Genomic DNA, 53683 nt, shown 5'->3' on the forward strand with positions numbered 1-53683 from the left:
AGGGGGAATTTAGAGGAGTTTTGGGATTTTTGCAAAGGTCTCAGGCCGTCTGAAAGCCATTTTTCAGACGGCCTTAAGGTATTTTTGCAAAGGTCTCTGAAAATATTTCGGATAGCATTTTTATAGAGGTTTCATAGCTTAAGGTCGCAGCCGTTTTGCGGTTTCGGGCAATGTTACAATTGCCACTCTGCAAGCTGCACGGCCTGAAAAGCTGTGCTTTTAATTTAAACGGAATGTTATGAACCCTATTTTTATCGTTCTCCCGATTTTGCTGCTGTTGATGTTCGGTTTGGGCTTGTCGTTTAAGCCGGCTGATTTTGCCGTTTTGCTGCGGCAGCCGAAGGCGGTGTTGGTGGGCACGGCGGCGCAGGTTGTGCTGCTGCCGCTGCTGGCGGCGGGGTTGGTTGGCTTGTTCGGGCCGGAGCCTTATTTGTTGGTGGGGCTGATGCTGATTGCCTGTTCGCCGGGCGGCACGTCGTCGAATATTTTTACTTCGGTTGCCAAAGGTGATGTGCCGTTGTCGGTAACGCTTACGGTGTTGAGCAGCATCATTACGGTGTTTACCATTCCGCCGGTACTGCTGTATGCGTTTGATGCGGCGGGTTTGGGCGGCGCGGGGGCGGTGAAGCTGCCGGTGGGGCAGCTGCTGGTGCAGAATGTGGTGTTGGTGCTGCTGCCAGTGTTGCTGGGCATGGCGGTGCGCCGTTTTTGGTCCGATGGGGCGCAAAAGGTGAAAAAGGGGTTGGATAAGGCGGCGTTTCCGGCGCTGGTGGTGTTGGTGGTGGTGTTTTTTGCGGCCAACCGGCAGATTATCGTGCAGCATTTTATGTCGCTGGTGTGGATGGTGTCGGCGCTGATTTTGGCGGCGATGGCTTTGGGGGCGCTGCTGGCGGCGGTGTTCGGGCTGCCGGGCAGACAGCGGCGTACGGTTGTGATCGAGGTGGGAATGCAGAATTCGGCACAGGCGATTGCGGTGGCGGGTAGTCCGTTTGTGTTGAACAACGAGGCGTTTGCGCTGCCGGCGGTGATTTATGCACTGATAATGAATGTGGTTTTGCTGGCCTATATCGGCTGGTGCCGGCTGGCAAAACGGCAGGCTGTCTGAAAATATCCTCTAAAAAATGCAGGCAGAATCCGGATTTCAAACCAACCAGTATTTGATTTTCATTGTCCCAAGTTTTTAAAATGCCGCAACAGGAGAGGTGCTTGCGGCCCTTAAACTTTTAGAGCGGCACCGCTGTCGGGTATAATTCGTATTTCCGTCCGATAACCACTCTTCGGAGAACCGTTCATGTTAGTTTGCAATCCCAATGAAATCGTGATTCACGGCACCACCGGTAACGGCAAGGTTTTCCGTCCCAGTGACTGGGCGGAGCGTTTGTGCGGCATTTTGTCGTCGTTTGATAAAGGCAACCGTTTGTCTTACCACGAATGGGTGCGCCCGATTCTGGTTGATAAAGTCCGCTGCGTGGCGGTGGATAAAAAACTGGAAGAAATCAACCCGCCGATGTTTCGTTTTCTGATGGACTTTGCCGCCGACAACGATTTGCGCGTGATGGACTGCAAAGCCTTGATAGACGAGCAGGTACAAGAAGAAGTCGGTGCAGTGCAAGAGCGCGTGTTGCTGTCGCAGGCTATCCAAGAAAAACAGGCGACCGAACAGCAGGCCTCGGCGGTTGAGGCTGCGCCGGTGGAGAGCGTGCTGCGCGAAATCGGTGCCGAAGACACCGCGGTTGCTTTTGCCGCCTTGAGCATATTGCGCTCGGGCATCACCGATGTAGCCCGCTTCGTGGAGCAGGTTAACACGCAACAGCGGCCGCAAGGCTACCGCCTGTTCGGTATTTTTGAAGAAGGCAAGGCCAATGCAGTGGCTGTTTGCGGTTTCCGCGAGCAAACCAACCTTGCCGGCGGCCGCCACATCCATATCGATGACATCGTAACCATTCCCCACGGCCGCAGTAAAGGCTATGCCGCCCGCCTGCTGGCCGAAGTGCGCCGTATCGCAGCGGAAGAAGGTATGGATAAAATCCAGGTTTGGTCTGATGTGGGCAGCGAGCGCACACCGGCGCACCGTCTGTATTTTGAAAACGGTTTTGAAATCGATGCGTTCCACTTTTCTTGTAAAATCAACGGCTGAGTTCTGTGCTATGGTGGGATTGGCCGAACTTCATAATATAAAGGAAATACCATGAAAACCCTGTGTTCCGCCCTTGCCGTTTTATTGCTGGCAGCCTGCGCGCAGTCCGGCACCGGCGGCCGGAGCGAAATTTACGGCGAAATCAAAGGCGGTGTGGAAACCTCGCATACCCGTATCGGCAGATAAAAGCCCGTCAGAATTTATATCAAGTTTGGAGGCCGTCTGAAAAATCCGGTTTGCATGAGCCCCATTTTTCAGACGGCCTCTGGGCGAATAAATCAAGCCCGAAATTCGGCTTTGAAAACAAAGTTTTTCTTGTAAGGTGTTTCCGGACTGTGTTATAGTGCGCTGCTTAGCATTGTGCTAAGTATGTTTTTTGTGCAATGGCCGATCAATCGTAATCGGCCCCTTTAATTAAAAAGGAAAATAATCATGACTTTAGGTCTGGTTGGGCGCAAAGTGGGCATGACCCGCGTGTTTAACGAACAGGGTGCTTCTGTTCCGGTAACCGTGTTGGATATGTCTGCCAACCGCGTCACTCAAGTGAAATCCGAAGATGCCGATGGTTATACTGCCGTTCAGGTTACCTTCGGTCAGAAAAAGGCAAACCGTATCAACAAAGCCGAAGCCGGCCACTTTGCCAAAGCAGGTGTGGAGGCGGGTCGCGGATTGGTTGAGTTTGCTGTTTCTGCGGAAAAATTGGATGAGCTGAAAGCGGGCGACGAAATTACCGTTGCCATGTTTGAAGCCGGCCAATTGGTCGATGTAACCGGTACCTCCAAAGGTAAAGGTTTCTCAGGCACCATCAAGCGCCACAACTTCGGCGCGCAACGTACCTCCCACGGTAACTCACGTTCACACCGCGTTCCCGGTTCTATCGGTATGGCGCAAGATCCCGGTCGTGTATTCCCGGGTAAGCGTATGGCCGGCCAATACGGCAACACCAAGGCAACCGTTCAAAATCTGGAAGTTGTGCGCGTAGATGCCGAGCGCCAGCTGCTGCTGGTTAAGGGTGCTGTTCCCGGTGCGGTAAACAGTGATGTTGTGGTACGTCCCAGCGTGAAAGTAGGTGCGTAATGGAATTAAAAGTAATTGATGCTAAAGGGCAGGTTTCAGGCAGCTTGGCTGTTTCTGATGCTTTGTTTGCCCGTGAATACAATGAAGCGTTGGTTCATCAGCTGGTTACTGCTTTCTTGGCAAATGCCCGTTTAGGCAACCGTGCCCAGAAAACCCGTGCGGAAGTGAATCACTCCACTAAAAAACCGTGGCGTCAGAAAGGTACCGGCCGTGCGCGTTCTGGTATGACCTCTTCTCCGTTGTGGCGTAAAGGTGGTCGTGCGTTCCCGAACAAGCCCGACGAAAACTTCACCCAAAAAGTTAACCGCAAAATGTACCGTGCCGGTATGGCGACTATTCTGTCGCAATTGGCCCGCGACGAGCGTCTTTTTGCTATTGATGCGTTAACTGCCGAAACGCCGAAAACCAAAGTGTTTGCAGAACAGGTGAAAAATCTGGGCTTGGAACAGGTTTTGTTTGTTACCAAACAGTTGGATGAAAATGTTTATCTGGCTTCGCGCAATTTGCCTAACGTACTGGTTTTGGAAGCCCAGCAAATTGATCCCTACAGCTTGCTGCGTTACAAAAAAGTCGTGATGACCAAAGATGCGGTTGCACAGTTAGAGGAGCAATGGGTATGAATCAGCAACGTTTGACTCAAGTGATTTTGGCGCCTGTTGTTTCCGAAAAAAGCAATTTGTTGGCCGAAAAACGCAATCAGATGACTTTCAAAGTATTGCCGAATGCAACTAAGCAGGAAATCAAAGCTGCCGTCGAGTTGCTGTTTGGTGTGGAAGTGGCTTCTGTAACCACCACCACCACTAAAGGTAAAACCAAACGTTTTGGCCGCACCATCGGCCGTCGCAGCGATGTGAAAAAAGCTTATGTTAGTTTGGCTGCCGGTCAGGAGTTGGACTTGGAAGCTGCTGCGGCAACTGCAGATAAGGAATAAGTAACATGGCTATTGTAAAAATGAAGCCTACCTCTGCTGGCCGTCGCGGCATGGTTCGCGTAACCACAGAAGGTTTGTATAAAGGTGCGCCGTATGCCGCCTTGGTTGAGAAGAAAAACTCTACCGCCGGCCGCAACAATAACGGCCATATCACCACCCGCCACAAAGGCGGCGGTCATAAGCACCACTACCGTGTAGTGGACTTCAAGCGCAATAAAGACGGTATCCCTGCGAAAGTGGAACGTATCGAATACGATCCGAACCGTACCGCCCACATCGCCCTGTTGTGCTATGCAGACGGCGAACGCCGTTACATTATAGCCCCGCGCGGTATTAAAGCGGGTGCGGTATTGGTTTCAGGTGCCGAGTCTGCGATTAAAGTGGGCAACACCCTGCCTATCCGCAATATTCCCGTGGGTACAACCATTCACTGTATCGAGATGAAACCGGGCAAAGGTGCGCAAATTGCACGTTCTGCCGGTGCTTCTGCGGTATTGCTGGCTAAAGAAGGTATTTACGCCCAAGTTCGTCTGCGTTCTGGCGAAGTGCGTAAAATCCATGTTGATTGCCGCGCTACCATCGGTGAAGTGGGTAATGAAGAACAAAGCCTGAAGAAAATCGGTAAAGCCGGTGCTAATCGCTGGCGCGGTATCCGCCCGACTGTGCGCGGTGTGGTAATGAACCCGGTTGACCACCCGCACGGCGGTGGTGAAGGCCGTACCGGTGAAGCGCGCGAGCCGGTTAGCCCGTGGGGTACGCCTTCTAAAGGCTACCGTACTCGTAACAACAAACGCACGGACAATATGATTGTTCGCCGCCGTTACTCAAATAAAGGTTAATTGATATGGCTCGTTCATTGAAAAAAGGCCCATATGTAGACCTGCATTTGCTGAAAAAAGTAGATGCGGCTCGTGCAAATAACGACAAACGTCCTATTAAGACTTGGTCGCGTCGTTCTACCATTCTGCCCGACTTTATCGGTTTGACCATCGCTGTACACAACGGCCGTACTCATGTGCCGGTATTTATCAGCGACAATATGGTCGGCCATAAACTGGGCGAGTTCTCATTGACCCGTACCTTTAAAGGCCACTTGGCCGATAAAAAGGCTAAAAAGAAATAAGGTGAATCATGAGAGTAAGTGCACAACATAAAAACGCCCGTATTTCTGCGCAAAAAGCCCGTTTGGTAGCAGATCTGATTCGCGGCAAAGACGTTGCCCAAGCTTTGAATATCTTGGCATTTAGCCCGAAAAAAGGTGCTGAGCTCGTGAAAAAAGTGCTGGAGTCTGCTATTGCTAATGCGGAGCATAATGAAGGTGCTGATATTGACGAGCTGAAAGTGGTCACCATTTTTGTTGACAAAGGGTCGAGCCTGAAACGTTTTCAGGCGCGCGCCAAGGGTCGTGGTAACCGCATTGAAAAACAAACCTGTCATATCAATGTGACAGTAGGCAATTAAGGAAAAGCTATGGGACAAAAGATTAATCCTACCGGCTTTCGCTTGGCGGTAACTAAAGACTGGTCTTCCAAATGGTTTGCAAAAAGCAGCGATTTCCCGACCGTTCTGAAGCAAGATATTGATGTTCGCAATTACTTGCGCAAACGCTTGGCGAATGCTTCTGTCGGCCGCGTTGTAATTGAGCGCCCGGCAAAATCAGCCCGCATTACTATCTATTCCGCTCGTCCTGGTGTGGTAATCGGTAAAAAAGGCGAAGACATTGAGGTGTTAAAGCGCGATCTGCAAAACCTGATGGGAGTGCCGGTTCATGTCAATATTGAGGAAATTCGCAAGCCTGAATTGGATGCGCAAATTATCGCCGATGGCATTGCCCAACAACTTGAAAAACGCGTTCAGTTCCGCCGTGCCATGAAGCGCGCTATGCAAAATGCCATGCGTGTTGGTGCCAAAGGTATCAAAATCATGACTTCAGGCCGTCTGAACGGTGCGGATATTGCCCGTAGCGAATGGTATCGCGAAGGACGCGTTCCCCTGCATACGTTGCGTGCCAATGTTGATTATGCAACCAGTGAGGCGCATACCACTTATGGCGTTTTGGGCTTAAAAGTTTGGGTTTATACCGGCGAGGGTAACGAAAAAGCGGCTCAGGCGAAACCCGAACAAGAGAAGAGACAAAGAAAAGCAGGAGGTCGTCATGCTGCAACCAACTAAACTCAAATACCGTAAACAGCACAAAGGCCGCAACACCGGTATCGCTACCCGCGGTAATAAAGTGAGTTTTGGTGAGTTCGGTTTGAAAGCGGTTGGCCGCGGTCGTTTGACTGCGCGTCAAATTGAGGCGGCCCGCCGTACTATGACCCGTCATATCAAACGTGGTGGCCGTATTTGGATTCGTGTATTTCCCGATAAACCCATTACTGCCAAACCTGCAGAAGTTCGTATGGGTGGCGGTAAAGGTTCTCCCGAATACTATGTAGCTGAAATCCAACCCGGAAAAATGCTGTATGAAATGGACGGTGTGCCCGAAGCTTTGGCTCGCGAGGCATTTGAATTGGCTTCTGCCAAACTGCCGATTCCGACAGTATTTGTAGTAAGACAGGTAGGTCAATAATGAAAGCGAATGAATTGAAAGACAAATCGGTTGAGCAATTGAATGCGGATTTGCTTGATTTGCTGAAAACCCAATTTGGCCTGCGTATGCAAAATGCTACCGGCCAATTAGGCAAACCGAGCGAATTGAAACGAGTGCGTCGCGATATTGCCCGTATCAAAACCATCTTAACTGAAAAAGGTGCTAAGTAATGAGCGAAACTAAAAATGTTCGTACTTTGCAAGGCAAAGTGGTTAGCGACAAAATGGATAAAACCGTTACCGTGCTGGTGGAGCGAAAAGTTAAACATCCCCTGTATGGTAAAATTATCCGCCGTTCGACTAAAATTCATGCTCATGACGAGCAAAATCAATACGGCATTGGTGATGTGGTTGTGATTGAAGAAACTCGCCCGTTGTCTAAAACCAAGTCTTGGGTTGTTAAAGAGCTGGTAGAGAAAGCTCGTGCTGTTTAAAAAATAAGACAGTACGGTTTTAAAAAGAGAAACGAAGTCTTGCATCAAAGTTGGTTTGTATGTAAACTTCGTTTCTTATCTTTCAGTTTCTCTCTGGAAGCTTCTTCCCTTCGGGATCCAAGACTGGTTTACTAGAACCTTTTGAAGGTGTCAGATTGTAGAATGCTTAAATTTTAGCATATCGGGTCGTCTGAAAAAGGTAAATTAAGTTGGTTTTTTTAAAGGTAAAAAAATGATTCAAATGCAGACCATCTTAGATGTGGCTGATAACTCTGGTGCGCGTCGTGTGATGTGTATCAAAGTGTTGGGCGGATCTAAGCGTCGCTATGCTTCGGTTGGCGACATTATTAAAGTTGCAGTGAAAGATGCGGCTCCGCGTGGCCGTGTGAAAAAAGGTGATGTATATAGCGCTGTAGTGGTTCGTACTGCAAAAGGCGTTCGTCGTCCTGATGGTGCACTGATTAAATTTGATAATAACGCAGCTGTTTTGTTGAACAATAAACTTGAGCCTTTGGGTACGCGTATTTTTGGTCCGGTGACCCGCGAGCTGCGTACGGAGCGCTTTATGAAAATTGTTTCATTGGCACCTGAAGTTTTATAAGGAATAGCAGCGATGAACAAGATTATTAAAGGCGATAAAGTAATCGTAATTGCCGGTAAGGATAAAGGCAAACAAGGCCAAGTTGTTAAAGTGTTGGGTGATAAAGTGGTGGTGGAGGGCGTTAATGTGGCTAAGCGCCATCAAAAACCGAACCCGATGCGTGGTATTGAGGGTGGGATTGTTGTTAAAAATATGCCTTTGGCTATTTCAAACGTTGCTATTCTCAATCCTGAAACCAATAAGGCTGATCGTGTGGGTATTAAATTGGTTGAAAGCGACGGCAAGGTGAAACGTGTCCGCTTTTTCAAATCTAATGGCTCTATCATTGGGGCATAAGGAGATAACATGGCTCGTTTGAGAGAGTTTTATAACAGCACTGTGGTTCCTGAGTTGATAAAGCAGTTTGGCTATAAGTCAATTATGGAGGTGCCTCGTATTGAAAAAATTACTTTAAATATGGGTGTTGGCGAAGCTGTTGCGGATAAAAAAGTAATGGAGCATGCTGTTGCTGATTTGGAGAAAATTGCCGGTCAAAAGCCCGTAGTAACCGTTGCCCGCAAATCTATTGCCGGCTTCAAAATTCGTGACAACTATCCCGTGGGTTGCAAGGTGACTTTGCGTCGCGATCAAATGTTTGAATTCTTGGATCGTTTGGTGACTATCGCTTTGCCTCGAGTGCGCGACTTCCGTGGTATGAACGGTAAATCTTTTGATGGTGGCGGTAACTATAATATGGGTGTCCGCGAGCAAATTATTTTTCCGGAAATCGAATACGATAAAATTGATGCTTTGCGTGGTTTAAACATTACCATTACTACAACTGCTAAAACAGATGAAGAGGCAAAAGCTCTGTTGTCGCTGTTTAAATTTCCGTTCAAAGGATAATTCATGGCTAAAAAAGCACTTATCAACCGCGAATTGAAACGCGTTGCTCTGGCGAAAAAATATGCCGCTAAGCGAGAGGCTATTTTTGCTGTTATTAATGATTCAAATGCTTCGGATGAAGAGCGTTTTGAGGCTCGCCTGAAACTTCAAGCGATTCCCCGCAATGCTGCACCTGTTCGTCAGCGTCGTCGTTGTGCCTTGACTGGCCGTCCGCGTGGCACTTTCCGTAAGTTCGGTTTGGGTCGTATTAAAATCCGTGAAATTGCTATGCGTGGCGAGATTCCGGGCGTTGTTAAAGCTAGCTGGTAATAGGAGTAGTAATTATGAGTATGCATGATCCTATTTCCGATATGTTGACTCGTATCCGAAATGCGCAACGTGCAAACAAGATTGCCGTTGCTATGCCTTCTTCCAAATTGAAATGCGCTATCGCTAAGGTTTTGAAAGAGGAAGGTTATATTGAAGATTTCGCGGTTTCTGCCGATGCAAAACCTGTTTTGGAAATCCAATTGAAATATTATGCCGGGCGTCCCGTTATTGAACAAATTAAGCGTGTGTCTCGTCCTGGTCTGCGTATTTACAAAGCCTCAAACGAGATTCCGAGTGTGATGAATGGTTTGGGTGTGGCAATCGTTAGCACTTCTAAAGGTGTAATGACCGACCGTAAGGCCCGTTCTGAAGGTGTTGGCGGTGAGTTGTTATGCATTGTTGCCTAGTGGAGGATAAATATGTCACGCGTAGCTAAAAATCCAGTGACCGTTCCCGCTGGCGTTGAAGTGAAATTTGGAACTGATGCTATTATTATCAAGGGAAAGAATGGTGAGTTGTCTCTGCCCCTGACTGATAATGTGGCTATTGAATTGAATGACGGTCAGTTGACCTTTACCGCTAAAGACAACAGCAAACAGGCTAATGCAATGTCTGGCACTGTACGTGCTTTAGTCAATAATATGGTTAAAGGTGTTTCTGAAGGCTTTGAGAAAAAATTGCAACTGATTGGTGTGGGCTATCGTGCTCAGGCTCAAGGTAAAGTATTGAATCTTTCTTTGGGCTTTTCTCATCCCATCGTTCATGAAATGCCGGAAGGTGTTTCAGTGCAAACCCCGAGTCAAACAGAAATTATTTTGACAGGTGCCGATAAACAGGTTGTTGGTCAGGTTGCTGCCGAAATCCGCGCTTACCGCTCACCCGAGCCTTATAAAGGTAAAGGTGTACGTTATGTCGGCGAAGTGGTAGTGATGAAAGAAGCCAAGAAGAAATAATTGAGGTTTTTCTAATGAATAAACATGTAACCCGACTCCGTCGCGCGCGCAAAACCCGTGCTCGTATTGCGGATTTAAAAATGGTTAGATTGTGCGTATTCCGTTCAAACAGTCATATTTATGCTCAAGTTATTAGTGCTGAGGGTGATAAAGTTTTGGCTCAAGCCTCTACTTTGGAAGCTGAAGTACGCGATAGCTTGAAATCAGGCAGTAATGTTGAGGCGGCTGCAGTTGTTGGTAAGCGTATTGCTGAAAAAGCAAAAGCTGCAGGTGTTGAAAAAGTTGCTTTCGATCGTTCTGGTTTTCAATATCATGGTCGTGTGAAAGCTTTGGCAGAAGCAGCACGTGAAAACGGTTTAAGCTTCTAAAGATTTGGAGATTTCAGATGGCAAAACATGAGATTGAAGAGCGTGGTGACGGTTTAATCGAAAAAATGGTGGCCGTTAACCGTGTAACAAAAGTGGTTAAGGGTGGCCGTATTATGGCTTTCTCTGCTCTGACAGTTGTTGGCGATGGTGATGGTCGCATCGGTATGGGTAAGGGGAAATCCAAAGAGGTTCCGGTTGCTGTGCAGAAGGCGATGGATCAAGCTCGCCGCTCAATGATTAAAGTACCTTTGAAAAACGGCACCATTCACCATGAGGTGCTTGGCAAGCATGGTGCAACCCGTGTATTTATGCAGCCTGCTAAAGAAGGTAGTGGTGTAAAAGCAGGTGGTCCGATGCGCTTGGTTTTTGATGCTATGGGTATCCATAATATTTCTGCAAAAGTGCATGGCTCTACTAATCCTTACAACATCGTGCGAGCCACATTGGATGGTCTGTCCAAGTTATATACTCCTGCGGATATCGCTGCAAAGCGCGGGTTGACTGTTGAAGATATTTTAGGAGCTAACCATGACTGAACAAAAGAAAATCAAAGTAACTTTGATTAAAAGTTTGATTGGTACCATTGAGGCTCATCGAGCCTGTGCACGTGGCTTGGGTCTACGTCGCCGCGAGCATACAGTAGAGGTTTTGGATACTCCTGAGAATCGTGGCATGATTAACAAAATCAGCTACCTGTTGAAAGTGGAGTCTTGATATGTTTTTAAATACTATTCAACCTGCCGAAGGTTCGACTCATGTTAAAAGACGTGTTGGTCGCGGTATTGGTAGTGGTTTAGGCAAAACCGGTGGTCGCGGCCACAAAGGCCAAAAAAGTCGCGCAGGTGGTTTTCATAAAGTAGGCTTTGAGGGTGGTCAAATGCCCTTACAGCGCCGTTTGCCCAAGCGTGGTTTTAAATCTTTAACTGCTGCTGCAAATGCTGAAGTTCGACTGAGTGAGTTGGAGTTGGTAGCTGTGAGCGAAATCGATGTGTTGGTTTTGAAGCAAGCGGGTTTAGTAGGTGCTAATGTTTTGAATGTAAAAGTTATTGCGTCAGGTTCTATTAACAAGGCAATTACTTTGAAAGGCATTAAAGCCACTAAAGGCGCACAAGCTGCTATTGAAGCTGCCGGCGGTAAAGTAGAAGAATAAGACTTGGATTATTAAGTGGCTAATCAACTTTCATCATCAGATTTATCCAAATTCGGTGACTTGAAAAAGCGCCTATTGTTCTTGTTAGGCGCATTGATTGTATTCCGTATTGGTGCACATATTCCTGTGCCAGGAGTTGATGCAGCTGCTTTGGCTAAGTTATACGAAAGCGCAAGCAGCGGCATTCTGGGTATGTTGAATATGTTCTCAGGAGGTTCGCTTGAGCGCTTTAGTATTTTTGCAATTGGTATTATGCCGTATATTTCGGCGTCAATTATTGTTCAATTGGCATCGGAAATACTCCCTTCTCTGAAGGCTCTGAAAAAAGAAGGGGAGGCCGGGCGTAAAATCATCACCAAATATACCCGTTATGGTACTGTGGTTCTGGCAGTCATGCAGAGTTTTGGTGTGGCTACATTTGTATATCAGCAAAATGTAGTTGTCGTCTCACAGCTGGAATTTTTTATCTCTACTGTTGTTTGCTTGGTAACCGGCACTATGTTTTTGATGTGGTTGGGTGAGCAAATGACCGAACGGGGGATAGGTAACGGCATTTCATTGATCATAACGGCAGGTATCGCGGCAGGTATTCCGGCTGGAGCTGCGCAACTTGTTACCCTTACAAGTCAGGGATCAATGAGTATGTTGACGGCAGTATCTATTGTGGTGGGTGCCTTGCTGCTGATTTATATTGTGGTATTTTTTGAAAGTGCCCAGCGTAAAGTACCGGTTCATTATGCCAAACGTCAGCTCGGCAGCAGGATTGTGCAAGGTCAAAATACACATATGCCCTTTAAGCTGAATATGGCCGGTGTGATTCCGCCTATTTTTGCTTCCAGTATCATTCTGTTTCCTTCAACGCTTTTAAGTTGGTTCGGCTCTGCAAATACAGACAGTTGGCTGCATAAAATAGCAGGTATGTTGCAACATGGACAACCTGTATATATTTTATTATTTGCGGCAACCATTATTTTCTTTTGTTATTTCTATACGGCGTTGGTATTCAGTCCGAAAGAGATGGCAGAGAATTTGAAGAAAAGCGGGGCATTTATTCCCGGTATTAGACCGGGGGAGCAAACCTCCAGATATTTGGAAAAAGTTGTTTTGCGCTTGACTCTGTTTGGTGCTTTATACATAACTATTATTTGTTTGATTCCGGAATTTTTGACCACGGCTTTGAATATTCCTTTCTATTTGGGCGGCACCTCATTGTTAATCTTGGTAGTAGTAACCATGGATTTTCATACGCAAATTACTTCATATAGAGTTACTCAGCAATATGAGTATTTGATTAAGCAACCTGATATGAAATCATTATCCCGTAAGTAAATTATGGCTAAAGAAGATACCATACAAATGCAGGGTGAGATTCTCGAAACCTTGCCGAATGCAACTTTTAAAGTAAAGCTCGAAAATGACCATGTTGTTTTAGGGCATATTTCCGGCAAGATGCGTATGCACTATATACGTATCTCCCCGGGTGATAAGGTTACCGTTGAGCTGACACCCTATGATTTGACTCGGGCACGTATTGTGTTTCGAGCTAGGTAATTTAAGAAAGGAAATAAAATGCGTGTACAACCTTCTGTAAAGAAAATTTGCCGTAACTGTAAGATTATTCGCCGTAATCGAGTAGTTCGTGTGATTTGCACTGACCCCCGCCACAAGCAGCGTCAAGGCTAAGCTGGTATTTTGCCAAGCCTGATTTTGTGGTATAGTAATAAAATTTTGCCCTTAAAGGAAAAAATATGGCTCGTATTGCAGGGGTAAATATCCCTAATAATGCCCATATCGTAATTGGCTTGCAGGCTATTTACGGTATTGGTTCTACTCGTGCTAAATTGATTTGTGAGGCTGCGAAAATCGAGCAGAGCACTAAAGTAAAAGATTTAGACGAGTCTCAATTGGAAGCTTTGCGTGAGCAGGTTTCTAAATATGAAGTAGAAGGCGATTTGCGTCGTGAAGTAACGATGAGTATCAAGCGTCTGATGGATATGGGCTGCTACCGCGGCTTCAGGCATCGTCGCGGTTTGCCTTGTCGTGGACAACGAACGCGCACCAATGCCCGTACCCGCAAAGGTCCGCGCAAAGCGATTGCCGGTAAAAAATAATTTTTAAGGATTTGATTAATGGCTAAAGCAAACACAGCTTCACGTGTACGCAAAAAAGTACGTAAAACCGTGAGTGAAGGTATTGTGCATGTTCATGCTTCTTTCAACAATACCATCATTACTATCACCGACCGTCAAGGCAATGCATTATCTTGGGCTACCTCGGGCGGCGCTGGTTTTAAAGGTTCGCGTAAAAGTACACCTTTTGCTGCCCAGGTGGCAGCAGAAGCCGCTGGTAAAGTTGCCCAAGAGCATGGCGTTAAAAATCTGGAAGTTCGCATTAAAGGCCCGGGTCCCGGCCGTGAATCTTCTGTTCGTGCGCTCAACGCTCTTGGTTTCAAGATTACCAGCATTACCGACGTTACCCCGTTGCCCCATAACGGTTGCCGTCCACCTAAGAAACGTCGTATTTAATATTGGAGTGATTTGAGATATGGCACGTTATATTGGCCCTAAATGTAAATTGGCCCGCCGCGAAGGTACAGATTTATTTTTAAAGAGCGCCCGCCGCTCTTTGGAATCTAAATGCAAAATGGATTCTGCGCCCGGTCAGCATGGTGCTAAAAAGCCCCGTCTTTCCGATTATGGTTTGCAGTTGCGTGAAAAACAAAAAATCCGCCGTATTTATGGTGTCTTAGAACGCCAGTTCCGCCGTTATTTTGCAGAAGCGGCCCGTCGTAAAGGCTCTACCGGCGAATTGTTGCTCCAGTTGTTGGAGTCGCGCTTGGATAATGTCGTGTACAGAATGGGCTTTGGTTCTACCCGTGCGGAAGCACGTCAGTTGGTGTCGCACAAAGCCATTACTGTAAACGGTCAGGTAGTAAACATTCCTTCTTACCAAGTTAAAGCCGGTGATGTTGTCAGCGTTCGTGAAAAGGCTAAAAAGCAAGTCCGTATTCAAGAAGCTTTGGGTTTGGCAACACAAATCGGTTTGCCCGGCTGGGTTTCTGTCGACGCAAACAAAATGGAAGGCGTATTCAAAAATATGCCTGATCGCTCAGAATTGACTGGCGATATTAATGAACAGCTGGTGGTAGAGTTCTACTCTAAATAATTACCAGTTCAGTGAGGGACAGTTAAATGCAAAACAGCACTTCCGAATTTTTGAAACCCCGTCAAATAGATGTGGATAACTTATCTGCCACCCGTGCAAAAGTATCTATGCAGCCGTTTGAACGTGGTTTCGGCCATACCCTTGGTAATGCTTTGCGTCGTATCTTACTGTCATCCATGAACGGTTTTGCACCTACTGAAGTGGCTATTACCGGTGTTTTGCACGAGTATTCTACTGTTGATGGTGTTCAAGAAGATGTTGTTGATATTTTGTTGAACCTTAAAGGTGTAGTTTTCAAGTTGCATGGCCGCAGCCAAGTTCAGTTAACCTTGAAGAAGTCCGGAGCGGGTGCCGTAGTAGCAGGCGACATCAGCCTGCCTCACGATGTGGAAATCATCAATCCTGAGCACGTTATTTGCCATCTTTCCGACAACGGTCAGATTGAGATGGAAATCAAAGTGGAGCAGGGGCGCGGTTACCAGTCGGTTTCAGGCCGTCGGACTATTCGCGATGAAAACCGACAAATCGGTGCAATTCAGTTGGATGCGAGCTTCTCGCCCATCAGCCGTGTTAGTTTTGAAGTTGAGCCGGCACGTGTAGAGCAGCGTACGGATTTGGATCGTTTGGTATTGGATATAGAAACCGACGGATCTATTGATCCGGAAGAGGCTGTTCGTAGTGCGGCACGTATTTTGATTGACCAGATGTCTATTTTTGCCGATTTGCAAGGAACACCAGTTGAAGAGGTTGAAGAAAAAGCGCCTCCTATCGATCCGGTTCTGCTGCGTCCGGTAGATGATTTGGAATTGACAGTACGTTCGGCTAACTGCTTGAAAGCTGAAGATATTTATTATATTGGCGATTTAATTCAGCGTACCGAAACCGAACTCTTGAAGACACCCAATTTGGGTAGAAAATCTTTGAATGAAATCAAAGAAGTTTTGGCTTCCAAAGGGTTGACGTTGGGTTCTAAGCTGGAAGCTTGGCCGCCGGTGGGCTTGGAAAAGCCGTAAGTTTGAAGATTAAAGGATAAGTAAGATGCGTCATCGTAATGGCAATCGTAAATTAAACCGTACCAGCAGCCATCGTGCTGCGATGCTGCGCAATATGGCCAATTCTTTATTGAGCCATGAAACCATCGTAACTACTTTGCCGAAGGCCAAAGAGTTGCGCCGTGTGGTGGAGCCCTTGATTACTTTGGGTAAAAAACCTTCGTTGGCAAACCGCCGCTTGGCATTTAACCGCACCCGCGACCGTGATGTGGTAGTAAAACTGTTCGATGAGTTGGGGCCACGCTTTGCTGCTCGTAACGGCGGTTATATCCGTATATTGAAATATGGTTTCCGCAAAGGCGACAATGCTCCGTTGGCATTGGTCGAGTTGGTGGATAAAGCAGCGGAAGCCGCAGAATAATCCGGTAAGTTTACTTTTCGGTTGAGACTCCTCCATTTATGGCGGTAGGATTTGAGATTATTCGGGTGGAGAGCAACCCCGTCTAAATCAGGGAAATATGTGGGACGGCGCTTAGTATATCGTCCTGTGTATTGAAATTTTGATAAAAAAACCGTATCCGATTCATGTCGGATACGGTTTTCTGTTTTGATTTTTGGCAAAATCTTCTAACGAAATATACGGAAGCGGTAGTTTGATAATGCCGAACTCTCCTTCTCTACAGGCAATATCGGAGCAGACAGGCCGTTTAGTAGGGGGGAGGAATGTTTCATTTTTACAATAGCCGTTTGAGGTTTCAGACGACCTCTGCAACAAACCGGACAAAATACCAAATAAGTATGTTAAAATCGCATACATTTCAACACAAAAACTTACAAAATTCATATTGATTATAAACCGCCCGCATTTTGCGGCGCGGTCGAAACGAAAGACGGCACATTATGAAAACGACTTCCCCCTCCCCTCGCGCCCGCTTGCGTCCGATAATCTTCAGCCTTTCTTTGATTTTTACCCTGCTGGCCTCCGGAACGGCAAATGCCCAGTTTGCCGATGTTCCCGTTTATCTGCAAAACGAAACCAAAACCATCGGCGGCACTTCCAAAGTCAAGCCCAATGTGATGCTGTTCATTGATGACTCGGGCAGTATGCGTTATGTAACAGGGAAAGACGTTGTAGCTGGTAAGAATGAAAAGAGCCGTATGTCAATTGCCAAATCTGCTCTCTCTTCCGTGGTGACAAAATACAAAGATCAGATCAACTGGAACCTGCAAACGCTTAATAACAATAAATCGGTAAATATGGATCAGTATACCGATAACTGGGAACTGGTTCTCAAGAAAATTAATAAGATGCAGTCTGAAGGAGGAACACCTACTACTCCGCGATTTTACGAATTATCGAAAATTGTCCGAGACAACACCGAATACCGTTGCCAGAAAAATTTTATCCTGCTGATGTCTGACGGTGATGCCAATTACAGTCAGGATACGGATGACAGTAATTGGACATTTGTACAAGATAGGGGATGGACAATTAAAGATAAATCTAAAATCAAACCTTATTTTCCAAATAATACCGTTGATGATCCCTATTTTGGTAGACAAACAGGGGGAGGAGCTGCTTATGAAAGCCGTTATAATTCCAGCACTAACAGTTGGGGTATCGATCTCTGGGATACGTTTTGGGATAGGGAAAACGGTTTAGGCTGGTTCAGTAGGACTTTGGCTACAAAAGACTTTAAAACCGGAGGAACCGATAAAACCGGTAAAAGTTGGGACGGGGATTCGGCCGATCCTAAAAACTCAAACGATGAGAGTATTTATAAAAAACAGATTGCTGAAACATTTACCATCGGCTTTGGTGAAGGACTGACTGAAAAAGGCAGGGCATACCTCAAACAAGGTGCCGCCCGTGCCAATGCCGCCGACAATGAAAAATCTTTCTTCAATGCTTCCAATGAAGAAGAATTGGTTGCTGCCATCGGCAGCATTTTCGACAGCATCGAAAGCTCTGCCTTAAACAATGCCGAAGAAGGCGTGGGCACTTCTGCACCCGCGGTTAGCGGGGCAAACGGCAGGGCTACCGATGCAGCCACTGTGTATCTTGATCCGCAATCGTGGAGCAGCCAGTTGCACTTTTACAGTCTCAATGCCGACGGGTCGTTTTCGTCTACCCCCAAACAACCTTATTTCGGCAACCGCAAAACGCTGATCAATACCGGCAGCGGCGTGTTTTGGGCGGATGGGCAAAGCTATGCCGACAACGGTTATTTCGGCATTGAAACATCAGGGAAAAATGCCGACGAATGGAAATCGGCACTGATGCCTTGGACGGTGCGCAGTAAAGACGATTCTGTGATTAAAACTGATTCGGTCAACACGCCGTACAGCCAAACCTACCGCGACCGTAATTTGGATGCTGAAGGCAAACCAGTGAATGGCAAGCGCGATTTGGGCGATATTCTCGACAGCGGCATTGCCACAGCGGGCAACAGCGTCAACGGCCGCCCCGAATTTCTGCTGACTGCTGCCAACGACGGTATGGTGCACCTGTTCCGCAGCTATGATCACGCAGAGCACCCTTATGAACTGAAACTCAGCTACATTCCCGCAGGTATGGAGCGCGACAGCGGCAACGGCGGCAGCACGCTGGGCGAAACCCTGAAAGAGCTGGCCGATGAAGGATACGGCCAAAGCAAACCGCACCGCTATATGGTAAACGGCGGTTTTGTCGTGCGCACTACTGCCGCACCTTCCGGAGGGGTTAAAGGCCAGCAAACCGTGATGTTCGGCGCGATGGGGCAGGGCGGGCGCGGAGCCTATGCACTGAATGTCGGCGGCACCGACCGCGTGAACGGCACCGCTGCCATCGGGCTGAATGCCGCCGATAACGCTTGGAACACCACTGTGCCGCTGTTTGAAACCGCCAAAGGGGAAAGCAATACTTTGGGTTATACCGTGGGCACGCCGCAAATCGGCCGTGTTTCCATAAAGCGTCCGGCTCCGACCGATGCCGTTCAGCAAGTGGATATTTCTGAAAATGTGCGTTATGCGGCATTTTTGGCCAGCGGCTACCGCAATCAAGACATCAAACATGAAAGCAATGAAACCGCCCTGTATGTTTACGATCTGTTGGGGCAGGAGGCTTCAACCGGTGAGGTCAAAGGCAAAACTGCGGGCAGCCTGATTGCAAAAATCACCGTGCCCGGCGGTGTCGGCGGCCTCTCCAGCCCCACCCTGCTCGATATGGATTTCGACGGGGTGATCGATGTGGCTTATGCAGGCGATTACGGCGGCAATATGTACCGTTTCGACCTGCGCGGCGAAACTCCCGACAAATGGCGGGTTCAGCGCATTTACACAGGTTCGGCCGCCCGCCCGATTACTGCCGCTCCCGCCGTTTCCCGTCGTGCCGATAATAAATATGTGGTTATTTTCGGCACAGGCAGCGATATCTACCAGAGCGATGCTGCAAGCAAAACCCAGCAGGCCGTGTTCGGTATTTTTGAAGATCTCAAACTTAATGGCGACAATACACTGCCGGAAGTAACGGCGGCAACAGAAGCAGATCTGCAAACCCAAACGATGGAGGAAAAAGAGATCGACGGTAAAAAATACCGTTTCTTGAGCAGCCACCCGGTAGGCAGCGACAAAAAAGGCTGGAAAATAAACTTGGGAGTCGGCACGGACAATGCAGGTGAGCGTGTGGTAGTTAAGCCGACTATGCTTTTACGCAGCGCATTGATCAGCACGAGGATTTATCAAACCACAACCACACCCCGCGATAACGGCGATGATGTGTGCCTGCCCGATGAAACCAGCACTTCCACAGAAAGCAGCAGTTGGAGTTTGATGGTTAATGCCGAAACCGGAGGCAGCCTGAAAAAAACAGACACACGCATCAATTTTATTGATAAATCGGGCAATGCCGTTATGAATAACGGAAATTATGCCAACGGCCTCAGGCAAAGCGGTATATACGGCCTTGCCAGTGTCGAACCGTCGAAACTGTCTGCCGACAGCCCGGTTACTCTGGATGGAGATTCGGGAGGAAACGGCACGGATTCGGCCGGCCGCCAAGCCGTTCCTAAGAACACTTGTTTCAAAGGCAGAGCCGAGCGGTTTATTTTAAACGCCAAGGGCGAAAAATATTCGGTTGTAGGAAAATATTGCGGTGTCCAGCGCATCAGCTGGCGTGAAATTTTCTAAATCAATACGGTAACTGGTTGATGGAACCGGGTTGTTCGACAAAACCGGCCGCCCAAAGGGAGGTCGGTTTTGCTTGCATACCGGGGCAATGCCGGCATGTAAGAAGAGCAGGGTTCCAACCCCTGCTCTTTCTTCTTATTTCACTTTCTCCAACAGCTCGTTGGCCAAATCCAAATAAGCCAGCGTGCCTTTGGCTTTGGCATCGTAGGCTAGGGCGGGCATGCCGTGGCTGGGTGCTTCGGCCAGGCGCACGTTGCGGGGGATGGTGGTGGTGAAAAGCTGTTTGCCGAAATGCGCCTGCAACTGTTCGGAAACCTCTTGAGAAAGGCGGCTGCGGCTGTCGTACAGCGTGCGCACGATGCCGATAATATCCAATTGCGGGTTGATGGCCTGGCGGATTTTGCGCACGGTAGCCACCAAATCGGAAATGCCCTCAAGCGCATAATATTCGCACACCATCGGCACAATCACACCGTTGGCCGCCACCAGGCCGTTGAGTGTGAGCAGCGTGAGTGTGGGCGGGCAGTCGATTAACACGAAATCATAATCGCCGGCCACTTCGGCCAGCGCGTTCTTCAGGCGCATTTCACGGGCGATTTCCTGCACCAGCTCCACCTCGGCACCCGCCAGCGCGCGGTTGGCGGCTAATACGTCGTATGCGCCCGACTCGCTGCGGATCAGAGCATCTTTGATTTCGGCCTCACCCAGCAGCACTTGGTAAATACCGCTGTGGATGTTGCTCTTATCGATGCCGCTGCCGGTGGTGGCGTTGCCCTGCGGGTCGAGGTCGATAACCAAAACCCGTTTTTTTTGCGCCGCCAGCGAGGCAGCAAGGTTGACCACGGTGGTGGTTTTGCCGACTCCGCCTTTTTGGTTGGCGACGGCGATAATCTGTGTGCCCATGTATGAAACCTGTGAGATTTTGCGGTTGGCCGAATTGTACCGTTATTTTCGGCACAATGGTATGACGGCCCGCCATTGAAACTGCCTGTGTTTTCAAGCAGAATGGCAGTCTTGCAAAGGTAATCGGCATACCTGCCCCCTTGTTTTCGGCATAACTATGGAACAACTCGAATTCTTTGCCATTCCCAGCCCTTGTGTCGGCGTGTGTGAAGCCAACAGTAAGGGCTTCTGCAAAGGCTGTCTGCGCAGCCGCGACGAGCGCCTGTATTGGCTGAAAATGAGCGATACGCAGAAGCACCAAGTGATGCGCCTGATTGCCATGCGCCGTCAGAAACTGCAAAAGTTGGCGTGGGAAAAGCAGCAGGCATCGGCGGAATTGCCCGATCAGATGGGGTTTGAGTTTTGACCGTTGCAGGGGGTATTTTCAGACGGTCTGTAGTGTATTTGCGATAAAAGTGGAAAAAGGTTTTACCGTATGGGCAAAGCGTCAGTTTTTACGGCTTCAGTCGAATCTGACCACTTGGCTGTCATCTACCCGCAACGGCCATTCGCTGCCCGGTTGCAAGTTTAAGTTGCCGTATTGTGCCGGATCGAGATAAAGCCGGATGTCGCCGTACTGCGGGTGGCGGAGTGTAATCAGGCTGCGGTCGGGCAGGCGGGTATGTGACACGATTTTGCCGGCTGTGCCGTGAGGGTGGTTGAAATGGAGCGCCCGTTGCGGAATATAGCGCTCGTTATTAACGTTTTCTGCACCGATCAAGCGTGCTGCGCGGGCATCGGCAGGGGAGGCGACCAGTATGTCGGGTGCGGCCAACTGGATAATGCGGCCGTTGTGCATCAGCGCGATGCGGTCGGCCAATGCAAATGCCTCTTCGGGGTCGTGCGTAACCATCACGGCGGGGATGTTGCGGCGGCGGATATTGTCGGCCGTCAGCCGCCTGAGTTGGCTGCGCAGGCCGGTGTCGAGGCTGGAGAAAGGTTCGTCGAGCAGCATCAACTGCGGTTCGGTAACCAGCGCACGGGCGAGTGCCACGCGTTGCTGCTCGCCTCCGGAAAGGCTTTCGGGGCGGCGTTCCGCTTCGTCGGCCAAACCGACTTCGGCCAGCATGGCTTCGGCGCGCCGCTGCGCTTCGGTTTTGCCGATCCCGCGCATTTTCAACCCGAAAGCAACGTTTTGCAGCACATTTAAATGCGGCAGTAGGGCATAGTCTTGGAATACGAGTGAAATATGGCGGCGCTCAGGCGGAACGCGGGTGCGGTTTTCACCGTTTATCCACACTTCACCGCTGTCGGGCTCCACCAAACCTGCGGCGGTTTTCAGCAGGGTGGATTTGCCGCAGCCGGAACGGCCGAGAACCGCCAGCAGCATACCGCCGTTTACGTCAAGGCTGATATCGTCGGCCACGGTTTTGCCGCCGTAGCGTTTGTTAATGTGTTTGAGTTGCAGCATGTATTTCTTTCAGACGGCCTCGGATTGCGGAAATGACGGGGGATAAATATTTCAGACGGCCTAAACGGATTTCGCAGAGGTTTCAGGCCGTCTGAAAAACTTGATAGGGCGGCTCAAATTTGAACCATGATAAAGTAGCTGGAGTAGCGCCGCAACAAAATACCCGCCTGTGTGGCGGGTATTTTGTTGGGCTGCCGCTGGGCTTAACCTTTGCGGGCGGGCAGTTTTTCTTTGATGCGCGCAGCTTTGCCGGTGAGGCCGCGCAGGTAGTACAGCTTGGCACGGCGCACGTCGCCGCGGCGTTTCACTTCGATTTTTTCTACGTTGGGCGAATACAGTTGGAAAGTGCGCTCAACGCCTTCGCCGCTGGAAATTTTGCGTACGATGAAGCTGCTGTTCAAACCGCGGTTGCGGCGTGCGATGACCACGCCTTCATAGGCTTGCAGACGGCTGCGGTTACCCTCTACCACGCGCACGGAAACCACTACGGTGTCGCCGGGGGCGAATTCGGGGATTTGTTTGTTCAGGCGGGCGATTTCTTCCTGCTCTAATTGTTGGATCAGATTCATGTTTTTTCCTAAGTTATGATTGGTTTTCCCGTTGCTCTTGCAGGATTTCGTTCAAGAGGCGGGATTCCTGTGGGATTAAACTGCGCTTTTCGAGTAAATCGGGTCGGCGCGCCAAGGTGCGTCGCAGCGATTCTTTCAACCGCCACTCAGCTATCAGGCCGTGGTTGCCGGAGCGTAATACTTCGGGAACCGTCATGCCCTGAAATTCTAAGGGTTTGGTGTAGTGGGGGCAGTCGAGCAGGCCGTCTGAAAACGAATCCTGTTCGGCGGACTGCATATCGCCCAATACGCCGGGTATCAGCCGTAAAACGGCATCCATCAGCATCATGGCGGGCAGTTCGCCGCCGGAAACGACAAAGTCGCCGATGCCGATTTCTTCGTCGACGCTGCTTTGCAGCAGGCGTTCGTCTATGCCTTCGTAGCGGCCGCAAAGCAAAATCAGGTTGTCGAGCTTGGCAAGCTCTGCCGCTTTGTTGTGCGTGAGCGGCGTGCCTTGCGGGCTGAGGTAAATCACTTTGCCGCTGCCGCTGCATTGTGCTTCGGCTGCTTCAATGGCGGCTTTGAGCGGCGGAGCCATCATAATCATACCGGGTCCGCCGCCGAAAGGGCGGTCGTCGATGTAGCCGAGTTTGTTGTCGGCAAAGCGGCGCGGGTTGATGGCGTTGAAGCGCCACAGGTTTTGTTTGAGCGCCCGTCCGGTTATGCCGTAGCCGGTAATGCTTTGGAACATTTCGGGAAACAGGGTGATGGCCTGAATCAGCATCAGTAGTCCAAGCCCCAGTCGGCGGTGATGGTTTTGTTTTCGGTGTCGACGGTCAGGATATATTGGGAAACGAAGGGAATCAGTTTCCGGCCGTATCCGCCTTCCACTACCAATACGTCGTGCGCGCCGGTTTCCATCAGGTTTTTAACCGTGCCCAAGGTGATGCCTTCGGTATTGGTTACGGTCATGCCCACCAAGTCTGCCCAGTAGTATTCGCCTTCTTCGGCGGGGGCGAAGGCTTCGCGGGGGATTTCTATGGTATAGCCGCGCAGGGCGGATGCTTCGTCGCGGTCGTCTATGCCTTCGAGTTTTACCAGCAGCCCGCCGTTGGCGGTTTTTCCTGCCTCGGGGATAACACTGCGGTGTTGGCCGTTTTTGCTGAGCCGCCACTCGGGGTAGTCCAACAGGCTGTCGGCGTATTCGGTGCCGGCGGCGATTTTGAGCCAGCCTTTAACGCCGAATACGCCTTTGATGTAGCCCATGGCTACCCATTGCTGAGTGTCGGTCATGGCAGTCGGTGCGGCGGGGTCAGGCGGCGGCTTTTTGCTCTTTAACCAGCTTGGCCACGGCTTCGCTGACTTGTGCGCCTTGGGCGACCCAGTGGTTCAGGCGCTCGGCGTTCAGGCGCACGCGCTCCTGTTTTTCGTTGGCAACGGGGTTGTAGAAGCCCACGCGCTCGATAAAGCGGCCGTCGCGGCGGTTGCGCGAGTCAGTTACGATTACGTTGAAAAACGGGCGGTGTTTCGAGCCGCCGCGTGCTAAACGGATAACTACCATGAGAAATTCCTTTTGAAAATCGGATGTATAGAAAACCGCTGATTTTAAGATAAATTAGGATTTTAGTGCAAGTATTTGTTGTTTTAAATTGTGCCTGATGTTGTTTACGGGCGTGTTTTTCGGTTCGGCCAGGTTTAAAACGGCTTCGGCAAGGGCGCTGTCGTGCGGCGAGGGGGTGAGGGCGAAGCCGAGTTTGCCGGCCAGTTTCTGCATGGCGGGATTGCTTTGCAGAATTTCTGCGGCCATTTCGCGGTAGCCTTGCTGTTTGGCCGTCTGAATGATTTGTTCCATCAGGTGTGCGGCCAGCCCTTGGCCTTGTGCGGCGGGGGCGGCGCTGATGCCGAATTCGCAGCGCCCTGCCGTATCGGCAGGGCCGAAGCGGGCCGCGCCCAGCCAGGTGCCGTTTTCTGTTTCGGCTATAACGGCTCCTTCGCAGGAATAGTCGAGGTTGCAGGCGCGGGCGAGCATGGCGGGGCTGAGTTCGGCAAGGTGCATCATGTAGCGGGTGTAGCGCTGTTCTTCGGGCAGGCTGCGCACGAAATTCTGTTTGGCTTCGGCGTCTTCGGGCAGCAGCGGCCTGATGCGGACGGTTTGGCCGTTTTTCAGGGTGAAGGTGTGCGCGGGTTTGGCGGGATAGGGGGCGAACACGTTTTCGACGGTTTCGGCCTGCGGGTCGGTTTGGATGTCGGAAGTGGTGCCCGCGCTGCCGGCGGAAACGGTGATTCCGGTGATAAACGGCACGGCGGCGGCGGTGTTCAGGCTGTGCAGCAGTTGGTGTATGGTTTTTTGGTGGCGTTTCAAACCGGCCTGGCGGATCAGGTGTTCGGAGTCAAGCGTGGTAAAGGGCGGCAGCACGGCCAGCGTGTGTGCGGGGGTGCGGGCGTAGAGTACGGCGCCGTAACGGGCGTGGCGTTTGAAGGTGAGCACGAACTGCGGGTTGGCTTCGGGCGTTTTGTATTCGGGCAGGTATAGGGCTTTGGCCAGCTGCGGCAGGTCGGCCGGGGTTTTCTGTATTTCGCGCACCGAAGGTGTTTTCAGATGGCCCGGCAGGGGTTTGGCGGTTTGGTTCTGCTGCTGTTTCAGGCCGGTGTAAACGTTTTGGCAGCGGAATGCCTGCAAGGCTTGCGCGGGGCGGGTAAATTGCAGCAGGCCGTCTGAAAACGGGCTGCTGATGAAGAGGGGTTTGTCGGTTTGGCGTTGCAGGTTGGTCATCAGCCGGGTGATGTTTTCGGCGGTGTTGTCGGCGGTGGGGGCGATAACGGCCAGCAGGGCTTCGGTTTGGCTGTGTTGCAGGCAGCTTTCCGCCAGTGCGCGGTAGCGTGTGGGGGGGGGGTGGCCGCCGATGTGGCCGTAGGGGTTTTCAGACGGCCTGCCGTCGTCGGGCAGCGGGTGCAGTGTAATGCCGAGTTCGTCGGCCTGGGTTTGCAGGCTGCCGCAGGGCTCGTTGGCGATAATATGCAGTTTGCGGGCGGATTTGTCGGCAGCGGAAAGGGCGTGGAGGGCTGCGGCGGTTTCGTCGGGCGTGAATGCCGGCATGAAACCGCAGCGGCGCGAGAGTGCCTGCAGCACGGCGCGTTCTTCTTCGTCGGCATAATGGCCGACCGACAGCAGCACGGGTTTGCGGCGGGCGGCTCGGCGTATGGCGCTGAAGAGCCGGCGCTGGTTTTCGTGCGGGTTGTGCGATACGGCAATCAGCCGGGTGGCCGGATCGGCAGCGAGCATGTCGATAAAGTCGGCCGAAACGGTGGGGCTGAGCGGATAATGCAGGCCGATATGGCATGAAACGCCCGGCCCGGCCTGCGACATTTGGGCTGCCAAGCGCGCGCTTTCCGAGGCGTGGCCGCTGATGATGCCCACGCCGCCTGCGGGCAGGTCGGGATAGATGCCGGTGTTCAGGCCCGAAGCGGGCACCTGCAAGGCTGCGGGGTGGCATACGGTGATGCGCACGTTGGATTTGCGCATTTTCCGCAATGCTTCCTGCGCCTGCTCCAACGCCTCGGGGGCGAGTCCGTCCCAATCCTGCACCAAAACGGCATGGGGGATATTCTGTTTGCGGCAGGCTTTCAGCACGGCTTCGTAGCTTGCGGGTGGGGTGAGTACCAGCGCCATGTCGGCCGCGTCGGGCAGGCGGTTCAGGTTGGCGTAGGCCTTCATGCCGCCCACGGTTTTGTGGCGCAGGTTAACCGGCGTTATCTGCCCGCCGAAAGGGGTGCGCAAAAGCGCGGTCAGCACGTGCCCGCCCAAGCTGTGCGGGCGTTCGCTGGCGCCGATAACGATCAGATGGCGGGGGGCTGGGGAAACGGGCCGGTTGTGCATGGTGTGGTTTCCTTGTGGTTGTGGGGGGGCACCCACGGGGCTTCAACGGATAATATGCCGGTATTATCCTTTGGAATCGTTCACCGTAACAGGCCGTCTGAAACCGGTTATATTTTCAGACGGCCTGTTATTTATGATGACGCTGCTTCCCCGGTTAAAACACCCCGCAGTTTTTTCAGCTCTTCCCATGCCTGTTTCTTCAGTTGCGGCTGCCGCAGCAGGCGGGCGGGGTGGGGCACGGTAAACGCGGGTGTGCCGCCGCACAGTTGAGCGATGGTTTCGGCGTAGTGCGGCTGTGCGAACACCTGCCCCAGAAACAGCACCGCCTGCGCCTGCGACGCGGCAAGTTCGGCCTGCATCTGCGGCAGCGCGGCGGCCACTTGTTCGGGCGGCGGCTCGGGGGTAAACGCTGCGGAAGTTTTCACCCAGCTGGTTTTGTGGGCGTCGGCTGCTTGCAGGCCGATGGCGGCGAGCATATTGTCGAGCAGTACGCCCGCGCTGCCGCTGAACAGTTTGCCTGCCGCGCTGTCCTCGGGTGCGGGGCAGATGCTCACCACCATTACAGCGGCGGGCTGTATGGCGGCCAGTACGGCGGGGTCGGCAGCCGTTCGGGCGGCGGCGTTTCCGTTTTCAGACGGCCTTCCGGCAGGCGCGGGCGGAATGTTTTCAGACGGCCTGTTGTGGGCGGAATGGCCGTCTGAAACTTTGGCGGCGGGGTTGACGGCAGCCATCGCCGCCAAGCGCGCGGTTGCGGCGGCAGGCGTGCGGGCAGCGGGTTGCGGCACGGCAGAGGTTTGCGGCGGTGTTTGGGGTGCGGCTTGCGGGGTGTGCGCGGCGGCGGTTTCGGCGGGCAGCACTTTTGCGCCCCGGTTCAGCCACATCGGCCCCAAATCCAGTGCTTCGTGTAAATGCAGATAGCGGCTGCTTAACATGATTTCTCCATTAAAACAGCATCTTCCCTGCTGCCGTCGGGCAGCGGGTAATAGGCTTTTCGGCGGCCGCATTCGGTGAAACCGTGTTTGCGGTAGAGCGCCTGCGCGGCAAGGTTGGCGGCGCGCACTTCTAAAAATAAGCGTTCGGCGCGCTGTGCCGAGGCTGTCTGAAACCATGCCGCCATCAGCTGCGAAGCCAAACCGGCACGGCGGCGGGCGGGGGCGGTGGCAATCAGGTGCAGCTCCGATTCGCCGCACAGGGTCTGCCACACGGCAAAGCCGCCGATGATGCCGTCGGCTTCGGCCAAAACGGTTATGCTGTCGAAACGGTTGTTTAAGGCCGTCTGAAACTGTGCGGCCGACCACGGCGACGGGTTGCATTGCGCATCAAGCGCGGCCAAGGCGGGGCAGTCGGCGGGCAGGGCGGGGCGGATAATCACGGCGCACCCTTCCGTTCGGCCTGCTCTTTGGCGGTGAGCGCGATTTTATTGCGCACATACAGCAAACCCGCACGGGCGGCATCGGTGGCGGGGTAACGCCCGCCGGCGGCCAAATCCAGATAGTTTGTTGCGGCGGGCATCTGCGCCGTGCCGTTAAACGGCGGTTTTTCGCCGAGCGCAAACGCATTGCCTATGCCCTGCGGTTCGGCACAGCCTGCGGGCGGCACGATATCCGCTGCTCTGCCTACTTGGTAATCGCTCAGGCGGCGGTGGTTTTCGGTGTCGAACCAGGCGTAAAACACCTCGCCCATGCGCGCATCGGTGGCCGCCAGCACGCACGGTGCGCTGATTTGGCAGGCCACCGCGTCCAAACACGGCACACCGACGAGCGGCAGGTCAAACGGTGCTGCCAAGCCCTGCGCCACGCCCGCGCCGATGCGCAGGCCGGTAAACGCGCCCGGGCCTTGCGCATACACCACTGCGCCCAAGTCGGCTACTGTGATGCCCGCTTCGGCCAGCAGGGCGCTGATTTGCGGCAGAATCAGGGCGGATTGGCGGTTGCCCGCGTCTTCGTGGAAAGCAAACGTTTGCCCGCCCGCGCGCAGGGCCAGCGACAGAAACGGAGTGCTGGTGTCGATGGCTAAAACGGGGCGGGAAAAATCGGCTTGCATGGCGGAAAAATCGGGGTTGGTCGGAAGGGCATTATACCCGAGGAGGGCGGAACTTATCGCAGCCTTTTAGCAGCCTTTGCAAAAGGCCGTCTGAAACGCATTACGGCAGCAATATGTAATTTTGATACAAAATAATATTTAGGTTGATTGTTTTTAAAGTGGTAATGTAAGAGTTGTGTATGGTTGTGTTAAAATGCCGCGGCATAAAACAAGCACACAGGCCGTCTGAAAAACGCTTTCAGACGGCCTGAATTTACCGCAACCCATTTAAAAACATCATAATGAATACCGATATACAACGCGCATTGCAACAGCTCAACACGCTGATTTTGGGGAAAGAAAACGTTTTGCAGCAATTGTTTGCCGCCGTGCTCGCCGGCGGCCACGTTTTGCTCGAAGACGTGCCGGGCGTGGGCAAAACCACGCTCTCGCACGGCGTGGCGGCGGTGTTGGGGCTGGATTACCGCCGCGTTCAGTTCACCAACGATATGCTGCCTTCCGACCTGTTGGGCATCAACGTTTACCGCCCCAACGAAGGCCGGTTCGAGTTCCACCCCGGCCCCGTGTTCCACGCCTTCTTATTGGCCGACGAAATCAACCGCGCCTCTCCCAAACTGCAATCCGCGCTGCTTGAAGCGATGGAGGAGCGGCAGGTGTCGGTGGACGGGCAAACCTACGCCCTGCCCGAGCCGTTTATCGTGATGGCCACCCAAAACCCCGCCGAGCAGCTCGGCACCTTCCCCCTTCCCGAATCGCAACTCGACCGCTTTATGATGCGCCTGAGTATGGGCTATCCCGCCGCCGACGCCGAAAAACGGCTGTATGCAGAAGGCGGTGGCCGCCGCAACCTGCCCGCCTTGCAGGCCGTTTGCAACGCCGCAACGCTTACGCAATGGCAGCGGCAGGCCGCGCAGGTGAAATTTTCGCAGGCCGCCGCCGATTATGTTTACCGGCTCGTGCAGGCCACGCGCCAACCCGGCCGCTTCGTGCTCGGCTTAAGCCCGCGCGCGGGTTTGGCGGTGGTGGCCGCCGCCAAAGCGCGGGCGTTTATGCTGGGCAGGCCGCACGTTTTGCCCGAAGACGTGAAAGCCGTGTGGGTGCCGGTGGCCAACCACCGCCTGCAACCCGTGCAGCAGGGCTTGACCAGCACGCAGATTCTGGCGGATATGCTCGACCATGTTGCCGTTGCGTAAACGCCGTCTGAATGCCGCACAGGGCGAAACCGCTTCTGTGGCCGCCCTGCATTGCCGCCCCACCCGTTTGGGCGTGGGGCTGGCGGTAACGGTGGTGCTGCTGTGGCTGGTGGGGCTGAACTACCAGGTTAATCTGGCTTATGCCGCCGCTTTCTGGCTGGCGGGGTTTCTGCTGGTGTCGGTGCTGCTCAACCTGCGCCAGCTCTCGGCTTTGCAGATAACGGCAGATATGCCCGCCGAAGTGTTTGCCGGCGGCCATGCCGTGCTGGAGCTGGCCGCCGCCGGCAACACACGCCGCCGCTGGTTGTGGCTGTGCAGCGAAGACGGTTTAGCCAACCCGCGCACGCCGCCGACGAAATTGTGGCGGGCGTGGCATATCGGTTCGGACGGCCTGCCTGTTTTCCAATGGCGTATCCCCGCCGTGATGCGCGGTTATCTGCGCATACCGCCGTTGCGCGCCGCTTCGGTGGCGCCGTTCGGCGTGAGCATGGTGCAGTATGTGTGGCGCTGGTCGGGCGAAGCGGTGGTATTCCCCGCGCCCCTTCCCCACGATTTGCCCGATATGCCCGCCCGCAGCGGCGAAACCGACCTGCAACACCCGCCCGCGCAGGGCGGCGGTGATTTGGCTTATTTACAGGCGCACCGGCAGGGCGCGTCGTTGCAGCATGTTGCCTGGAAAACCTATGCCAAAACCGGCGAAATGCTCGACAAACGCTTTGAAGAGCCGCAACACGCCGCCAGCAACACCGTTATTTCTTATGCAGACTACCCTGCCGGCACCGATAAAGACCGTTTGGCGGGCTTGTTGTGTTTCCGCGTACTCGAAGCCGAACGCCGCGGCCTGCCGTATTCGCTGGAGCTGCCGCAGCGGCTGATTGCGCCGCAGCACGGGCAGCGGGAAATCTGTCTGACGGCGCTGGCATTGTGGTAGCGGCAATCGGCACTAGACCTTTGCGAAACTCATTGGGTCCGTCTGAAATGTTTGTCCGTCATTATCGGGCTTGATTCGAGTATTTGGTGCTTCTTTAAAACAATGAGATGCTCGGGTCAAGCCCGAGCATGACGAAACGGTATATCAGGCCGTCTGAAAAAACCTATCATTCATAACATCATGCTGATTCCCAACCCTTCTTTCCTGCAACAGCCGCCGCCGCGCACGGTGGCATTTGCCGTGCTGCTGGTTTTGCTGTGGACGGCGCTGCCGTTGGCCGCATCACTGCCCGCCGCGGTTATTGCGGTGTTCGGCGGCCTGTGGCTGCTGCGGCTGGCCTTGCTGAAAGCCGGCATCGGCCGCGTGCCGAAAGCCGCGCTGCTGCTGCTGGCGGCGGTGGCGGGGCTGCTGGTGTGGCAGCAGCTTGGCACGGTGTTCGGGCGCGAGGGCGGGGTGGCGTTTTTATTATTGCTGGTAATGCTCAAAGCGTTCGAAAGCAACAGCCGGCGCGATTGGCAGGTGCTGCTGCTGGCCATGTTGTTTTTAATCGGGTCGTCGGTGCTGCTTAATCAGAGCCTGTTTGTCGGCGTGTGGCTGCTGCTGGCGCTCGCGGCCGTCAGCATATGTTTTGCCGTATTGTGCGGATTGGGCGGCAGGGAAGCCTTCAAACTCAGCGTGCAGGCGCTGCTGCTCACCCTGCCGCTGACTGTGGTGCTGTTCGTGGCGGTGCCGCGCCTGGACGAACCCTTGTGGCGGATTCCGCAGCAGACGCAGCAGGCCAAAACGGGCTTGTCGGACACCATGGAGCCGGGCAGCATCAGTAATCTGGTGCAGAGCGACGAATGGGTGGCCAACATCACTTTTTCAGACAGCCTCAAACCGCAGCGCAGCGATTTATATTGGCGCGCCATCATTATGGGCGAATTCGACGGCACACGCTGGCAGGCGCTTAACGGCAACTATATCGACGAAGCCCGCACCGCCGCCCCTAAACGCACCGTTGCCTACCAGATGATTATCCGCGATCAAAACGGCGTTTTACCCGCGTTGGACTACCCTGCGGCAGAGCTGCCGGCGGGCGTGGAGAAAAGATTGGGGCAGACCATACGCGCCAGCCGCAGCCGCGAAGGTTTGCGCCGCCTCAGCCTGCAAGCGTCTCTGAGCGACACCCTGCCGCACACCCTTGATGCCGGCGGGCAAAACTTCTACACCCGCCTGCCAAGCGGCAACCCGCAAACCCGCAGCCTGGCCGAAACGTTGGCGCAGCAGTCGGCCACCCCGCGCCAGTTTATCGGCAAAGTGCTCGAACACTACCGCCGCCAAAACTTCGCCTACACCCTGCAACCGCCGCGCACAGCCGGGCGCGACGGTATCGACGAATTTATGTTCCGCACCCGCCGCGGCTTCTGCGAACATTACGCCCAAAGCTTCGTAGTGATGATGCGCGCCGCCGGCCTGCCCGCGCGGGTGGTAACCGGCTATCTGGGCGCCGACTATAACGAACAGGCGGGCTTTTGGCAGATTCGCGCCAAAGACGCTCACGCCTGGGCCGAAGTGTGGCTGCCGCAGGAACAGGTTTGGCTGCGCGTCGATCCCACCGCCGCCGTGTCGGCCGTGCGCGCAGCAAGCGGCATCAGCCAAGCCCTCGCTGCCGACGAGCGCGGCATGGTGGCCGACAGCGGCAGCCTGTTTGCCCGCTGGCGCGATACGGGGCAGTTTTACTGGCAGCAATGGGTGGTGAACTACGACCAAACCAAGCAAAACAGCCTGTTTGCGCGAATCGGCCTAGGCGGTTTCAACTGGCAGACCCTGCTGCTGGTGCTGCCCGCCGCCCTCCTGCCGCCGGCATACTGGTGGTTCGGCAGCCGCAACCGCGATCGCGATTTTCTCAACGAAGGCTTTGCGTTGGTTAAAAGCGCGGTTTTGGGTAAAGACGATGAAACCGCCGCCGCCGTCAGCGCGGGCGAACTCAACCGTATGCTGCACGAAAACGGCATCGCCGACCCGGCCTTGCCGCACCTGCTGCAACAATACGAACACTGGCTGTATGCCGCCGAAAGGCCGCCGCGGCGCACGCAGAAACGCTGGTTCGCCGCCGCGCGCAAAGCAGCCAGGCGTTACGGCACCAACCGGAGGGGGTGATGTTGCGGTTTACGGAAGCGGATCGGGAATTTTGTAAGAATATTCAATCAAGGCCGTCTGAAACACGTAAATATTGTCATTTAGTTGTTTTGACGCGGTTTTATTTTGAAAGGTCTTGAATCGATTAGCCGTTGCCGGTGTATACAACCGCTCTCAAAACAAAAAGCCGTCTGAAATTAATTTTCAGACGGCCTTGGCAATATATATGTGGCGGATTATCCGCCGTCGGGCAGTTTTACCCGTTTGTGCGGCACGATATTGCTGCGGGAAAGCAGCAGCAGGCAGCCCAGCACTATCATACCCAAGGCCACCAAAGGCGACATGCCCAGCAGGTATTGGCTTTTCAGGTAAACCGCCGCGCCGATGTAAATCAAGAGCGGGCCGGATACGACCGACTGTTTGTTGATGCCGTCCATCACCAGCACGGCAACGCCGGCAACGGCCAGGCCGATGGCAATCAGTGTGGCGGTGGCGGGCAGGATGCCGGTGGCTTTGAGAAACCACACGGCACCGGCAATAATCAGAAACAGCGGTAGGGCGAGCGAGGCTTGGGGCATGGTGCAGACTCCGGTTCGGATAAGTTTTCATACGGCCTGCATTATTGTGTTATGCAGGCCGTATGAAAAGGGGAAGGGAAAATTATTGCGTGTTTTTACCCAGCAGGCGTGCGATGATGCCGTCGGTTTGCTTCTGCAAGTCAGGCGAACGGCGGAAGGCGGGATCATCGCTGACTTTATAGCCAATGGAGGCTACGCTGTAATCGGGGGTGCGCAGGATAATGGTGATTTTCTCGATCATCTGCCGGCTGCCTGCAGAAATATAGCGCAGGTTATAGCGGCATTGGGGCGTGTAGAGGCGCTGGCGGTCGGCCGGAACATCAACGATTTCGCTGTCGATACCATGGTTGTTCAGCGATCGTGCAATCACGTGTTCCAAACCTTTTGGCGTGCGTTTCGGGTTGGGGATGATGCAGATGCGGCTGATGGTTTTCAATTCGCCGGCTTTTCCTTCGGCCACGCTGACTTTGGTGCTGCTGCATGCGCTCAGGGCGGCTGCTGTTAATGCTAAAGGTAGTATTTTGATTTTGTGTTTCATCATGCTTCCTTTTCGTGGTAATACGGCGGCGGGTTTCAGACGGCCTCGGGAAGGGGGTTAACCCGCGTTTTTCATCAAACGCTGTTTTTCGCGCTTCCAGTCGGCTTCTTTCATGCTTTGGCGTTTGTCGTGCTGCTTTTTGCCTTTGGCCAGGCCGATGTCCATTTTGATGCAGCCGCGGCTGTAATGCAGGTTCAACGGCACGATGGTGTAGCCCGCCCGCTCGGTTTTGCCGATTAATTTGTTGATTTCCGACTGCTTCAGCAGCAGCTTGCGCTGGCGTACCGGATCGGGCTTCACATGGGTGGACGCGGTGGGCAGCGCGGTGATGTGGCAGCCCACCAGATAAAATGCGTCTTTCTTCCAATGGATATAGCTTTCTTTCAGCTGCACGCGACCGGCGCGGACGGCTTTTACTTCCCAGCCCTCGAGCACCAAACCGGCTTCGATTTGGTCTTCGATAAAATAGTCGTGGAAGGCTTTGCGGTTGTTGGCGATGCTCATGGTATTTGCTGTTTGGGTTCGGTTGCTTTTTTCAGACGGCCTATTGTAGCAAAAGGCCGTCTGAAAACGTTTTAAAATTCACATTTTAAAATTCGCGTATGCAGGTAAAGCGCAAAACGCCGCCGACGCTTTCGGCAAACAGGGCGGCGGGGCGCGCCCACAAGCCGTAATCGCCGTAGAGGGCGCGGTAAAACACCAAGGTTTCTTCAGTTTCGCTGTGGCGGGCGGTGCCGATAACTTCGTATAAATTACCTTTATAGTGGCGGTAGATGCCGGGTTTGACTGTGTTTGTCATTGTAATCGGCCGTCTGAAAAAGCAAAAAACAAACGGCGGGTTTTGCAACCCGCCATACTTTGGGAATTGAAACCGGAACACGCCGGCCCAATTTGATCAAGCAGCCTGAATGTTGGCGGCTTGTTTGCCTTTGGGGCCGGTGGTTACGTCGAAAGAAACGCGTTGGCCTTCTTTCAGGGTTTTGAAACCTTCCATGTTGATGGCGGAAAAGTGGGCGAACAAATCTTCGCCGCCTTCGTCGGGGGTGATGAAACCGAAACCTTTAGCGTCGTTAAACCATTTAACAATACCGGTTGCCATTGAACTTCCTATACTAAAAAATTAACAAAAACAGCAAAATTCAGGCAACATGTAAAAATCAAAAGTTTCGAGTTTCTCCCAAACCAATATGCTTTTTTAGATGCCAAGCTCTGCTGAGAAAGCTTTTTACCTATATTGGATTGTCCAGTCAAGGGGAGATTGGGAAAAATATCGAAATTTATTAAAATAAAGCAAAAAACAACATCAATACCGCCCCGCAACCGCATTTTAAAGATTAATATGAGTCAGAATCAAACCCGCCGCGATGCAGAAACCGGACTGTTGGACCGCAGCAAAACCACTCCGCCCAAACGGTACGGCGTTTATCTGCTTAACGACGATTACACCACCATGGATTTCGTGGTGGAAGTGCTCACCGGCATTTTTATGCTGCCCGAAGAGCGGGCGGTGGCCGTGATGCTTTTGGTGCATCACGAAGGCAAAGGGCTGTGCGGCGTTTACACCCGCGATATAGCCGATACCAAACAGCAACAGGTTTTGCAGCGCGCCCGGCAGGAAGGCCACCCGCTGCAATGCACTGTTGAGGAGGTTTAAATGATTTCAGCCGAACTCGAACAGATTCTGCAGCAGATCTACACCGATGCCCGCAGGCACAAATACGAGCTGATCAGCTTGGAGCACCTGCTTTTGGCGCTCATCGAACAGAGCGAAGACGTGGCCGGCATATTGGCACGTTGCGGTGCGGATTGCGGCGTGCTTGCCGAACAGCTGATCGGCAGCATGGCCGACAACACCCCGACCTTGCCGCCGCACCTGTTCGACAGCACCGAAACCCAGCCTACACTCGGCTTTCAGCGTGTATTGCAGCGGGCGATGGTCCATGCGCAGTCGGCCGGTAAAAAAGAAGTGAAACCGGTGGATGTGCTGGTGGCACTGATGGGCGAAACCGACAGCCATGCAGTGTATTTTCTGCAACTGCAGTCGGTTACGCGCTACGATTTGCTGCGCTGTCTCGCCCACGGCATCGTGCCGGAAGACGGCGGCGGAGACGAGGACGGCGACGGCCGTAACGAGGGCGGCAGCAATGCGCTGGCCGATTACACCGTCAACCTCAACGCCGAAGTGCTGGCCGGCCGCATCGATCCCCTAATCGGCCGCAAACACGAAATGGAGCGTTTGGTGCAAACCCTTTGCCGCCGCCGTAAAAACAACCCCCTGCTGGTGGGCGAAGCCGGCGTGGGCAAAACCGCGCTGGCCGAAGGCTTGGCGCACTTGATTGTGAAAGGCGAAGTGCCCGACACCCTGCGCGGGGCCGCCGTGTTTTCGCTCGATATGGGCGCGCTGCTGGCCGGCACCAAATACCGCGGCGATTTCGAGGCGCGCATCAAAGCCGTTTTAAAAGCGCTGGAGAAAATCCCCAACGCCGTGCTGTTTGTGGACGAAATCCACACCATCATCGGCGCGGGCAGCACGTCGGGCGGTACGATGGACGCTTCCAACCTGCTCAAGCCCGCGCTGGCCAAAGGGCAGCTGCGCTGCATCGGCGCCACCACCTACAACGAATACCGCACCATCTTCGATAAAGACCATGCCTTAAGCCGCCGTTTTCAGAAAATCGACATCGTCGAGCCGAGCATTGCCGAAACCGTGCAGATTCTGCGCGGCCTGAAGAGCGCCTTTGAAGATTTTCACCAAGTGCGCTACACGGCAGGCGCGCTGGAGGCTGCCGCAGAGCTGTCCGCCCGCTACATCAACGAGCGGTTCCTGCCCGACAAAGCCATCGACGTGATGGACGAAGCCGGTGCCGCCCAGCGGATTCTGCCCAAATCCAAGCAGAAAAAGGTTATCGGCAAAGCCCAAATCGAAGCGGTGGTGGCCAAAGTGGCGCGTATTCCCGAGAAAACCGTGTCGCACGACGACAAACAAGTGCTGCAATACTTGGGCCGCGATTTGAAAAACATGGTATTCGGGCAGGATGCCGCCATCGAAGCCTTGGTGGCCGCCGTGAAAATGGCACGCTCCGGCTTGGGGCAGCCCGACAAACCCATCGGCAGCTTTTTGTTTTCCGGCCCCACCGGCGTGGGCAAAACCGAAGTGGCGCGCCAGCTCGCCTTCTCGCTCGGCGTGCCGCTGCAACGCTTCGATATGTCGGAATATATGGAACGCCATGCCGTATCGCGCCTGATAGGCGCGCCGCCGGGCTATGTGGGCTTCGAGCAGGGCGGGCTGCTGACCGAAGCGGTTAACAAACAACCGTTTTGCGTGCTGCTGCTCGACGAAATCGAAAAAGCCCACCCCGATATTTTCAATGTGCTGCTGCAGGTGATGGATCACGGCAGGCTCACCGACAATAACGGCAAGAGCGCCGATTTCCGCAATGTGATTATCATTATGACCACTAACGCGGGTGCGGAAAGTCTGATCAAGCCCGTCATCGGTTTTGCCGGCAAGCGCGAGCGCGGCGACGAAATGCAGGCCGTCAACAAGCTGTTTACGCCCGAATTCCGCAACCGTTTGGATGCCATTATTCCGTTTGCGCCGTTAAACGAAGCCGTGATTGCCAAAGTAGTGGACAAATTCCTGCTGCAACTGGAAAAACAGCTTCTGGATAAAAAAGTGGAGGCCGAATTCACGCCCGCGCTGCGCCGCTATCTGGCCGCCAAAGGCTTCGACCCGCAGATGGGTGCCCGCCCGATGAGGCGCCTGATTCAGGAAAAAATCCGCAAGGCGCTGGCCGACGAGCTGCTGTTCGGCCGTCTTGCCGACGGCGGTTTCGTGCGCATAGACTTGGATGCGGTCAAAGAAGAAGCCGTGTTGAAGTTTAAGAAAGCCGCGCCGAAAAAAGCGGCGGATGCGGCGGTGTGAGCAGATACGGCAGATTGCTAAAGGCGGCTGCCGGAAGCAAAGGCATGGATCTTTGAAAAAAGCCATTTATTCCTGAATTTATTTATATTTCTTCATTGTAAAGGCCTCAGGCCGTCTGAAAACGAAATAACTGTTTTTCAGACGGCCTCAAGGAGTCTTGCAAAGGCTTCGCCTGATTTTTTGGCAAAGCGGATTTGAACGTTGCGCATAAAAAAACGCCCCGTAAAGCGGGGCGTTTGATTTTGATATTGCGGGGTACGGGCAAACGGTTATTCGTCGGCAGGTGCGGGTTTGGGGGTGGCGCGCACGTCGTTGCTTTTTTCTTTGTGTTTCAGCACGGCGCGGTCGAGTTTGTCCATCAGCACGTCGATGGCGGCATACATATCCGATTCGACGGTTTCTACATGAAGATCTTTACCGGCCAGGTGCACATCGGCTTCGGCCTTGTTGCTGACCTTTTCCACCGAGAGGGTAATGGCTACCGAAATCACGTTGGCGGCGTGGCGGTTGATGCGCTCGAGCTTGGCGGCCACATGGTTTTTGATGGCTTCGGTTACGTCGAAATTGAGGCCGGTAATTTTCAGATTCATGGCTTACTCCTTCGGTTGGGTTGTGCCGCCCGTGTTGGCGGCGGAAATCGGTGTGTTTGCGGTTGGCGTCTGTTGATAATGACCCTGGGCAACCGTAGAAAGAATCAATTTTTAGGGCTTTCACTATAACAGGCCGTCTGAAAGGTTTTGCTGATGCAGATTAAATTTTTCAGACGGCCTGCCTGATGCGGGCCGTTACGGCCTGCGTTGGTGTGCGTTCGGAATATTCAGCGATTCGCGGTATTTGGCTACGGTGCGGCGGGCAATGTCGATACCCTGCTGTTTGAGCAGCCTGCTTAAGGTTTCGTCGGAATGCGGTTTATTTTTGTCTTCTCCCTCGACCAGTTGGGTAATCACGGCTTTTACCGCGCTTTGGCTGACCCCTCCTTCCCCGTCCCCGTCGGCGGCAACGGCTTGTGTGAAGAAATAGCGTAACGCAAACACCCCGCGCGGGCAAGCCAAATATTTGTGGTTGACGGCGCGCGACACGGTGCTTTCGGCCACGCCCAGCGCGGCGGCAGCATCTTTTATCAGCATGGGGGTGAGGCCGATTTCGCCGAATACGAAAAAATCTTCCTGGTTTTCCACGATATATTCGGCCAGCCGCATCACGGTGCTTTTGCGCAGCTCGAGGCTGTCGATTTTTTGGCGTGCTTCACTGAGTTTTTCTTTCCATTCGGGGCTGACATCGCCCGCTTGTTTGAGCAGTTCGCAATATTCGCTGTTGAGCCGCACTTTCGGCCACACGCGTTCGTTGCTGCTGACCGACCAGCCGCTTTTGGTTTCTTTCACCCAAATATCGGGCTGCACATAGGCGGTAGGCTCGGCGGAAGCGAAACCGTAGGCGGGATAGGGGTTGAGTTTGGCGATCAGGTCTAAGGCCGTCTGAAGGGTTTCGGCTTCGGCATCGGGAAAATATTTGCGGAATTTGGCGGTGTTCTGCTGGCGGCTTCGGCTTAGGTCGTCAAGATGCTGCTGCACGATTTTGGCGGCAAGCCGCCGCTCGGGTGAGGAGGGCAGGCGCATCAGTTGCAGCAGCAGCGATTCGGTGAGGTTGGCGGCGCCCACGCCCGGAGGGTCGAAAGTTTGGAGCAAATCGAGCGCGTTCTGCATATCTTCTTCTTCCAGCATCCACTCTAATGGCGTTTGGTCGAGCACATCGGCGATGCTGTCGGTGAAGTAGCCTTGTTCGTCGAGAAAGTCAATCAGGATATGCACCCGCGCGGCTTCGGTTTCGCTCAAGGGGTGTTCGCACACTTGTTTGTGCAGATAGGCGTTGAAGTCGTCTTCTTCGGCGATGGTTGCCCAAACGTCTTCGGCATCGTCGCCGCCGATTTGGTTGGTTTTGGGCTGCGCGGCAGAAATACGCTCGAATTCGGCTTCTGCCGCTTCGTCGTATTCGGCGCGCTCCAAAAGCGGGTTGTCTTGCAGCCAGTCGCCGACTTCGCGGTCGAGTTCCAGCCCCGACATTTGCAGTATGCGCAGCGACTGTTGCAGCCGCTGGTTGAGCTGTTGGGTTTGCCTGAGTTTTAATCCTATGTTTTGACTCATGTTGTTATTTTCTTCTTGAGTAAGAGCGTAATGTGCGGTTTGTGCCCGGCCGGATTAATCCCCCGACTGCCGGCCGGCTGTTATTAATAGTTGAAGTTTTCGCCCAAATACACTGCACGCACCTGTTCGTTGCTGACCAGTTCTTCGGGGTGGCCCGAGGCCAGCACGGTGCCGTCGCTGATGATGTAGGCCCGGTCGCAGATGCGCAGGGTTTCGCGCACGTTGTGATCGGTTATCAGCACGCCGATGCCGCGTGTTTTCAGAAAACCGATGATTTTCTGAATGTCGATAACGGCAATCGGATCAACGCCGGCAAAGGGTTCGTCGAGCAGGATGAAGCGCGGCTGCATGGCCAATACGCGGGCGATTTCCACGCGGCGGCGTTCTCCGCCCGAGAGCGACGGCGCGGGGTTGTTGCGCAAGTGCCCGATGTTCAGATCGGCCAAGAGTTTTTCAAGCTCGGCATCGATTTCGCTTTTGTCTTTCAGGCGGATTTCCAAAATGGCGCGGATATTCTGCTCCACCGTCATTTTGCGGAAAATCGATGCTTCCTGCGGCAGGTAGCCCAAGCCCAAACGGGCGCGCTCGTGTATCGGCAGGTGGCGGATTTCTCGGCCGTCTAATTCTACGCTGCCTGCATCGGCGGCAATCAGCCCCACTATCATATAAAAGCTGGTGGTTTTGCCGGCGCCGTTGGGGCCGAGCAGGCCGACTACTTCGCCGCTTTCGATTTCCAGCGAAAAGTTTTTCACCACTTGGCGCTTTTTGAAGGTTTTTTGCAGGTTTTGTACGTTTAAGCGGCTTTGGCTCATATGTGTGCTCTTTGGTGATGGTTACTATTGTAATCGGTTTTCAGGCCGTCTGAAAGGTTTTTTTAATCTTTGTGAAGATTTGTATGGCTTGATTCTTGTTTGCGCACACCGTGGCAAATATGTGCGGCGCTTTGAACTGCATCCGCATCCGGCATTTTTGCAAAGGTATCAGGCCGTCTGAAAAGCGGTGCGGTGTTATTGCCGGTTGTTTCAGACGGCCTGTGGGTTATTTTTTCTTACCTTGCGATTGGGTGCCGGAAGGCTGGATAACCACGGTTACGCGCTTGCCGCTTTTGTCGCCGGAAGCCTTGCTGCCTTGAACGGTATAAACTTCGGTGCGGGTGTTGTAGGTAATCACGGCGCCTTCGGCCAAGTCGCCGCCGCGTTCTACTTTGGCGTTGCCGATCAGCTTCACGATGTTGGTGGCCGACGAGTAATCGATGTTGTTGGCACGGCCTTTCACGGTGCCTTTGCCGCCGTCGAGCGTTTGGCTGAAGCGCACGGGGCTGCCGCTGGCGTTCATCTGCTGCTCGCCTTTGCTGTTGCGCGACACGCGCACGCTGCCGGCACTGATGTTGAGTGTGCCTTGTTTGATGATCACGTTGCCGCTGAACGTGGTTACTTGGTTGGCCTGGTCGAGCGAGCCTTGGTCGGCTTCGATTTGAATCGGCTGCTGCCGGTCGCTTTCGAGCGCGAGGGCGGGGGCGGCGGAAACGGCGGCTAAGGCGGCCAGTAGGGCGGCTTTATAGATTTTTCGGGTCATAAATAATGGCTTTCACGCGGGAGGGCAGGTTTAAAAAACCTTTTTTGTGGTCGTATACCAAACCGTTTGCCGTGCCGTGGGAATCGCCGTATTGGTATTCGACGGCATCTTGGGTTTCGGCGGTTTCGGTTTGCGTATCTATGGTTAGGCTGTTGGTTTTCAAGATGCCGGCGGGGCGTTGTGCGTCGGCGCTTTTGGTCAGCACTACATTGTTTTGAAACTGCACTTTGCGGTTTTCGGTGTTGTAGTGTGCCTCGCTGCTTTTCACCGTATAGAGCAGTTTGTCGCCGTCATACATGGTCAGTTCGGGGTTTTCCAGGGTTACATCGTCCCTTTTGGGCAGTTGCCAGGCGGTTTCGGCGCCAAGGTTTTCTTTCAGACGGCCTCGTTCGTCGAAACGTTTGCCGTTGATGCCCGTCATCGAATATTGCGGTTCGTTGGGGTTGAGGGCGGCTTCTTCCACATCGACTTGGCTGATGCGCCCCAGCCATGCGGAAAGGCCGCCCAGACAAGCCGCCAGCACCAGCGGAAACAGCCAGCCTGCACGCCATTTCATGATCATTTCACATACTCCTGCAAGGCGGCGGCCAGTGTGCCCTGTGCCTGCATAATCAGATCGCACACTTCGCGCACCGCGCCGTTGCCCGCGCTTTTCTGCGTAACGTAGGCGGCGTGTTGCAGGGTAAACCAGTGCGCTTCGGGCACGGCGGCGGGCAGGCCGCAGCGCACCATCACCGGCAGGTCGACCACGTCGTCGCCGATAAAGGCGCATTCGTGTTCTTCCACGCCCGCTTCGGCGAGCAACTGCGCATAGGCGGCGCGTTTGTCGTGTATGCCTTTATAGTAGTGGCCGATACCGAGCTGCCTGACGCGCACGCCCACCGACGGGGCATCGCGGCCGGTGATAACGGCGGTTTGCACGCCGGTGGCCTGCAGCATTTTCAGGCCGTGGCCGTCGAGCGTGTGGAAGGCTTTGATTTCTTCGCCGTTGTCGCGGATGAAGATGCGGCCGTCGGTGAGCACGCCGTCCACGTCCATGATCAGCAGTTTAACGGCGGCGGCACGCGCCTGAAGTTCGGGGGTTAGGGTTTGCATTCGGGTTGTATTCTTTAAAAATAAACGGTTTTCAGACGGCCTGGACGAATATCAGAGGTTTATTGTAGCACCGTAAGCTTTAAACGCCGTCTGAAAATGTAAACGGGCTGGGTGTGCGGTTCAGCCTGAGGCCTTTGCAAAACCCACATCTGCGGCGCATTTCTGCGTTGTGCGTTTATGCCCTTTAGGGTACTGCTCGCTCGCTTGCCTAACTTTATGTTATGTCTGCACTCGCTGCGCTGCTACGCCTTGAACTGCATCCACATCTGTGGGTTTTGCAAAGGTCTCAGCCTTTGGCTTTGCGGCGCGGCCTGCCTGTGCTTTCCTGCGGTTGCCCGTCAGGTTGCGGTATGCAGTCTGACGGCAAAATATCTACAGGCGGCAGGGCTTTGCCGTATTTGTCGCGCACGATAAACCGTGCGGCCTGCAAACCGGGCAGCATGCCGCCTTCGGGGCGGCATACGATGGCGCTTACCTGCTTTTTCATGGCGTTGACCGCAAACGGCAGCATGGTGGTGATGTCGCTGAAGTCGCGGTCGGTCAGGGTGTAGGCGGCGGTCATCACGCCGCTTTTAATACTGCTTCCGTCAATACGCACGTTTTTTCTAACTATGCGCCCCTGTTGTGCGCCTTTTTCGCTGCCGCATATTTCGGGCGTGTTTGTCCAGCGCGCCACCAGTCTGCCGGAGGCATCCTGTACCCAATGGCTGCTGCTGATAATTTGCAGGGGCGGCCGGTTGCCGCACACGTCCAGATAATATGCCTGCCGCGAGCTTTGCCGCACCGCACCTATCGCCTTCTGCACTTCGGCGCCCGGTTCGGCCGCTGCTGTTTCATATAAAACATGCGTGCCGCCGTTGTGGAACGACACGGCCTTAACGGTTAGCAACCTGTTGAGTTTGAGCGGCAGCTGCGGCTGCACGGCGGCCGTTTGCGCTTCGTAATGTGCCTGTGTTTCCTGATTCAGGGGCTGTGCCTGCGCGGCGGCGGCCAGCATACAGCCGGTTAAAAGCCAGTGGGGTTTCATGCCATGCACTCCGGCGGGTTAAAAACGATGGGCTCGGGCCGTCTGAAAACGGTGTGCCGCCGGTCAGACGATCCGCGCTTTCAGTAGGTCGTGCATATTCAGCGCGCCTGTGAGCACGCCGTCTTCTTCCACCACCAAGAGGCCGTTGATGTGGTTTTGCTGCATCTGCTTCAGGGCTTCGGTGGCGAGTTTGCCGGCAGTGATGGTTTTGGGGTTGGCGTGCATGATTTCGTCGACCGTCAGCCCGGCGAAATTGTCGCGCTGTTGGAACAGCCTGCGCAGGTCGCCGTCGGTAAACACGCCTTTCAGACGGCCGGAACTATCAGTAACGGCCAGCATGCCCAAGCCTTTTTCGCTCATGATAACGATGGCGTCTTTCAACAAGGTGCCGCTTACCACGGCAGGCAGGCTCCCGCCGCCGTGCATAATGTCGGCCACACGCAGCAGCAGGCGTTTGCCGAGGCTGCCGGCGGGGTGGCTGAGGGCGAAATCGTCGGGCGTGAACCCGCGAGCTTTGAGCAGCACCACCGCCAGCGCGTCGCCCAGCGCCATCACGGCGGTGGTGCTGGAAGTGGGCGCCAGCCCCAGCGGGCAGGCTTCGTGCGACACGGCGGCGGTGATGTGGATGTCGGCATGGCGTGCCATGGTGGATTGCGGGCGTGCGGTAATCGAAATCAGGGTAATGTGTTTGCGCTTGAGCGCGGGGATAATGGCGGTGATTTCGTCGCTCTCGCCCGAATTGGAAATGGCGATAACCGCGTCGCCGTCGACTATCATGCCCAAGTCGCCGTGTGCGGCTTCGGCAGGGTGGACGAAAAACGCGGGCGTGCCGGTTGAAGCCATGGTGGCGGCAATCTTGCGGCCGATATGCCCCGATTTGCCCATGCCCATAACCACCACGCGCCCCCGGCATTGGAGCAGGGTACCGGCGGCGCGGGTAAAGCCGCCGTCGAGTCCGGCGGCGATTTCGTGCAGGCTTTCGGCTTCGGTGCGCAAAACCTCGCGCGCCCAGTTCAGATATTGTTCGGAATTTTCCATGCTTGTTTTCCCGCGGGGCTACCCAAATATGGAGAATCGGGTTAGCATCATTACTTTCTCAATAAATAACAAGGATTTCAGAGATGGCTATTTTATCGGACGTTAAAGCATTAGGACAACAAATCTGGCTCGACAATTTATCGCGCTCGCTGGTGCAGGGCGGGGAGCTGGCCGAAATGATGCGGCAGGGCGTGTGCGGCGTTACTTCCAACCCCGCCATTTTCCAGAAAGCGTTTGCGGGAGATGTTTTGTATGCCGGTGAAATCGCTGCGCTGAAACAGCAAAACCGCAACCCGAAAGCCATCTATGAAACGCTGGCTGTTGCCGATGTGCAGGCCGCCTGCGACGTGTTTCTTCCTGAATATGAAAAAAGCGGCGGTAAAATCGGTTTTGTGAGCCTGGAAGTCGCCCCCGACTTGTCGCACGACACCGCCGGCACCGTGGCCGAAGCCAAACGCCTGCATGCGGCCATCAACCGCCCCAACGTGATGATTAAAGTGCCCGCCACCGATGAGGGCGTGGCCGCATTGGAGCAATTGGTTTCAGACGGCCTCAGCATCAACCTCACACTGTTGTTTTCACGACAACAAACCCTCAAAGCCTATGCCGCCTATGTGAAAGGCATTGAAAAGCGTGTGGCCGCCAGCCTGCCCGTAAACCATATCCGCGTGGTGGCCAGCTTCTTCATTTCGCGCGTGGACGGCGCGCTCGACACCACGCTGCCGCCACACCTGCAAGGCAAAGTGGCGGTTGCGCTGGCCAAAGCCGCTTATCGGGACTGGCAGCAGTTTTTCGGCGGCGGAGCGTTTGCCGAGGCCAAAGCCGCAGGCGCCAACCCCGTACAGCTCTTGTGGGCTTCCACCGGCGTGAAAAACCCCGCTTATCCCGACACGCTTTATGTGGACAGCCTGATAGGGCCCGACACCGTCAACACCGTGCCCGATGCCACGCTGAAAGCCTTTATCGACCACGGAACAGCTGCAGCCACGCTCACCGAAGGCCAGGACGGAGCGCTTGCCGTTTTGACCGAAACCGAAAAGCTCGGCATCGACCTCGAAGCCCTCGCCCTGCGCTTGCAGGAAGACGGCCTGAAACAGTTTGAAGACGCATTTGCCAAACTGCTCGAGCCTTTGGCTTAACGGGAGTGTTCCAAGTATGACGCGGATATTCCGTTCGGCAGAAAGCACAGATTTTGCCAAGATAATATAGGCCGGTTTGCACCGAGGCCGTCTGAAAAACTTTTTTCAGACGGCCTCAATCCGTTAACCGCAAGAAGGGCAATGCTGTGCCCGAACAAGTTTTCCCGCCGCATATTCCGCAAGCCGCCGAATCGGCTTACAATACCGCCCGTTTGACACACACCGCACAGAACAATCCCTATGAAAATCTGGTTCGGTCGGCACATCAGTCCCGACTTTCCCCACGGCAGCGCCGTTACCATCGGCAACTTCGACGGCGTCCACCTCGGCCACCGCCATATCCTGCAACGGCTTAAACAAGAAGCCCGCAGCCGCGGCCTGCCTGTGGTGGCGGTGGTTTTCGAGCCGCAGCCGCAAGAGTTTTTCGCCCGCAAAAGCGGCCGCGAACTGCCTTACCGCATTTCGCCCCTGCGCAGCAAGCTGCAACTTTTGCGGGAAACCGGTTGTGTCGATGCGGTGTGGGTGCTGCGCTTCAACCAAGCCTTTGCCGATATGGGCGCGCAAACCTTTATCGACAGCCTCTTGCGCGAAACCCTCAACACCAAATATCTGCTGATCGGCGACGATTTCCGTTTCGGCGCCGGCCGCGAAGGCAGCTTCGAGCTGCTGCAAAACCAACCCGGCATGGTAACCGAGCGTACGCCCTCGGTGCTGGTGGAAAACATCCGCGCCAGCAGCACCGCCGTGCGCAAAGCCCTTTCAGACGGCCAATTGGAACACGCCTGCAAACTGCTCGGCCACGACTACACGCTCAGCGGCCACGTTAAACACGGCACCAAGCTCGGCCGCACCATAGGCTGCCCCACCGCCAACGTGCAGCTTCCGCAGCACCACTACCCCTTGAGCGGCGTGTTTGTGGTGGAGACCGAAGGCAGCTTCGGCAAACGGCGGGGGGTGGCCAGTTTCGGTTTCAACCCCAGCGTGTCGAAGTCGCGCCGCCAAAAGCTGGAAGTGCATCTTTTTGATTTTCAAGGAAACCTATACGGCCAACGTTTGACCGTGCGCTTTCTGCACAAACTGCGTGACGAAAAAAAATTCGACAATATCGAAGATTTGAAGCACCAGATTTGGGCGGATATGGATGCGGCGAAAAACTGGGTGAAGGCCTAAGAGCAGCGGTTCGCGCCGGTTTTCAAAAACGGCACGGCACATCGTAGTTTCTTTACAAAACACTTGCGTCATACTCGGGCTTGGCCCGAGTATCTTTTTGTTGCAGAGAAAACGGGAGACACTCGGATCAAACCCGAGTATGACGGAACAAATCCGGCCGTCTGAAAAACCATATCTATCCGTTTCAATACACCCTGTCCGCCAGCCAAACGCGCCCGCGCAAACCCCAATAGCTGCTGATGCCGGTGGTGCTGTGTACCGTTTTGCCGTTTTTCACCAACACCACCGTCGGTGTAACCGCCACCTGCCATTGCCGCGATATTTCCCCCTGCGGATCGTTTGCCGTGTCGAACGACAATCCGTGCGCCCGCATATAGGCGGCCACTTCCTCCGCGCCGCCCGATTGCAGCGCCACACTCAACACGGGCACGCCCGCCTCGTGCAGGCGCTGTATGGCGGGGGAGGTGTGCTTGCAGATGCCGCACCAGCTTCCCCAAAAATAAACAACGGCGGTGCGCCCGCGGCTGAGCGACGCCAAAGTGGTTTGCCCGCCGCTTAATGTGGCCAGGGGCAAGCCGGCAAACCGTGCCGGCTCGGCGGGTTTGCGCCACCAATCGGCGGCCAGCGACACCAGCAACACCAATAAGGCCGTCTGAAACGCCTGCCTGAGCCAATACAAGGCCGGTTTACGCACCGTTTTCCTCCCCGCTTTGTTTGTCGTCCTGCGCCAGCAGCGGCTGCACGCACGACAGCACGCGGTCGAGAATCAGGTTGTTGTCGGTGTGCCCTTGCGCCCACCAGCGCAATTCGAGCGTGCCGGTGGTGTCGGAAAGCGCGGTAACGGCGATTTCGGGCTGGGAAACGATGTCGCCGCATTGTTGTTGCAGCGTGCGGATAATCTGCTGCTTCACCGCATCGGCGTTCAAATCGGCAGGCAGGGTCAGCACGGTGCTTTGGCGGTACAGGCCGCCGCGTGTGTTAACGGTAACGGGCGAGGTAAAGAGCTGCGAATTGGGGATAACGATGCGCCTGCCGTCGTAGGTGCGCAGCGTGGTGGCGCGGATTTCGATGTTTTCCACTTCACCCTCAAACGTGCCCGAAATAATGCGGTCGCCGATTTTAAACGGTTCGTTGAGCAGCAGCAGAATGCCCGACAGCAGGTTTTGGAAAATGTCTTTAAAGGCAAAGCCGACGGCCACCGAGCCGATGCCGAGCGTGCTGATAAGCTGCGCGGGCGTGAAATCGGGAATGGCGATCATCATCGCCACCAGAAAGCCGCCGAAAACAATCAGTGCGCTGCCGATGCGCTGCAATACCAGGAGCAGGTTCATACGGTTGCTCAGGCGGCGCGACAAAAGCTTCACCGACAAAGTTTTAAACAGCCTGGCCGCCAGCCAAAACAAGATAAACGCCAGCAAGGCCACTACCAGATAAGGTACGCGCAGCCAAAAGGCTTCTATCATGGCCTGCACGCTGTTGGTCATGGCTTCGTAGTGGCTGAGGCTTTGGCGGATGCCGTGGTTGAGTTGGTTGAGTGTATCCATAAAAAAAATCGGGTGCGGTTGGTTGGAAGGCCGTTTGAAATATATCACATCCGGCCGTTTGAAACGGCGTGCTCTAGGGCGTGTAGTTAGAAGGCTTGCGAAGCGGTTTTTTGAGGAAAAATCCGCAGATGCAAGGCAAAAAGCACAGCAAGATTGAACATCTTGCGAGCATTTCTAACGCCGCAGATGCGGATTTTAACCAAAAATACCGCCGCAATGCCTTCTAACTACACGCCCTGAAGCTGCTAAAATACGGCTTTCTATTTTTCAGACGGCCTTTTCGGCAACATTCCCTTTCGAGGCCGTCTGAAACGCAGCCATTATATTCAGCAAGGATGCCCCATGAACCGCAACGAACAATTATTCAACCGTGCCAAAAACATCATTCCCGGCGGCGTGAATTCGCCCGTGCGCGCATTCGGCAGCGTCGGCGGCGTGCCGCGCTTCATCAAGAAAGCCCAAGGCGCTTATGTGTGGGACGAAAACGGCACGCGCTATATCGATTATGTCGGCTCGTGGGGGCCTGCCATCGTCGGCCACGCCCACCCCGAAGTGGTGGAAGCCGTGCGCGAAGCGGCGTTGGGCGGTTTGTCGTTCGGTGCGCCTACCGAAGGCGAAATCGTGATGGCCGAAGAAATCGCCAAACTCGTGCCCAGCGTCGAGCAGGTGCGACTGGTCAGCTCCGGCACCGAGGCCACCATGAGCGCCATCCGTTTGGCGCGCGGTTTCACCGGCCGCGACAAAATCATCAAATTCGAGGGCTGCTACCACGGCCATTCCGACAGCCTGCTGGTTAAAGCCGGCAGCGGACTGCTCACCTTCGGCAATCCCAGCTCCGCCGGCGTGCCCGCCGATTTCACCCAACACACGCTGGTGTTGGAATACAACAATACCGCACAGCTCGAAGAAACTTTCGCCCGAATCGGCGGCGAAACCGCCTGCGTGATTTTGGAGCCGTTTGCCGGCAACATGAATCTGGTCAGGCCGTCTGAAAGCTTTATCAGGGCTTTGCGCGCGCTCACCGAACAACACGGCGCGGTGCTGATTTACGACGAAGTGATGACGGGTTTCCGCGTCGCGCTCGGCGGCGCGCAGTCGCTGCACGGCATTAAGCCTGATTTGACGACTATGGGCAAAGTTATCGGCGGCGGTATGCCGCTGGCCGCGTTCGGCGGCCGCAAAGACATTATGGCCTGCATTTCCCCGCTCGGCGGCGTGTATCAGGCCGGCACCTTGTCGGGCAACCCCGTGGCCGTGGCCGCCGGCCTCAAAACGCTGGAAATCATCCAGCGGCCGGGTTTTTACGAAAACCTTGCCGCGCTCAACGAACGTTTGACCGACGGTTTTCAGACGGCCGCCAAAGCTGCGGGCATCACGTTCAGTGCAGATTATGTGGGCGGCATGTTCGGCCTGTATTTTTCAGATGGCCTGCCGCAAAGCTACGCCGATATGGCCGCTTCCGATACCGACGGCTTCAAAAAATTCTTCCATGGCATGCTCGGCAACGGTGTGGCATTCGGCCCCTCTGCCTACGAAGCCTGCTTTATGTCGGCGGCGCACACGCCCGAATTGGTGGAAGAAACCGTGGCGGCGGCGAGCAAGGTGTTTGCGCAAATGGCGGCGGAGATTTGAACGGATAATCGGACTTGTTTGCGAGGCCGTCTGAAAAAATGCCGCTTGAAAACAGAAATGTTTTTTCAAGCGGCATTTTTTCAGACGGCCTCAACCGTTTTCACCCAAGTTATACGCAAAAACTTTCGATTTGCGCCCGTTTTCACGGTATTCGTTCAGGCGTTCGGGCGGGAGGGATTCGGACGGAACCGTTTGAAATCCGCGTTCGAGAAACCACTCGCCGGTGCGGGTGGAAAGGGCGTAGAGGGTGCGGATGTTGCGGCTGCGGGCCTGCCCGATCAGGTGTTCGAGCAGCAGTTCGCCGTAGCCGCTGTCTTGTGCTTCGGGGGAAACCACCAGGCAGGCCAACTCGCCGATGCCGGGATCTGCAAAGGTTTTGAGGGCGACGCAGCCGTAAATGCGGCGGTCGTGTTCCAACACGGAAAACTCGCCGATGTGGTTTTCAAGGTATTCGCGGCTGCGGCGCAGCAGGATGCCCTGTTCTTCGAGCGGGCGGATAAGGGCGGTGATGTCGGGAATGTCGCCGGTTTGCGCCTGCCGGATGTTCATGAAGGCGTTGCGTGCCACGGAAGTGCCGACGCCGTGGCGGGTGAACAGTTCGGCAATCAGGCTGCCGTTTTGGCGGCCGCCGAGAATCTGGGTGCGCTGCACGCCGTTTTCCACGGCGTTTACGGCCGATTGCAGCAGCCTTTGCTGGTTGTTCTGCACCCGGCCGCCGGTTAGCAGGGCGCGGGCCTCTTGGCCGGAAAGGTTGGGCAAAACCTGACCCTGTTCGTTTAGAATTCCTTCTTGTTCAACCAGATAAACCAGTTTTTCGGCTTGAAGGGCAACGGCGGCGGCCTCGGCAATATCGCCCATACTGAGGTTGAAGGTTTTGCCGCTGAGCGAATGGCCGAGCGGGCTGATTAACACTAAGGCGCCGTCGTCGAGGCGCCGGCGCACGGCTTCGGTGTCGATTTTGCGCACGATGCCGGTGTAGCCCATGTCGGTGCCGTCGATGATGCCGAGCGGGCGGGCGGAAACGAAATTACCGCCGGCAATACTCAGGGGCTTGCCGCGCAGCGGGGTTTGGGAGAGGCCGAACGAAAGGGCGGCTTCAATGTCGCTGCGCACTATACCGCAGGCCTGTTTGGCGTGGGTGAGGGTGGTTTCGTCGGTGATGCGGCGGCCGTTGCGGTATTGCGGAGTGAGGCCGTGCGCTTCTGCCAGAGTGTTGATTTGTGTGCGCGAACCGTGCACCACAACCAGGCGCACGCCGAGGCTGGCGAGCAGGTTTAAATCGGCGGCGAGTGTTTGGAGGGTGGGGCCGGAAAGCAGGCTGCCCGCAATGCCGATTACCAGCGTTTTGCCGCGCAGGTAGTGGATATAGGGGGCGGCTTCCCGGAAGTCGCGGATAAAATCAACAGGAACGGTCATCTCAAAGCATTAATATCAAATAGAAAAGCTGCATGATCAGCACGGTGAGCGCGGTGAGTGCGGCCAAAGTCCAGTTGAAGCCTTCTTTTACGGAGGCGGCAGTGTTTTCGGCGGCCTGAGTTTTGGCCGCCTGCTTGTTTTTGGCATCCGCAGGCACCAAACTGTCGAGCAGGTCGGCGATTTCGTTTTTCGACAAGGCCTTGTGGTTACGCACGGCGGGGCCGATGGAGCGCACCAGTTTGGTGTCGGTGGCTGCGCTCGGCAGCTGTTCGGGCGAGGCCTTGTGCGGGGTGTTGCTGATGTGGTGCTTGGCTTGGAACAGGCCTTCGCATTTGGTGCAGACCACGAAACCTTGCGCCAGGTTCATTTGGGTATCTTTAACGGCAAGCCGTGCTTTACAGTGGGGGCATACGCAGATGGGCATAACAGTGACTTTAAGACGTTTTATTATAGAAGCAGGTATTTTAAGGTTTTTCAGACGGCATGGGAAGTTTGGGCGGGAAGAGGGCGGCTTTTCGGGTTAAACGGAAACAGGCCGTCTGAAACAAATCTTTTCAGACGGCCCGTATGCTTCGTTGATACAATAGCCGCTTTATTTTCATACAAGCGTGTGTTTTTAATTTAAGTTATTGATATGCAAGAAAATTATTCTAAAAATTGGCTGGCTGCGGCAACCGTCTACACAGACCGCCGCGCCGTTACGCTGTTTTTTCTCGGCTTCTCGGCAGGTGTGCCGATTTTGCTGATTTTTTCCAGCCTGTCGCTGTGGCTGCGCGAAGCGGGGGTGGACCGCAGCACGGTAACCATGTTCAGCTGGGCGGCGCTGGCTTATTCGTTCAAATTCGTGTGGGCGCCGCTGATTGATTCTTTGCCGCTGCCGCTGCTGACCCGTGTTTTGGGCAGGCGGCGCGGCTGGCTGCTGCTTTCGCAGCTTTCGGTTATTGCCGCGGTTTGCACCATGGCCATGGTCAACCCCGTTAGCGGTACGGCGCTGGTCTATATGGCCGCAGGCGCGGTCCTGTTGGGCTTTTCTTCGGCTACGCAGGACGTGGTGATTGATGCCTACCGCATCGAAGCGGCGGCAGACGATGTGGCGATGCAGTCGGTAACGGCTGCTACTTATAACGCCGGTTACCGCGTGGGAATGATTGTGGCGGGCGCGGGCGCGCTGTTTTTGGCAGCGAGGTTGGGGTCGCACGAAGGTGCTTATGTGTATGCGGCCTGGCAGCAAACCTATTTCATTATGGCCGCAGTGATGGGCGTGGGGGTGGCTACGACGCTGCTGATGCGCGAGCCTGCCGCGTCGGCACGGCATACCGCTTCGCGTTCCACGGCCGACAACCTGCGCCTGCTGCTGCTGTTTTTGGTGTCGGTGGCGGCGGTTGTGGATGCGTTTGACCAACTGGGCAAGGTATTGCCGCAGGAAGGCGGCGGCCCTTTGGGCAGTTTCGGTATTGAAGCCGTCCGCCTGGCTGTTTCTGCCGCCGCCGCCGCCGCAGTGGGCGCGCTGACCGTGAAAAGCGGTTTGGTGCCCAAACAACTGGCCGTGGACACTTGGATACACCCCGTTACCGATTTTTTCGAACGTTACGGCAAATCGGCGCTGCTGCTGTTGGCCTTAATCGGCGTTTACCGTATTTCCGACATTGTGGCGGGCGTGATTTCCAATGTGTTTTATCAGGACATGGGCTTCAGCAAAGAAGAAATCGCTGCAGCGGTGAAAACGTTCGGTGTGGTGATGGCGGTGGCGGGCGGTTTTCTCGGCGGGCTGTTGTCGCAGAAATTCGCCCTGATGAAAATGATGATGGCCGGCGCGGTGCTGGCGGCGTTAACCAACCTGCTGTTTGTGGTGCTGGCATACCGCGGGCACGATGTGGCGTTTATGTATCTGGCGGTGGGGTTCGATAACCTTGCCGCAGGTTTGGCGGGCGCAGTGTTTATCGCTTTTTTGTCGTCTCTGACCAATATCCGTTTCACTGCTGTGCAATATGCAATTTTCAGCTCGCTGATGACGCTGCTGCCTAAAACTTTGGGCGGT

At 54.3% G+C, this 53683-nt stretch carries 69 protein-coding genes (1 of these 69 cut by a window edge); 42 read left to right on the plus strand and 27 right to left on the minus strand.

Features of this window, described 5'->3' with window-relative positions; translation table 11 throughout:
• Window positions 1-238 precede the first annotated feature (238 nt).
• From Q3970_RS06570 to pilC, 32 genes are all read left to right on the plus strand, one after another.
• A complete protein-coding gene (locus Q3970_RS06570) occupies window positions 239-1105 on the plus strand; it encodes a bile acid:sodium symporter family protein (protein WP_303099797.1) in 867 nt (288 codons plus the stop codon).
• Window positions 1106-1291: 186 nt separating this feature from the next.
• The gene (locus Q3970_RS06575; protein ID WP_303099798.1) at window positions 1292-2137 is read left to right on the plus strand and encodes a GNAT family N-acetyltransferase; all 846 of its coding nucleotides are present in this window, start codon (window positions 1292-1294) and stop codon (window positions 2135-2137) included.
• A 51-nt stretch (window positions 2138-2188) separates the two neighbouring features.
• Window positions 2189-2323, plus strand: a complete 135-nt coding sequence (locus Q3970_RS06580) for a hypothetical protein (protein WP_303099799.1) — start codon at window positions 2189-2191, stop codon at window positions 2321-2323.
• Between the two features lie 246 nt (window positions 2324-2569).
• Window positions 2570-3214 carry a 50S ribosomal protein L3 gene (rplC, locus tag Q3970_RS06585; protein WP_303099800.1) on the plus strand — a complete coding sequence of 215 codons (645 nt, stop codon included), beginning with the start codon at window positions 2570-2572 and terminating at the stop codon, window positions 3212-3214.
• Window positions 3214-3834 (plus strand): 50S ribosomal protein L4, encoded by a 621-nt coding sequence (gene rplD, locus Q3970_RS06590; protein WP_303099801.1) that lies wholly within the window; start codon window positions 3214-3216, stop codon window positions 3832-3834. The genes rplC and rplD overlap by 1 nt, the downstream gene beginning before the upstream one ends.
• A complete protein-coding gene (rplW, locus tag Q3970_RS06595) occupies window positions 3831-4145 on the plus strand; it encodes a 50S ribosomal protein L23 (protein ID WP_174222532.1) in 315 nt (104 codons plus the stop codon). Before rplD ends, rplW begins: the two co-directional genes overlap by 4 nt.
• Before the next feature lie 5 nt (window positions 4146-4150).
• A complete protein-coding gene (gene rplB, locus Q3970_RS06600) occupies window positions 4151-4984 on the plus strand; it encodes a 50S ribosomal protein L2 (RefSeq protein WP_085365354.1) in 834 nt (277 codons plus the stop codon).
• 5 nt (window positions 4985-4989) lie between these two features.
• Window positions 4990-5268, plus strand: a complete 279-nt coding sequence (gene rpsS, locus Q3970_RS06605; RefSeq protein WP_009119027.1) for a 30S ribosomal protein S19 — start codon at window positions 4990-4992, stop codon at window positions 5266-5268.
• 8 nt (window positions 5269-5276) lie between these two features.
• Window positions 5277-5606 (plus strand): 50S ribosomal protein L22, encoded by a 330-nt coding sequence (gene rplV / locus Q3970_RS06610; RefSeq protein ID WP_303099802.1) that lies wholly within the window; start codon window positions 5277-5279, stop codon window positions 5604-5606.
• A gap of 9 nt (window positions 5607-5615) precedes the next feature.
• A complete protein-coding gene (gene rpsC, locus Q3970_RS06615) occupies window positions 5616-6317 on the plus strand; it encodes a 30S ribosomal protein S3 (protein WP_303099803.1) in 702 nt (233 codons plus the stop codon).
• Complete coding sequence (gene rplP / locus Q3970_RS06620; protein WP_303099804.1) at window positions 6301-6717, plus strand: 50S ribosomal protein L16; 417 nt, start codon at window positions 6301-6303, stop codon at window positions 6715-6717. Before rpsC ends, rplP begins: the two co-directional genes overlap by 17 nt.
• Complete coding sequence (rpmC, locus tag Q3970_RS06625) at window positions 6717-6908, plus strand: 50S ribosomal protein L29 (RefSeq protein ID WP_085365357.1); 192 nt, start codon at window positions 6717-6719, stop codon at window positions 6906-6908. Before rplP ends, rpmC begins: the two co-directional genes overlap by 1 nt.
• A complete protein-coding gene (gene rpsQ, locus Q3970_RS06630; RefSeq protein ID WP_085365358.1) occupies window positions 6908-7171 on the plus strand; it encodes a 30S ribosomal protein S17 in 264 nt (87 codons plus the stop codon). Before rpmC ends, rpsQ begins: the two co-directional genes overlap by 1 nt.
• A gap of 232 nt (window positions 7172-7403) precedes the next feature.
• Complete coding sequence (gene rplN, locus Q3970_RS06635; protein ID WP_004282471.1) at window positions 7404-7772, plus strand: 50S ribosomal protein L14; 369 nt, start codon at window positions 7404-7406, stop codon at window positions 7770-7772.
• A 12-nt stretch (window positions 7773-7784) separates the two neighbouring features.
• Complete coding sequence (gene rplX / locus Q3970_RS06640) at window positions 7785-8108, plus strand: 50S ribosomal protein L24 (protein ID WP_303099805.1); 324 nt, start codon at window positions 7785-7787, stop codon at window positions 8106-8108.
• Window positions 8109-8117: 9 nt separating this feature from the next.
• Window positions 8118-8657, plus strand: coding sequence for a 50S ribosomal protein L5 (gene rplE, locus Q3970_RS06645; protein ID WP_303099806.1), 540 nt, complete (start codon window positions 8118-8120; stop codon window positions 8655-8657).
• 3 nt (window positions 8658-8660) lie between these two features.
• The gene (rpsN, locus tag Q3970_RS06650) at window positions 8661-8966 is read left to right on the plus strand and encodes a 30S ribosomal protein S14 (protein WP_085365361.1); all 306 of its coding nucleotides are present in this window, start codon (window positions 8661-8663) and stop codon (window positions 8964-8966) included.
• A 14-nt stretch (window positions 8967-8980) separates the two neighbouring features.
• Window positions 8981-9373 carry a 30S ribosomal protein S8 gene (gene rpsH / locus Q3970_RS06655; protein WP_257066468.1) on the plus strand — a complete coding sequence of 131 codons (393 nt, stop codon included), beginning with the start codon at window positions 8981-8983 and terminating at the stop codon, window positions 9371-9373.
• Window positions 9374-9385: 12 nt separating this feature from the next.
• Complete coding sequence (rplF, locus tag Q3970_RS06660; RefSeq protein WP_303099807.1) at window positions 9386-9919, plus strand: 50S ribosomal protein L6; 534 nt, start codon at window positions 9386-9388, stop codon at window positions 9917-9919.
• Between the two features lie 14 nt (window positions 9920-9933).
• Window positions 9934-10287, plus strand: a complete 354-nt coding sequence (rplR, locus tag Q3970_RS06665) for a 50S ribosomal protein L18 (protein ID WP_085365364.1) — start codon at window positions 9934-9936, stop codon at window positions 10285-10287.
• Between the two features lie 17 nt (window positions 10288-10304).
• Window positions 10305-10823, plus strand: coding sequence for a 30S ribosomal protein S5 (gene rpsE / locus Q3970_RS06670; RefSeq protein ID WP_303099808.1), 519 nt, complete (start codon window positions 10305-10307; stop codon window positions 10821-10823).
• The gene (gene rpmD, locus Q3970_RS06675) at window positions 10816-11001 is read left to right on the plus strand and encodes a 50S ribosomal protein L30 (RefSeq protein ID WP_085365366.1); all 186 of its coding nucleotides are present in this window, start codon (window positions 10816-10818) and stop codon (window positions 10999-11001) included. Before rpsE ends, rpmD begins: the two co-directional genes overlap by 8 nt.
• A gap of 1 nt (window position 11002) precedes the next feature.
• A complete protein-coding gene (gene rplO, locus Q3970_RS06680; protein WP_303099809.1) occupies window positions 11003-11437 on the plus strand; it encodes a 50S ribosomal protein L15 in 435 nt (144 codons plus the stop codon).
• A gap of 15 nt (window positions 11438-11452) precedes the next feature.
• Entirely contained in the window at window positions 11453-12766 is a 1314-nt protein-coding gene (secY, locus tag Q3970_RS06685; protein WP_303099810.1) for a preprotein translocase subunit SecY, read from the plus strand.
• A 3-nt stretch (window positions 12767-12769) separates the two neighbouring features.
• On the plus strand, window positions 12770-12988 hold the full coding sequence (infA, locus tag Q3970_RS06690; RefSeq protein ID WP_003684714.1) for a translation initiation factor IF-1: 219 nt from the start codon (window positions 12770-12772) through the stop codon (window positions 12986-12988).
• Between the two features lie 18 nt (window positions 12989-13006).
• On the plus strand, window positions 13007-13120 hold the full coding sequence (gene rpmJ / locus Q3970_RS06695) for a 50S ribosomal protein L36 (RefSeq protein WP_003697674.1): 114 nt from the start codon (window positions 13007-13009) through the stop codon (window positions 13118-13120).
• Between the two features lie 65 nt (window positions 13121-13185).
• Entirely contained in the window at window positions 13186-13548 is a 363-nt protein-coding gene (gene rpsM, locus Q3970_RS06700; protein WP_303099811.1) for a 30S ribosomal protein S13, read from the plus strand.
• A gap of 18 nt (window positions 13549-13566) precedes the next feature.
• Window positions 13567-13962 carry a 30S ribosomal protein S11 gene (rpsK, locus tag Q3970_RS06705; protein WP_303099812.1) on the plus strand — a complete coding sequence of 132 codons (396 nt, stop codon included), beginning with the start codon at window positions 13567-13569 and terminating at the stop codon, window positions 13960-13962.
• Window positions 13963-13981: 19 nt separating this feature from the next.
• Window positions 13982-14602, plus strand: a complete 621-nt coding sequence (gene rpsD / locus Q3970_RS06710; RefSeq protein WP_303099813.1) for a 30S ribosomal protein S4 — start codon at window positions 13982-13984, stop codon at window positions 14600-14602.
• 26 nt (window positions 14603-14628) lie between these two features.
• Window positions 14629-15615 (plus strand): DNA-directed RNA polymerase subunit alpha, encoded by a 987-nt coding sequence (gene rpoA / locus Q3970_RS06715; RefSeq protein WP_303099814.1) that lies wholly within the window; start codon window positions 14629-14631, stop codon window positions 15613-15615.
• A 25-nt stretch (window positions 15616-15640) separates the two neighbouring features.
• Window positions 15641-16015: a 50S ribosomal protein L17 gene (rplQ, locus tag Q3970_RS06720; protein ID WP_085365372.1), complete on the plus strand. Its 375-nt coding sequence runs from the start codon at window positions 15641-15643 to the stop codon at window positions 16013-16015.
• A gap of 479 nt (window positions 16016-16494) precedes the next feature.
• The gene (pilC, locus tag Q3970_RS06725) at window positions 16495-19761 is read left to right on the plus strand and encodes a PilC family type IV pilus tip adhesin (RefSeq protein ID WP_303099815.1); all 3267 of its coding nucleotides are present in this window, start codon (window positions 16495-16497) and stop codon (window positions 19759-19761) included.
• 135 nt (window positions 19762-19896) lie between these two features.
• On the opposite strand, the gene Q3970_RS06730 is transcribed toward pilC, so the two are convergent.
• Entirely contained in the window at window positions 19897-20664 is a 768-nt protein-coding gene (locus Q3970_RS06730) for a ParA family protein (protein WP_303099816.1), read from the minus strand.
• 157 nt (window positions 20665-20821) lie between these two features.
• On the opposite strand from Q3970_RS06730, the gene Q3970_RS06735 reads away from it, so the two are divergent.
• Entirely contained in the window at window positions 20822-21070 is a 249-nt protein-coding gene (locus Q3970_RS06735; RefSeq protein WP_257066453.1) for a DUF1289 domain-containing protein, read from the plus strand.
• A gap of 96 nt (window positions 21071-21166) precedes the next feature.
• Here Q3970_RS06735 and Q3970_RS06740 read toward each other — a convergent pair whose 3' ends face one another.
• From Q3970_RS06740 to tsaB, 9 genes are all read right to left on the minus strand, one after another.
• Window positions 21167-22114, minus strand: coding sequence for an ABC transporter ATP-binding protein (locus Q3970_RS06740; protein ID WP_303099817.1), 948 nt, complete (start codon window positions 22112-22114; stop codon window positions 21167-21169).
• A 203-nt stretch (window positions 22115-22317) separates the two neighbouring features.
• Complete coding sequence (gene rplS / locus Q3970_RS06745; protein ID WP_303099818.1) at window positions 22318-22683, minus strand: 50S ribosomal protein L19; 366 nt, start codon at window positions 22681-22683, stop codon at window positions 22318-22320.
• Window positions 22684-22696: 13 nt separating this feature from the next.
• Window positions 22697-23446, minus strand: a complete 750-nt coding sequence (trmD, locus tag Q3970_RS06750) for a tRNA (guanosine(37)-N1)-methyltransferase TrmD (RefSeq protein WP_303099819.1) — start codon at window positions 23444-23446, stop codon at window positions 22697-22699.
• On the minus strand, window positions 23446-23955 hold the full coding sequence (gene rimM / locus Q3970_RS06755) for a ribosome maturation factor RimM (RefSeq protein WP_303099820.1): 510 nt from the start codon (window positions 23953-23955) through the stop codon (window positions 23446-23448). The genes trmD and rimM overlap by 1 nt, the downstream gene beginning before the upstream one ends.
• Window positions 23956-23974: 19 nt before the next feature.
• Complete coding sequence (gene rpsP, locus Q3970_RS06760) at window positions 23975-24223, minus strand: 30S ribosomal protein S16 (protein WP_303099821.1); 249 nt, start codon at window positions 24221-24223, stop codon at window positions 23975-23977.
• Between the two features lie 54 nt (window positions 24224-24277).
• Window positions 24278-26539, minus strand: coding sequence for a GNAT family N-acetyltransferase (locus Q3970_RS06765; protein ID WP_303099822.1), 2262 nt, complete (start codon window positions 26537-26539; stop codon window positions 24278-24280).
• Between the two features lie 131 nt (window positions 26540-26670).
• Entirely contained in the window at window positions 26671-27471 is an 801-nt protein-coding gene (locus tag Q3970_RS06770) for a uracil-DNA glycosylase family protein (RefSeq protein WP_303099823.1), read from the minus strand.
• The gene (rimI, locus tag Q3970_RS06775; RefSeq protein ID WP_303099824.1) at window positions 27465-27911 is read right to left on the minus strand and encodes a ribosomal protein S18-alanine N-acetyltransferase; all 447 of its coding nucleotides are present in this window, start codon (window positions 27909-27911) and stop codon (window positions 27465-27467) included. The genes Q3970_RS06770 and rimI overlap by 7 nt, the downstream gene beginning before the upstream one ends.
• Window positions 27908-28582: a tRNA (adenosine(37)-N6)-threonylcarbamoyltransferase complex dimerization subunit type 1 TsaB gene (gene tsaB, locus Q3970_RS06780; RefSeq protein WP_303099825.1), complete on the minus strand. Its 675-nt coding sequence runs from the start codon at window positions 28580-28582 to the stop codon at window positions 27908-27910. Before tsaB ends, rimI begins: the two co-directional genes overlap by 4 nt.
• A gap of 281 nt (window positions 28583-28863) precedes the next feature.
• Between tsaB and Q3970_RS06785 the strand changes: the two genes are divergently transcribed.
• The 3 genes from Q3970_RS06785 (at window position 28864) to Q3970_RS06795 (ending at window position 32848) form a co-directional block, all read left to right on the plus strand.
• On the plus strand, window positions 28864-29775 hold the full coding sequence (locus Q3970_RS06785; RefSeq protein WP_303099826.1) for a MoxR family ATPase: 912 nt from the start codon (window positions 28864-28866) through the stop codon (window positions 29773-29775).
• Entirely contained in the window at window positions 29759-30706 is a 948-nt protein-coding gene (locus Q3970_RS06790) for a DUF58 domain-containing protein (protein WP_303099827.1), read from the plus strand. Before Q3970_RS06785 ends, Q3970_RS06790 begins: the two co-directional genes overlap by 17 nt.
• A 180-nt stretch (window positions 30707-30886) precedes the next feature.
• Window positions 30887-32848 carry a DUF3488 and transglutaminase-like domain-containing protein gene (locus Q3970_RS06795; RefSeq protein ID WP_303099828.1) on the plus strand — a complete coding sequence of 654 codons (1962 nt, stop codon included), beginning with the start codon at window positions 30887-30889 and terminating at the stop codon, window positions 32846-32848.
• A 215-nt stretch (window positions 32849-33063) separates the two neighbouring features.
• Here Q3970_RS06795 and Q3970_RS06800 read toward each other — a convergent pair whose 3' ends face one another.
• The 5 genes from Q3970_RS06800 to Q3970_RS06820 form a co-directional block, all read right to left on the minus strand.
• The gene (locus Q3970_RS06800) at window positions 33064-33405 is read right to left on the minus strand and encodes a hypothetical protein (protein WP_303099829.1); all 342 of its coding nucleotides are present in this window, start codon (window positions 33403-33405) and stop codon (window positions 33064-33066) included.
• 82 nt (window positions 33406-33487) lie between these two features.
• Window positions 33488-33946: a hypothetical protein gene (locus tag Q3970_RS06805; RefSeq protein ID WP_303099830.1), complete on the minus strand. Its 459-nt coding sequence runs from the start codon at window positions 33944-33946 to the stop codon at window positions 33488-33490.
• Between the two features lie 54 nt (window positions 33947-34000).
• The gene (gene smpB, locus Q3970_RS06810) at window positions 34001-34525 is read right to left on the minus strand and encodes an SsrA-binding protein SmpB (RefSeq protein WP_303099856.1); all 525 of its coding nucleotides are present in this window, start codon (window positions 34523-34525) and stop codon (window positions 34001-34003) included.
• Window positions 34526-34532: 7 nt separating this feature from the next.
• Window positions 34533-34742, minus strand: a complete 210-nt coding sequence (locus tag Q3970_RS06815; protein ID WP_303099831.1) for a DUF1653 domain-containing protein — start codon at window positions 34740-34742, stop codon at window positions 34533-34535.
• Between the two features lie 96 nt (window positions 34743-34838).
• The gene (locus Q3970_RS06820; RefSeq protein ID WP_002217533.1) at window positions 34839-35042 is read right to left on the minus strand and encodes a cold-shock protein; all 204 of its coding nucleotides are present in this window, start codon (window positions 35040-35042) and stop codon (window positions 34839-34841) included.
• A gap of 240 nt (window positions 35043-35282) precedes the next feature.
• Here Q3970_RS06820 and clpS point away from each other — a divergent pair, with 240 nt between their 5' ends.
• Both clpS and clpA read left to right on the plus strand, forming a co-directional pair.
• The gene (clpS, locus tag Q3970_RS06825) at window positions 35283-35597 is read left to right on the plus strand and encodes an ATP-dependent Clp protease adapter ClpS (protein WP_303099832.1); all 315 of its coding nucleotides are present in this window, start codon (window positions 35283-35285) and stop codon (window positions 35595-35597) included.
• Window positions 35598-37868 (plus strand): ATP-dependent Clp protease ATP-binding subunit ClpA, encoded by a 2271-nt coding sequence (clpA, locus tag Q3970_RS06830; protein ID WP_303099833.1) that lies wholly within the window; start codon window positions 35598-35600, stop codon window positions 37866-37868.
• A gap of 269 nt (window positions 37869-38137) precedes the next feature.
• On the opposite strand, the gene raiA is transcribed toward clpA, so the two are convergent.
• From raiA to Q3970_RS06870, 8 genes are all read right to left on the minus strand, one after another.
• The gene (gene raiA, locus Q3970_RS06835) at window positions 38138-38458 is read right to left on the minus strand and encodes a ribosome-associated translation inhibitor RaiA (protein ID WP_303099834.1); all 321 of its coding nucleotides are present in this window, start codon (window positions 38456-38458) and stop codon (window positions 38138-38140) included.
• Between the two features lie 195 nt (window positions 38459-38653).
• Window positions 38654-40009 carry an RNA polymerase factor sigma-54 gene (gene rpoN / locus Q3970_RS06840; RefSeq protein WP_303099835.1) on the minus strand — a complete coding sequence of 452 codons (1356 nt, stop codon included), beginning with the start codon at window positions 40007-40009 and terminating at the stop codon, window positions 38654-38656.
• 83 nt (window positions 40010-40092) lie between these two features.
• Window positions 40093-40821: an LPS export ABC transporter ATP-binding protein gene (gene lptB / locus Q3970_RS06845; RefSeq protein ID WP_303099836.1), complete on the minus strand. Its 729-nt coding sequence runs from the start codon at window positions 40819-40821 to the stop codon at window positions 40093-40095.
• A gap of 226 nt (window positions 40822-41047) precedes the next feature.
• Window positions 41048-41584, minus strand: a complete 537-nt coding sequence (gene lptA, locus Q3970_RS06850; protein WP_303099837.1) for a lipopolysaccharide transport periplasmic protein LptA — start codon at window positions 41582-41584, stop codon at window positions 41048-41050.
• A complete protein-coding gene (gene lptC, locus Q3970_RS06855) occupies window positions 41565-42146 on the minus strand; it encodes an LPS export ABC transporter periplasmic protein LptC (protein WP_303099838.1) in 582 nt (193 codons plus the stop codon). Before lptC ends, lptA begins: the two co-directional genes overlap by 20 nt.
• Window positions 42143-42679 (minus strand): HAD family hydrolase, encoded by a 537-nt coding sequence (locus tag Q3970_RS06860; RefSeq protein ID WP_303099839.1) that lies wholly within the window; start codon window positions 42677-42679, stop codon window positions 42143-42145. The genes lptC and Q3970_RS06860 overlap by 4 nt, the downstream gene beginning before the upstream one ends.
• Before the next feature lie 286 nt (window positions 42680-42965).
• Window positions 42966-43706, minus strand: a complete 741-nt coding sequence (locus tag Q3970_RS06865; protein WP_303099840.1) for a hypothetical protein — start codon at window positions 43704-43706, stop codon at window positions 42966-42968.
• Window positions 43707-43769: 63 nt separating this feature from the next.
• On the minus strand, window positions 43770-44744 hold the full coding sequence (locus tag Q3970_RS06870; RefSeq protein ID WP_303099841.1) for an SIS domain-containing protein: 975 nt from the start codon (window positions 44742-44744) through the stop codon (window positions 43770-43772).
• Between the two features lie 83 nt (window positions 44745-44827).
• On the opposite strand from Q3970_RS06870, the gene tal reads away from it, so the two are divergent.
• Together tal and ribF are read left to right on the plus strand one after the other, a co-directional pair.
• Window positions 44828-45883, plus strand: a complete 1056-nt coding sequence (tal, locus tag Q3970_RS06875) for a transaldolase (protein WP_303099842.1) — start codon at window positions 44828-44830, stop codon at window positions 45881-45883.
• A 240-nt stretch (window positions 45884-46123) separates the two neighbouring features.
• A complete protein-coding gene (ribF, locus tag Q3970_RS06880; protein WP_303099843.1) occupies window positions 46124-47053 on the plus strand; it encodes a bifunctional riboflavin kinase/FAD synthetase in 930 nt (309 codons plus the stop codon).
• Window positions 47054-47237: 184 nt separating this feature from the next.
• Here the strand turns inward: ribF and Q3970_RS06885 are convergent, their stop codons facing one another.
• Both Q3970_RS06885 and Q3970_RS06890 read right to left on the minus strand, forming a co-directional pair.
• The gene (locus Q3970_RS06885; RefSeq protein ID WP_303099844.1) at window positions 47238-47747 is read right to left on the minus strand and encodes a protein disulfide oxidoreductase; all 510 of its coding nucleotides are present in this window, start codon (window positions 47745-47747) and stop codon (window positions 47238-47240) included.
• A complete protein-coding gene (locus Q3970_RS06890; RefSeq protein ID WP_303099845.1) occupies window positions 47740-48597 on the minus strand; it encodes a mechanosensitive ion channel family protein in 858 nt (285 codons plus the stop codon). Before Q3970_RS06890 ends, Q3970_RS06885 begins: the two co-directional genes overlap by 8 nt.
• 342 nt (window positions 48598-48939) lie before the next feature.
• Here Q3970_RS06890 and hemL point away from each other — a divergent pair, with 342 nt between their 5' ends.
• Window positions 48940-50229 (plus strand): glutamate-1-semialdehyde 2,1-aminomutase, encoded by a 1290-nt coding sequence (gene hemL / locus Q3970_RS06895; protein WP_303099846.1) that lies wholly within the window; start codon window positions 48940-48942, stop codon window positions 50227-50229.
• Window positions 50230-50319: 90 nt separating this feature from the next.
• On the opposite strand, the gene argA is transcribed toward hemL, so the two are convergent.
• Window positions 50320-51645 carry an amino-acid N-acetyltransferase gene (gene argA, locus Q3970_RS06900; protein ID WP_303099847.1) on the minus strand — a complete coding sequence of 442 codons (1326 nt, stop codon included), beginning with the start codon at window positions 51643-51645 and terminating at the stop codon, window positions 50320-50322.
• A 1-nt stretch (window position 51646) separates the two neighbouring features.
• A complete protein-coding gene (locus Q3970_RS06905) occupies window positions 51647-52069 on the minus strand; it encodes an MJ0042-type zinc finger domain-containing protein (protein ID WP_303099848.1) in 423 nt (140 codons plus the stop codon).
• A gap of 210 nt (window positions 52070-52279) precedes the next feature.
• Here Q3970_RS06905 and Q3970_RS06910 point away from each other — a divergent pair, with 210 nt between their 5' ends.
• Window positions 52280-53683, plus strand: partial view of an MFS transporter gene (locus Q3970_RS06910; RefSeq protein ID WP_303099849.1) — the 5' portion only. 135 nt of this gene lie beyond the right edge of the window; the window shows 1404 of its 1539 coding nt (coding positions 1-1404); its start codon is at window positions 52280-52282; its stop codon lies beyond the right edge, outside the window.

Origin of the sequence: Neisseria sp., from assembly GCF_030530745.1 — a bacterium.
GTDB lineage: Bacteria > Pseudomonadota > Gammaproteobacteria > Burkholderiales > Neisseriaceae > Neisseria.

Bases quoted from the DNA above. Each gene is read 5' to 3' on its own strand.
- Q3970_RS06570 (WP_303099797.1), top strand. From the start codon at position 239: ATGAACCCTATTTTTATCGTTCTCCCGATTTTGCTGCTGTTGATGTTC.
- Q3970_RS06575 (WP_303099798.1), top strand. From the start codon at position 1,292: ATGTTAGTTTGCAATCCCAATGAAATCGTGATTCACGGCACCACCGGT.
- Q3970_RS06580 (WP_303099799.1), top strand. From the start codon at position 2,189: ATGAAAACCCTGTGTTCCGCCCTTGCCGTTTTATTGCTGGCAGCCTGC.
- rplC (WP_303099800.1), top strand. From the start codon at position 2,570: ATGACTTTAGGTCTGGTTGGGCGCAAAGTGGGCATGACCCGCGTGTTT.
- rplD (WP_303099801.1), top strand. From the start codon at position 3,214: ATGGAATTAAAAGTAATTGATGCTAAAGGGCAGGTTTCAGGCAGCTTG.
- rplW (WP_174222532.1), top strand. From the start codon at position 3,831: ATGAATCAGCAACGTTTGACTCAAGTGATTTTGGCGCCTGTTGTTTCC.
- rplB (WP_085365354.1), top strand. From the start codon at position 4,151: ATGGCTATTGTAAAAATGAAGCCTACCTCTGCTGGCCGTCGCGGCATG.
- rpsS (WP_009119027.1), top strand. From the start codon at position 4,990: ATGGCTCGTTCATTGAAAAAAGGCCCATATGTAGACCTGCATTTGCTG.
- rplV (WP_303099802.1), top strand. From the start codon at position 5,277: ATGAGAGTAAGTGCACAACATAAAAACGCCCGTATTTCTGCGCAAAAA.
- rpsC (WP_303099803.1), top strand. From the start codon at position 5,616: ATGGGACAAAAGATTAATCCTACCGGCTTTCGCTTGGCGGTAACTAAA.
- rplP (WP_303099804.1), top strand. From the start codon at position 6,301: ATGCTGCAACCAACTAAACTCAAATACCGTAAACAGCACAAAGGCCGC.
- rpmC (WP_085365357.1), top strand. From the start codon at position 6,717: ATGAAAGCGAATGAATTGAAAGACAAATCGGTTGAGCAATTGAATGCG.
- rpsQ (WP_085365358.1), top strand. From the start codon at position 6,908: ATGAGCGAAACTAAAAATGTTCGTACTTTGCAAGGCAAAGTGGTTAGC.
- rplN (WP_004282471.1), top strand. From the start codon at position 7,404: ATGATTCAAATGCAGACCATCTTAGATGTGGCTGATAACTCTGGTGCG.
- rplX (WP_303099805.1), top strand. From the start codon at position 7,785: ATGAACAAGATTATTAAAGGCGATAAAGTAATCGTAATTGCCGGTAAG.
- rplE (WP_303099806.1), top strand. From the start codon at position 8,118: ATGGCTCGTTTGAGAGAGTTTTATAACAGCACTGTGGTTCCTGAGTTG.
- rpsN (WP_085365361.1), top strand. From the start codon at position 8,661: ATGGCTAAAAAAGCACTTATCAACCGCGAATTGAAACGCGTTGCTCTG.
- rpsH (WP_257066468.1), top strand. From the start codon at position 8,981: ATGAGTATGCATGATCCTATTTCCGATATGTTGACTCGTATCCGAAAT.
- rplF (WP_303099807.1), top strand. From the start codon at position 9,386: ATGTCACGCGTAGCTAAAAATCCAGTGACCGTTCCCGCTGGCGTTGAA.
- rplR (WP_085365364.1), top strand. From the start codon at position 9,934: ATGAATAAACATGTAACCCGACTCCGTCGCGCGCGCAAAACCCGTGCT.
- rpsE (WP_303099808.1), top strand. From the start codon at position 10,305: ATGGCAAAACATGAGATTGAAGAGCGTGGTGACGGTTTAATCGAAAAA.
- rpmD (WP_085365366.1), top strand. From the start codon at position 10,816: ATGACTGAACAAAAGAAAATCAAAGTAACTTTGATTAAAAGTTTGATT.
- rplO (WP_303099809.1), top strand. From the start codon at position 11,003: ATGTTTTTAAATACTATTCAACCTGCCGAAGGTTCGACTCATGTTAAA.
- infA (WP_003684714.1), top strand. From the start codon at position 12,770: ATGGCTAAAGAAGATACCATACAAATGCAGGGTGAGATTCTCGAAACC.
- rpmJ (WP_003697674.1), top strand. From the start codon at position 13,007: ATGCGTGTACAACCTTCTGTAAAGAAAATTTGCCGTAACTGTAAGATT.
- rpsM (WP_303099811.1), top strand. From the start codon at position 13,186: ATGGCTCGTATTGCAGGGGTAAATATCCCTAATAATGCCCATATCGTA.
- rpsK (WP_303099812.1), top strand. From the start codon at position 13,567: ATGGCTAAAGCAAACACAGCTTCACGTGTACGCAAAAAAGTACGTAAA.
- rpsD (WP_303099813.1), top strand. From the start codon at position 13,982: ATGGCACGTTATATTGGCCCTAAATGTAAATTGGCCCGCCGCGAAGGT.
- rpoA (WP_303099814.1), top strand. From the start codon at position 14,629: ATGCAAAACAGCACTTCCGAATTTTTGAAACCCCGTCAAATAGATGTG.
- rplQ (WP_085365372.1), top strand. From the start codon at position 15,641: ATGCGTCATCGTAATGGCAATCGTAAATTAAACCGTACCAGCAGCCAT.
- pilC (WP_303099815.1), top strand. From the start codon at position 16,495: ATGAAAACGACTTCCCCCTCCCCTCGCGCCCGCTTGCGTCCGATAATC.
- Q3970_RS06730 (WP_303099816.1), bottom strand. From the start codon at position 20,664: ATGGGCACACAGATTATCGCCGTCGCCAACCAAAAAGGCGGAGTCGGC.
- Q3970_RS06735 (WP_257066453.1), top strand. From the start codon at position 20,822: ATGGAACAACTCGAATTCTTTGCCATTCCCAGCCCTTGTGTCGGCGTG.
- Q3970_RS06740 (WP_303099817.1), bottom strand. From the start codon at position 22,114: ATGCTGCAACTCAAACACATTAACAAACGCTACGGCGGCAAAACCGTG.
- rplS (WP_303099818.1), bottom strand. From the start codon at position 22,683: ATGAATCTGATCCAACAATTAGAGCAGGAAGAAATCGCCCGCCTGAAC.
- trmD (WP_303099819.1), bottom strand. From the start codon at position 23,446: ATGCTGATTCAGGCCATCACCCTGTTTCCCGAAATGTTCCAAAGCATT.
- rimM (WP_303099820.1), bottom strand. From the start codon at position 23,955: ATGACCGACACTCAGCAATGGGTAGCCATGGGCTACATCAAAGGCGTA.
- rpsP (WP_303099821.1), bottom strand. From the start codon at position 24,223: ATGGTAGTTATCCGTTTAGCACGCGGCGGCTCGAAACACCGCCCGTTT.
- Q3970_RS06765 (WP_303099822.1), bottom strand. From the start codon at position 26,539: ATGCACAACCGGCCCGTTTCCCCAGCCCCCCGCCATCTGATCGTTATC.
- Q3970_RS06770 (WP_303099823.1), bottom strand. From the start codon at position 27,471: ATGTTAAGCAGCCGCTATCTGCATTTACACGAAGCACTGGATTTGGGG.
- tsaB (WP_303099825.1), bottom strand. From the start codon at position 28,582: ATGCAAGCCGATTTTTCCCGCCCCGTTTTAGCCATCGACACCAGCACT.
- Q3970_RS06785 (WP_303099826.1), top strand. From the start codon at position 28,864: ATGAATACCGATATACAACGCGCATTGCAACAGCTCAACACGCTGATT.
- Q3970_RS06790 (WP_303099827.1), top strand. From the start codon at position 29,759: ATGTTGCCGTTGCGTAAACGCCGTCTGAATGCCGCACAGGGCGAAACC.
- Q3970_RS06795 (WP_303099828.1), top strand. From the start codon at position 30,887: ATGCTGATTCCCAACCCTTCTTTCCTGCAACAGCCGCCGCCGCGCACG.
- Q3970_RS06800 (WP_303099829.1), bottom strand. From the start codon at position 33,405: ATGCCCCAAGCCTCGCTCGCCCTACCGCTGTTTCTGATTATTGCCGGT.
- Q3970_RS06805 (WP_303099830.1), bottom strand. From the start codon at position 33,946: ATGATGAAACACAAAATCAAAATACTACCTTTAGCATTAACAGCAGCC.
- Q3970_RS06815 (WP_303099831.1), bottom strand. From the start codon at position 34,742: ATGACAAACACAGTCAAACCCGGCATCTACCGCCACTATAAAGGTAAT.
- Q3970_RS06820 (WP_002217533.1), bottom strand. From the start codon at position 35,042: ATGGCAACCGGTATTGTTAAATGGTTTAACGACGCTAAAGGTTTCGGT.
- clpS (WP_303099832.1), top strand. From the start codon at position 35,283: ATGAGTCAGAATCAAACCCGCCGCGATGCAGAAACCGGACTGTTGGAC.
- clpA (WP_303099833.1), top strand. From the start codon at position 35,598: ATGATTTCAGCCGAACTCGAACAGATTCTGCAGCAGATCTACACCGAT.
- raiA (WP_303099834.1), bottom strand. From the start codon at position 38,458: ATGAATCTGAAAATTACCGGCCTCAATTTCGACGTAACCGAAGCCATC.
- rpoN (WP_303099835.1), bottom strand. From the start codon at position 40,009: ATGAGTCAAAACATAGGATTAAAACTCAGGCAAACCCAACAGCTCAAC.
- lptB (WP_303099836.1), bottom strand. From the start codon at position 40,821: ATGAGCCAAAGCCGCTTAAACGTACAAAACCTGCAAAAAACCTTCAAA.
- lptA (WP_303099837.1), bottom strand. From the start codon at position 41,584: ATGACCCGAAAAATCTATAAAGCCGCCCTACTGGCCGCCTTAGCCGCC.
- lptC (WP_303099838.1), bottom strand. From the start codon at position 42,146: ATGATCATGAAATGGCGTGCAGGCTGGCTGTTTCCGCTGGTGCTGGCG.
- Q3970_RS06860 (WP_303099839.1), bottom strand. From the start codon at position 42,679: ATGCAAACCCTAACCCCCGAACTTCAGGCGCGTGCCGCCGCCGTTAAA.
- Q3970_RS06865 (WP_303099840.1), bottom strand. From the start codon at position 43,706: ATGAAACCCCACTGGCTTTTAACCGGCTGTATGCTGGCCGCCGCCGCG.
- Q3970_RS06870 (WP_303099841.1), bottom strand. From the start codon at position 44,744: ATGGAAAATTCCGAACAATATCTGAACTGGGCGCGCGAGGTTTTGCGC.
- tal (WP_303099842.1), top strand. From the start codon at position 44,828: ATGGCTATTTTATCGGACGTTAAAGCATTAGGACAACAAATCTGGCTC.
- ribF (WP_303099843.1), top strand. From the start codon at position 46,124: ATGAAAATCTGGTTCGGTCGGCACATCAGTCCCGACTTTCCCCACGGC.
- Q3970_RS06890 (WP_303099845.1), bottom strand. From the start codon at position 48,597: ATGGATACACTCAACCAACTCAACCACGGCATCCGCCAAAGCCTCAGC.
- hemL (WP_303099846.1), top strand. From the start codon at position 48,940: ATGAACCGCAACGAACAATTATTCAACCGTGCCAAAAACATCATTCCC.
- argA (WP_303099847.1), bottom strand. From the start codon at position 51,645: ATGACCGTTCCTGTTGATTTTATCCGCGACTTCCGGGAAGCCGCCCCC.
- Q3970_RS06905 (WP_303099848.1), bottom strand. From the start codon at position 52,069: ATGCCCATCTGCGTATGCCCCCACTGTAAAGCACGGCTTGCCGTTAAA.